The following is a 49184-nucleotide window of genomic DNA, read 5'->3' as shown; positions in this document are numbered from 1 at the left end:
CGCGCGTTGAAATCGGGCAGCCGCGGAATGAGCCAATGGCTGAACAGCGTGGGCGTGACCGACAGCCGCAGCTGCGCGCCCGCATGCGGGCGGCGCAGCTGGGCCGATGCCGACTCTATGGTCACGATGGCCGGGCCTACCGCGTCGAGATAGCTGCGCCCCGCGGCCGTGAGCACGCTGTGCCGGCCGTGGCGCTCGAACAAGGCCAGGCCCAGATGCTCTTCGAGCCGGGCGATGGCGCGGCTGATCGCGCCCTGGGTGACATGCAGGTCATCGGCTGCGAGCGAGAAATTGCCCAGGCGCGCCGCGGTCGCGAAAGCGTGCAGTTCGGAGAGAGAAGGGGAGTGCATGCGCATGGCGCGGGCAATTATGACGGTTGGTAATAGTTGCGTGTCATTTTGTCTCTTTTCGCCGTGGCACGGGCTGTCCAGAATGGCGGCTTCGAACCACATCCCCCGAGAGGATTTCCCCCCATGGCCCTGCGTAGAACCCTGTTGTCCAGCCTTGCAGCCTGCGCTGCGACCGCCCTGCTCGCGCCCCTGGCCCATGCCCAGGCCGATTACCCCAACCGTCCGCTGCGTCTGATCGTGCCGTTCGGCGCCGGTGGTTCTACCGATATGGTCGCGCGCCTGCTGGCCGACAAGATGGGCCAGGTGCTGGGCAAGGCCGTGGTGGTCGAGAACCGCGGCGGTGCGGGCGGCTCCATCGGCGCCGATGCGATCGCCAAGGCCGCTCCCGACGGCTACACCATAGGCATGGCGACCGTGTCCACGCATGGCGCGAACCCGGCCATCATGGCCAAGTTGCCCTATGACGCGGTCAAGGATTTCGCGCCGATCACCAATGTGATGTCCGTGCCCAGCGTGTTCGTGATCCACAACAGCGTGCCGGCCAAGACCATGAAGGAATTCATCGCGCTGGCCAAGGCCGAGCCCGGCAAGTACACCTTTGCCTCGCCCGGCAACGGTTCGCTGGGCCATGCGAACATCGAGAACTTCATGAACCTGGCAGGCATCAACATGCTGCACATCCCCTACAAGGGTGCGGGCCAGGCGATCAACGATGCGCTCGCGGGCCAGGTCACGGCAATGACCGACAACCTGCCGTCGACGCTGCCGCACATCAAGTCGGGCAAGCTGCGCCCGCTGGCCGTGCTCGCGCTCAAGCGCAGCGACGTGCTGCCCGATGTGCCCACCTACACCGAACTGGGCTATCCCGGCATGGGCGACGGCGGCTGGTTCGGCCTGGTCGCGCCCGCGGGCACGCCGCCGGCCATCATCGCCAAGCTCAACGCCGCGGCGCACAAGGTCATGGCCATGCCCGACTACCTCGAGAAGCAAAAAGGCATCTCGGGCGAATCCATGGGCAATACGCCGGCCGAGTTCAGCAAGCAGATCACCGCCGCCATCGACCGCTACACGGCCGTTGCCAAGCGCGCCAACATCAAGCTCGATTGATGCCTTTGCCTGACTTCTTGCAGCCGCGGCCGGATACTCCGGTCGAGGTCTTCGCGCCGAGCGCGGCCGCGCTGCCGCTGGTCTGCGATTCGCCGCACAGCGGCACGGCCTATCCCGCCGACTTCGGTCACTGTGTCGACATGGCGCTGCTGCGCCGCGGTGAAGACACCGATGTGCACAAGCTCTGGCAGCGCTGGCCCGCGCATGGCGCGACGCTGCTTGCGGCGACGTTTCCGCGCACCTACATCGATGTCAACCGTTCGGCCGACGACATAGACCCCGCGCAGCTGGCCACAGCCTGGCCGTCGCCGCTCGCACCCGGCGTCAAGACGCGCCAGGGGCTGGGACTGATCTGGCAGCGCATCGTGCGCGACGGCCAGGCCACGCCGCTCTACGACCGCAAGCTCAGCGTCGCCGAAGTGCAGTCGCGGCTGCGGCATTACTGGCAACCCTATCATGCGGCGCTGCAGCAGGCGATCGACGCCAGCGTCGCGCGTTTCGGCGGCGTCTGGCATCTGAACCTGCATTCGATGCCCAACGACGTCTACCGGCGCCTGGGCCGCACGGACGCCACGCTCGCCGACTTCGTGCTCGGCGACCGCGACGGCACGACCTGCGCGCCCGAGTTCATTCGCCTGGTCGGCGAACTGCTGCAGGCCGGGGGCTACAGCGTGGCCTACAACGAGCCGTACAAGGGCGTGGAGCTGATAGGCCGCATAGGCCAGCCGCAGCTCAATCGCCACAGCCTGCAGATCGAGATCCGCCGTCCCATCTATATGGACGAGGACACGCGCGCGCCGAATGCGGGCTTCGCGCCGCTGCAGGCGCATCTGGACAAGGTGATGCAGGGCGTGGCCGACTATGTGCGCGCGCAGCTGCCGCTGGCTGGCGCGGTCTGAGTTTCAGACACCCATGAAAAATCCCGGCCTTGGCCGGGATTTTTCTTTCAACTCCAAGAAGAGAGTTAACCGCCGCCGCCGGGCCGCCCCAAGGCGGCGGACGGCCCCCCTGGGGGCGGCCCCGCGTAGGTGCAGCGAGCTGGGCAAGCGTGGGGGCTATTTACGCTGCCGGGCTGAACAGATCCACCCTGTCGCTGATGATCCCGTCCGTGCCCAGATCGAGCAGCCGTTGCACGGCCCACTCGTCGTTGACGGTGTAGCTGACGCAGCGCATGCCCAGGCCGTGCACCTGTGCGACGCGTGCGGCATCCCACAGCGCATGGTTGAACACCATGGCCACGCAGCCCAGGTCTTGTGCAATGGCGAAGTCGGCATCGTCCGCGGCGAACTTGTCGACCAGCAGCGCGCGCGGGATATGCGGCGCGGCTTGCTGGGCGGCTTGCAGCGCTTCGGGCTTGAACGAGCTGAAGAGGGGCTGCACGGCGTCGCGCGGCCAGATGCGGGCCATCAGCTCGGCGACCACGCGGCCGGTTTCGGCTTCCTGGCCGGGAGTGGGCTTGATTTCGACGTTGAGGCAGAAATGGTTGGCCAGGCACCAGCGCGCCAGCGCTTCGAGCGTGGGCAGGGCTTCGCCCGCGTAGGCGCGCGAATGCCAGCTGCCGGCGTCGAGCTGGGCGATCTCGCCCAGGCTCAGGTCGCTGCCCGTGCCCCGGCCGTTGGTGGTGCGCTCCAGCGTCGCGTCGTGCAGCAGGAAGGGCACGCCGTCGCTGCTGAGCTTGGCGTCGCATTCGAACATGCGCCAGCCATGGGCCGCGCCCAGGCGGAAGGCGCTCATGGTGTTCTCGGGCGCGAGCTTTCCTGCGCCGCGGTGGGCAATCCAGCGGGGATAGGGCCAGGAGTTCGAGGGGGCGGTCATCGCTAATCCATTGAAAATGACGGGGAACGTAAAAAGAGAGCCGCTTGGGCTCTCTTGCAGGGTGCAGTTTAGATGCGTTTTCCTGTTTCTGCATTGAACCAATGCAGGCGGCGCTCTTCGCGCGGCTGGATGCGGATGGTGTCGCCGGCCTTGGGGAAGGCATGGGCTTCCTCGATGCGCACGGTGACCATTTCGCCGCCGACCGTACCGTAGACCAGGCGCTCGGCGCCCAGCAGTTCGACGGTGATGACATTCATTTCCCAGCCGCCGCTGGCCACGATGTCGATGTGCTCGGGGCGAATGCCCAGGATCTTGCCGGTCTGGCCGCCGGGCGCGTTTTTCAGCAGGTTCATGGGCGGCGAGCCGATGAAGCTGGCGACGAACGTCGTCGCGGGCGTGTTGTAGACCTCTTCGGGCGTGCCGAACTGGTCCATCACGCCGCCGTTCATGACGATCATGCGCTGGGCCAGCGTCATGGCTTCGACCTGGTCATGGGTCACGAACAGGCTGGTGATGCCCAGTTCGTTGTGCAGCTTCTGGATCTCGATGCGGGTCTGCGCGCGCAGCTTGGCGTCGAGGTTGGACAGCGGTTCGTCGAACAGGAACACCTTGGGCTGGCGCACGATGGCGCGGCCCATGGCCACGCGCTGGCGCTGGCCGCCCGAGAGCTGGCGTGGCTTGCGGTCCAGCAGGTGGCCCAGCTCGAGGATCTTCGCGGCCTTGTCGACGCGCTGCTTGATCTCTTCGACGGGCACCTTGGCGATCTTCAGGCCGTAGGCCATGTTTTCGAAGTTCGTCATGTGCGGGTACAGCGCGTAGTTCTGGAACACCATCGCGATATCGCGCTGGGCGGGTTCCAGGTTGTTGACCACGCGGTCGCCGATGCAGATGTCGCCGCCGGAAACTTCTTCCAGGCCGGCGATCATGCGCAGCAGGGTGGACTTGCCGCAGCCCGAAGGGCCGACGATGACGATGAATTCGCCGTCCTTGATTTCAGCGTTGACGCCGTGGATCACGGGGACTGCGGTCTTGCCGCTGCCGTAGCGCTTGACGACGTTCTTGAGGGTAATGGATGCCATGGGAGTATTCGTTCAGATCGTTCAGAGGTTCAAAAGGAGCGGTGCTGGGCTTATTTCTCGGTATCCACCAAGCCCTTTACGAACCACTTTTGCATCAACATCACCACCGCCGCGGGCGGCAGCATGGCGACAATGGCGGTGGCCATCACGATGTTCCAATCCACCGCGGCTTCACCACCGGCAAGCATGCGCTTGATACCGATGACCACCGGGTACATGTCTTCGCTGGTCGTCATCAGCAGCGGCCACAGGTACTGGTTCCAGCCATAGATGAACTGGATCACGAACAGTGCGGCGACCGAAGTCTTGGACAGCGGCACCAGCACATCCTTGAAGAAGCGCATGGGGCCGGCGCCGTCGATGCGCGCGGCTTCGACCAGCTCGTCCGGTACCGTCAGGAAGAACTGGCGGAACAGGAAGGTGGCCGTGGCCGAAGCGATCAGCGGCAGCGTCAGGCCGGCGTAGCTGTTGAGCATGCCCAGTTCAGCCACGACCTTGTAGGTCGGCAAGATACGCACTTCGACGGGCAGCATCAGCGTCAGGAAGATGGCCCAGAAGCACAGCATCTTGAAGGGGAAGCGGAAGTAGACGATGGCAAACGCCGACAGCAGCGAGATCGCAATCTTGCCGACGGTGATGATCATCGCGGTCATGAAGCTGACCCACATCATGTGCATGACGTTGGTGTTCGAGCCCAGCTTGCCCGAGCCGAACAGCGCGGCCTGGTAGTTTTCCCAGAGGTGGGCGCCGGGCAGCAGGGGCATGGGCGACTGGACGATCGCATCCGCGGTATGCGTGGACGCGACAAAGGCCAGGTACAGGGGGAAGGCCACGATCAGCACGCCCACGATCAACACGAGGTGCGAGAGGATGGTGATCCAGGGACGGCGGTCAACCATGGGAGGACTCCAGATTCAAAACAGGTGCGGTAGAGAGGGCGGACATCAGTACTGCACCTTCTTTTCGACGTAGCGGAACTGCACCACCGTCAGGGCCACCACGATGATCATCAGGATCACGGATTGGGCTGCGGAGCTGCCCAGGTCCAGCGACTTGAAGCCGTCCTGATAGACCTTGTAGACCAGGATCGAGGTCGACTGGCCAGGGCCGCCGGCGGTCGCTGCGTCAATGATGCCGAAGGTATCGAAGAACGCGTAGACGATGTTGATCACCAGCAGGAAGAAGGTGGTCGGCGACAGCAGCGGCAGCTGGATGTTCCAGAAGCGGCGCCATGGGCCGGCACCATCGATCGATGCGGCTTCGATCAGCGATTTGGGAATCGACTGCAGGCCGGCCAGGAAAAACAGGAAGTTGTACGAGATCTGCTTCCACACCGAAGCCAGAACGACCAGCGCCATCGCCTGGCCTTCGTTCATGATGTGGTTCCAGTTGTAGCCCAGCTCGCCCAGGTAATGGGCGACCACGCCCAGCGAGGGCGAGAACATGAACATCCACAGCACGCCGGCGATCACGGGTGCCACGGCGTATGGGACGATCAGCAGCGTCTTGTAGAGCATGGCCGCGCGCACGATGCGGTCGGCAAAGATCGCCAGGATCAGCGAGATTGCTATCCCCAGGCCCGCCACCAGCACCGAGAACAGTGCGGTGCGCATGAAGGAATTGAGGTAGGTCGGATCGTCCAGCAGGTTGGCGAAGTTCTCCAGACCCACCCATTCCGTGCTCATGCCGAAGGCATCTTCGATCTGGAACGACTGGAGCACGGCCTGGGCCGCGGGCCAGAAGAAGAAGATACCAATGATCAGCAGCTGGGGCAGCAACAGCACCCAGGGCAACCATGTCGAGCGGAAAAGTACGCGTTTTTCCATGGGGATTCACAAACAAAAAAAACCGCCGAACCCCTTGTCTTGGGATTCGGAGGATTGGAAGGCGCCGGCCACCTTGGGTGTGAAAAGCGAATCTAAACGAACCGAGTCGAAGCGCTTAATCCAGCGAATATGCGCGTATTGTGCCTAGCTGGCAGCCGCTGTGCCAGCGTAAAACCCGCTATATCGTCAAATATAGGGGTTTAGCCTTGTATAAATTGCTTACTTCTTGTTGGCGCGTTCGAAACGCACCAGCAATTCGTCGCCACGCTTGACGATGGAGTCCAGGGCTTCCTTGCCCGACTTCTTGCCGCTCCACACTTGTTCGAGTTCTTCGTCCTCGATGGTGCGGATCTGCACATAGTTGCCCAGACGGATGCCGCGCGAGTTGTCGGTGACCTTGCGGATCATCTGTTGCACGGCGACGTCAGTGCCGGGGTTCTTTTGATAGAAGCCCGATTTTTCGGTCAGATCGTAGGCAGCCATGGTGACAGGCAGGTAGCCGGTGCGCTGGTGGCTCGCGGCCTGGACCTTGCTCTGCGACAGGAAGTCGAAGAACTTGGCCACGCCCTTGTACTCTTCGGCCTTCTTGCCGGCCATGACCCACAGCGAAGCGCCGCCGATCACGGTGTTCTGCGGTGCGCCCTTGACGTCGGGGTAGTACGGCAGGGGAGCCAGCGCGTAGCTGAACTTGGCGTTCTTCGCCACGTCGCCGTAGAAGCCCGACGATGTCTGGATCATTGCGCATTCACCGGAAGTGAACGAGGCTTGTGCGCTCGAAGCACGGCCCTTGTAGACGAACTCGCCCGCAGCGGCGGCCTTGCCCAGGTTGTCGATGTGCTTGACGTGCAGCGGCGAGTTGACCTTCATGCGCGAATCCATGCCGCCCATGCCGTTGGCCTTGGTGGCGAACTCGACGTTGTGCCAGGTCGAGAAGCTCTCGAGCTGGGTCCAGCCTTGCCAGGCCAGCGTCATGGGGCAGCTGTGGCCGCTGGCCTTGAGCTTCTTGGCAGCTTCGAACACTTCGGGCCAGGTCTTGGGCGCGACGTCGGGGTTCAGGCCGGCCTTCTTGAAGGCGTCCTTGTTGTAATAGAAGATCGTGGTCGAGCTGTTGAACGGGAAGCTCAGCATCTGGCCGTTGGGGGCGGTGTAGTAACCGGCCACGGCGGGGATGTAGGCCTTGGGGTCGAAGCTCAGACCGGCGTCGGTCATGACCTTGCCCACGGGCACGGTCGCACCCTTGGAAGCCATCATCGTGGCCGTGCCCACTTCGAACACTTGCAGGATGTGGGGAGCGTTGCCCGAACGGAAGGCAGCGATCGCGGCGGTCATGCTCTCGTCGTACACGCCCTTGAAAGTAGGAACAATCTTGTATTCCTTCTGGCTTTCATTGAACTGCTTGGCCAGGTCGTTGACCCACTCGTTGTTCACCGCCGTCATCGAATGCCACCACTGGATTTCGGTCTGGGCTTGGGCGGACACACAGGTGGCAGCGATGGCTGCGGCAATGGCCAATGGTTTGAAATTCATGAAAACTCCTCGAAGCGGAACGAAAGAACAATCCGCCCATGCTAGGCAGTGGGCGTGACAGATTTGTGTCATGGATTGTGCGCATAGGCTGCTTGTCACATCAACGCGTAAACCCGCAACCGGCCTGGTTGGCCCGGAATTCGTGGCAAAAATGTGAAAGAACCGTAACGCGGGCGAAACCGCATTCTAGGCCACGGCCCCGGGCTGATACGCGCGCAAATATAGGGAAAATACCGATTGCTGCAGCATCGAATCGGTTCCTTTTGGCGCGTTTGTGGTTGCTGCAAACGCCCGCGGCGCCGGGGGCCATCGTCAGCGCGGATGCATCAAGTAACACTGCGCGGCTTAAAATCTAGACCCCCATGGCAAAGGGCGCGCAAAAAAGCGCCCAACACGGTCCACCCCATGAACTTTCCGATTGCGCAGGCCGCCTTGATGGCCAAGGCTGCCGAACCTGCCCGTCTCCGAGAAATCCCATACAACTACACCTCGTTCTCCGACAGGGAGATCGTGATCCGGTTGCTGGGCACGTCCATGTGGGACGTGTTGAATCAGCTGCGCGAAGAGCGCCGCACGGGCCGCTCCGCACGCATGCTCTACGAGGTGCTCGGAGATATCTGGGTGGTGCAGCGCAACCCCTATCTGCAGGACGACCTGCTCGACAACCCCGAGCGGCGCAAGTCGCTGGTAGATGCGCTGCAGCACCGCCTCGCGGAAATCGACAAGCGCCGTGAGCCCGGCATAGACGCCGAGCGCGACACGCTGGTCGGCCAACTGGTCGAAGCCGCGCGCGGCGCGGTCATCGAATTCAACACCACGTTCGAAGCCGCCGCCGAGCTGCGCCGGCGCGTGCAGCGCACGCTGCGCCGCCTCACGGCCAAGGACAACATCAAGTTCGACGGCCTGTCGCGCGTGAGCCACGTGACCGACGCCACCGACTGGCGCGTCGAATATCCGTTTGTCGTGCTGACGCCCGATACCGAAGCCGAAATGGCCGGTCTGGTCAAAGGCTGCATCGAACTCGGACTGACCATCATTCCCCGCGGAGGCGGCACGGGTTACACCGGCGGCGCGATTCCGCTGACCTGGCGCAGCGTGGTGATCAACACCGAGAAGCTCGAGGCCATGACCGAAGTCGAGATGTTGCGCATTCCGGGTCAGGCCCAGGAAGTGGGCACCATCTGGACCGAAGCCGGCGTGGTGACGCAGCGCGTGGCCGATGCGGCCGAGCGCGGCGGCTTTGTGTTCGCGGTCGATCCCACGTCTGCCGAAGCGTCGTGCATAGGCGGCAACGTCGCGATGAACGCCGGCGGCAAGAAGGCCGTTTTGTGGGGCACGGCGCTCGACAACCTGGTCAGCTGGCGCATGGTCACGCCCGACGCGCAGTGGCTCGAAGTCACGCGCACCGACCACAACATGGGCAAGATCCACGACGTCGAAGTGGCGACGTTCGAGCTGCGCTACTTCGAGGCCGACGGCAAGACGCCGGTGCGCACCGAGACGCTGGCCATTCCCGGCAAGAGCTTCCGCAAGGAAGGCCTGGGCAAGGACGTGACCGACAAGTTCCTGTCGGGCCTGCCGGGCATCCAGAAAGAGGGCTGTGACGGCCTGATCACCAGCGCGCGCTGGGTCGTGCACCGCATGCCCCAGCACACGCGCACGGTCTGCATGGAGTTCTTCGGCAATGCCAAGGACGCCGTGCCCAGCATCGTCGAGATCAAGGACTTCATGTTCGCCGAGCAGAAGCGCTCGGGCGTGCTGCTGGCCGGCCTGGAGCATCTCGACGACCGCTACCTCAAGGCCGTGGGTTACGCGACCAAGAGCAAGAAGGGCAACGGCAATCTGCCCAAGATGGTGCTGCTGGGCGACATCGCCGGCGACAACGCCGACGACGTCGCACGGGTCTCGGCCGAAGTCGTGCGCATCGCGAACTCGCGCAATGGCGAAGGCTTCACGGCCGTGAGCGCCGAAGCGCGCAAGAAATTCTGGCTGGACCGCAAGCGCACCGCAGCGATCTCGCGCCACACCAACGCCTTCAAGATCAATGAAGACGTGGTGATTCCGCTGCCGCGCATGGCCGAGTACACCGACGGCATCGAGCGCATCAACATCGAGCTGAGCCTGCGCAACAAGATCAAGCTCTGCGACGCATTGCATGAATTCTTCGCCCACGGCAGCCTGCCGCTGGGCAAGCAGGACGACGCGGGCGAGATTCCTTCGGCCGAACTGCTGGAAGACCGCGTCCAGCAGGCGCTGGAACTGATAGCCGGCGTGCGCACGCAATGGGCGGGCTGGCTTGCCGACGTGGAAACGCTGTTCCCCGAGCTGCAGGACCACAGCCTGCGCGCGAGCTGGAAGACGCAGATCCGCGCGCCGCTGGCGCAGATCTTCGCGGGCGGCGCTTTCAAGCCCATCCTCGACGAAGCCCAGGCCATTCACCAGAAGGTGCTCAAGGGCCGCGTCTGGGTAGCGCTGCACATGCACGCCGGCGACGGCAACGTGCACACCAACATTCCGGTCAACAGCGACAACTACGAAATGCTGCAGACCGCGCACGAAGCGGTGGCGCGCATCATGGTGCTCGCGCGCCGCCTCGACGGCGTGATTTCGGGCGAGCATGGCATAGGCATCACCAAGCTCGAGTTCCTGACCGACGCAGAACTCGCGCCGTTCGCCGCCTACAAGCAGCGCGTCGATCCCGAAGGCCGCTTCAACAAGGGCAAGCTGATCCGCGACGCGCACCTGAGCGCGGTGGCGATGCGCGACGACGGTCGCGCAACGCGCGAGTCGCTGATGTACTCCGATCTGACCAACGCCTACACGCCGAGCTTCGGCCTGATGGGCCACGAGTCGCTGATCATGCAGCAGTCCGACATCGGCGCGATCGCCGACTCGGTCAAGGACTGCCTGCGCTGCGGCAAGTGCAAGCCGGTCTGCGCCACGCATGTGCCGCGCGCCAGCCTGCTGTACAGCCCGCGCAACAAGATTCTCGCCACGTCGCTGCTGGTCGAGGCTTTCCTCTACGAGGAACAGACGCGGCGCGGCGTGTCGATCAAGCACTGGCAGGAATTCGAGGATGTGGCCGATCACTGCACGGTCTGCCACAAGTGCGCCAACCCCTGCCCGGTCAAGATCGACTTCGGCGACGTGACCATGAACATGCGCAACCTGCTGCGCAAGATGGGCAAGAAGAGCTTCAATCCGGGCAACAAGCTCACGATGACGTTCCTCAACGCGACCAACCCCGACACCATCAAGTTGATGCGCAAGGCCATGGTCGGCGTGGGCTTCAAGGCCCAGCGCATGGCGGTGGACCTGCTCAAGTCCGTGAGCCGCAAGCAGACCGCGCGTCCGACCTCGACCGTGGGCAAGGCGCCGATCAAGGAACAGGTGATCCACTTCATCAACAAGAAGCTGCCTGGCAACCTGCCCAAGAAGACCGCGCGCGCGCTGCTGGACATCGAGAACAAGGACTACGTTCCCATCATCCGCAACCCGCAGACCACCAATGCCGAGACCGAGGCGGTGTTCTACTTCCCCGGCTGCGGCTCGGAGCGGCTGTTCAGCCAGGTGGGTCTGGCGACGCAGGCCATGCTGTGGCATGCGGGCGTGCAGACCGTGCTGCCGCCGGGCTATCTGTGCTGCGGCTACCCGCAGCGCGGCAGCGGCCAGTTCGATGTCGCCGACAAGATGATCACCGACAACCGCGTGCTGTTCCACCGCGTGGCCAATACGCTCAACTACCTCGACATCAAGACCGTGGTGGTGAGCTGCGGTACCTGCTACGACCAGCTCCAGGGTTATCAGTTCGACAAGATCTTCCCCGGCAGCCGCATCATCGACATCCATGAGTTCCTGCTCGAAAAGGGCATCACGCTGGGTCAGGCCGGTGGTTATCTGTACCACGACCCCTGCCACACGCCGATGAAGCTGCAGGACCCGATGAAGACCGTCAAGGGCCTGATGGGCGACCAGGTGCTCAAGAGCGAGCGCTGCTGCGGCGAATCCGGCACGCTGGGCGTGAGCCGCCCCGACATCTCGACGCAGATCCGCTTCCGCAAGGAAGAAGAGCTGCTCAAGGGCCAGGCGCAGCTCAAGGCCGCGGGCGCGCTCGATGCCCAGGACAACGTCAAGATCCTGACCAGCTGCCCCAGCTGCCTGCAGGGCCTGAGCCGCTATGGCGACGACCTGAAGAACGGCCTGCTCGAAGCCGACTACATCGTGGTCGAGATGGCCAACAAGATCCTCGGCGAGAACTGGATGCCCGAATATGTCGAGCGTGCCAACGCCGGCGGCATCGAGCGGGTGCTGGTGTGAACGCCCAGACTTGCCACGATCCAGCCTGCGCGCTGTGCACCACCGTGGGCGGCGCGCTGGTCTGGCAGGGCGCGCGGCTGCGCGTGATCCGTGCCGACGAACCGGGCTTTGCGGCGTTCTATCGCGTGGTCTGGACCGACCACGCGAGCGAGTTCTCCGATCTGTCGGCGCCCGAAAGCGTGCTTTGCATGCAGGTGGTGACCGCGGTCGAGCGCGTGCTGCGCGAGCAGCTGGCGCCGACCAAGATCAACCTCGCGGCGCTGGGCAACATGGTGCCGCATCTACACTGGCATGTGATCGCGCGCTTCGATTGGGACAGCCATTTTCCCGCGCCGATCTGGGCGCCGGCGCAGCGCGAACGCGTGCTGGCGCAGGAAACCGCGCTGGCCGCGCGCCTGCCCGAGGTCGAAGCCCGGCTGGTGGCGGCGCTGCAGCCCTGGTCTTGAAGAAACAACAGGTGACGTCATGGCAGGTTTGAAACCCGGAATCCCGACCCCCGAATCCCTCACGGTGCATGGCGCTTCGCGCGTGCTCGAAGTGGGTTACTCCGACGGCGCGCAGTTTCGCCTGCCGTTCGAGCTGCTGCGCGTGTATTCGCCGTCGGCCGAAGTCCAGGGCCATGGCCCGGGCCAGGAAGTGCTGCAGTACGGCAAGCGCAACGTCGAGATCGTCGCCGTCGAGCCCGTGGGCAACTACGCGATCAAGCCGATCTTCAGCGACGGCCATGAAAGCGGATTGTTCACCTGGGTCTATCTGTACGAGCTGGGCAGCGAGCAGGAGCAGCGGTGGGCGCAATACCTGCAGCGGCTCGAAGCGGCCGGCGTCGATCGCGATACGCCGATGCCGGGCAAGTCCTCCGGACATGGGTGCTCTAGCCACTGAGCACACCAAGCCTGACCGTGAGGGGGCAGGGTGACGCGCTGGGCTAAGGACAATCCCCAGCCCGGGCAGCGCCGGATGCTATATTAATAGTAGCTTCGGCCACAGGATCCGCCTGCGCCGTAGACCATTTTCCATTTTGATGCAGGCCTGGCAAGCCCTGCGACGGCACGGGGTTGTCGCTGTACGCCAGGCGTCTGCTTGCTTAGCATTGATTGCATATGAGCACCACACATTTCGGTTTCGAGTCGGTTGATGAGCAGGACAAGGCGCGCCATGTGCGCGGCGTCTTCGATTCAGTCGCATCCAAGTACGACGTCATGAACGACCTGATGTCGGGCGGCATGCACCGCGCCTGGAAGGCCTACACCGTGATGGTGGCCAACCTGCGCGAAGGCAGCAAGGTGCTCGACATCGCCGGCGGCACGGGCGACCTGTCGCTGGCTTTCTCTAAGAAGGTCGGCACCAGCGGCGAAGTCGTGCACACCGACATCAACGAAGCCATGCTGCGCGTGGGCCGCAGCCGGCTGATCGACAAGGGCGTGCTGCTGCCTACCCTGGTCTGCGATGCCGAGCAGCTGCCGTTTCCCGATGCGCATTTCGATGTGGTGAGCGTGGCCTTCGGCTTGCGCAACATGACGCACAAGGACGCAGCGCTGCGCGAGATGTGCCGCGTGCTCAAGCCCGGCGGCCGGCTGCTGGTGCTCGAGTTCTCGCGCGTCGCCAAGCCGCTGACCAAGGCCTATGACTGGTATTCGTTCAAGGTGCTGCCCACGCTGGGCAAGCTCGTGGCCGGCGATGACGCGAGCTACCGTTATCTGGCCGAGTCGATCCGCATGCATCCCAGCCAGGACGAACTCAAGACGCTGATGAAGCAGTGCGGCTTCGGCCATGTCGACTACCACAATATGACGGGCGGCATCGTGGCGCTTCATGTGGGTATCAAGTGCTGAGTAGGATAGAGAAAAACGCAAACAACATGACAAGGCAACGCAACGACGCAGCAAGGGTTGTGTGGGCCACTCTAAAACGAACAACGGAAGGAAGATGACATGATGAAGCTCTGGTCGGTAGTACTGGTGGCAATGCTGTCGGTGGTCCACCTGGATGCCGATGCCAAGCGCATGGGCGGCGGCAAGTCCATGGGACAGCAATCGAGCAACGTGACGCAGCGCAACTCCGCTGCGCCCGGCGCACCCGGCGCTCCAGCGCAGAACGCAAGCAACTCGGCTGCGGCCAAGCCCGGCGCAGCGCCTGCGGCAGCGGCACCGAAGAAGCCTTGGGGCGCAATGCTCGGCGGTCTGGCCGCGGGCCTGGGCCTCGCATGGCTGGCCAACTCGCTGGGCTTTGGCGAAGCGTTTGCCAACATGCTGATGTTCGGTCTGCTGGCTGCAGCCATCATGGTCGTCGTGGGCATGGTTCTGCGCGCGCGCAAGGCCAAGGCCGATAACGCCGCCGCGGCACGCAGCCCGTTTGCCTTCCAGGGCGCCGGCGGTGCGGGCGATGTGCCCATGGCACGCCAATACAGCCCGGACAAGGTCGGCAACGATGCCTCGGCCCGTCCCTGGGAAAGCCAGTCCACGGCCTTCGAGACGGCCGCTCCCGCGGCTGCGCCGGTCGTCGGTTCCGCCACCGGCTCGCTGATCGGTTCGGCGCTGCCATCGACCTGGAGCGTGCCCGCAGGCTTCGATGCCGACGGTTTCCTCACGGCTGCAAAGCGCAACTTCGTGACGCTGCAGCAAGCCTGGGATCGTTCCGACATCACCAGCCTGCGCGCCATGATGACCGACGGCATGCTGTCGGAAATCCGCACCCAGCTGGCCGAGCGCGAAGCCGAGCATCCCGGCGCGATCAACCAGACCGACGTGCTGATGATCGAAGCCCAGCTGCTGGGCATCGAAGACCTGGGCGACGGCTACATGGCCAGCGTCGAGTTCTCGGGCATGATCCGCGAAGAAGCTTCGGCCAGCCCTAGCCCCTTCCGCGAAGTGTGGAATATGACCAAGCCAAAGGCAGGCAACAGCGGCTGGCTGGTGGCCGGCGTGCAGGCTTTGCAGTAATTTCCACAAGGGCGCGCCCAACAGAACCCGACGCAACGAGGTCTCAAGGGTTTTGTGAGGCGCGACAACTAGGGAATAATCGGGGACTATGGCAACACAGTCCCCTTTTTCTTTCCTGAACGGCCTCCTGGAACGCGTTGTGTCAGGCCCGCAACTTCCGTCCTGGCTGGTGCACGAAGTGCAGCAGCGCACGGTGCTGTTCCTCAACCATGTGCTGATGCAGGAAAAAGCGGCGATGGAGCGTCTGGTGCGGCAAAAAGGCCGCGTCGCGCGCGTCCAGTGGCGCTCCTACACCATGGCGCTGGTCATCACGCCCGCGGGCCTGCTCGATCTGGCCGAAGCCGGCGCCGTGCCTGACCTGCAGCTCGAAGTCACCGACACCTCGCCGCTGGCGCTGGCCCAGGCCGCGCTGCGCGGCGACAAGCCCGCGATCCGCATCGAAGGCGATGTGCAGCTGGCAGCCGACATCAACTGGCTGGTCGACAACGTGCAGTGGGATATCGAGGAAGACCTGGCACGCGTGATCGGCGACGCGCCTGCGCACACCGTGTCGCAGGTGGCCCGCAAGGCCGCGCAGACGCTGCGCCAGTTCGTCGGTGCACGCGCGGCGCGCGGCACTGCTGCGGCTGACAAGGGCGATTCGCTTTCAGGCGATATCGGCGGCCGGAATCAGCCATGAGCCGTTTGCTGCGTGGGGTGACCATCCTGTGGGTGGTGTTTCGGTACGGCCTCGATGAACTGGTGCTGTCCGGTTTCAAGCACCCGTCGCTGCGCCTGCTCAGCCGTGTGCTGACCGTAGGCCGGCGTTTCCACACGCCGCGCGGCGTGCGTCTGCGCCAGGCGCTCGAGCAGCTCGGGCCCATCTTCGTCAAGTTCGGCCAGGTGCTGTCGACGCGCAGCGACCTGCTGCCACCCGACGTGGCGCTCGAACTCGCCAAGCTCCAGGACCGCGTTCCGCCATTTCCGGCCGAGATCGCCGTCGCCACCATCGAGCGTTCGTTCCAGCGGCCGCTGGCCGAGATCTTCGTCAGCTTCGAGCAGCAGCCCGTGGCCAGCGCTTCGATCGCCCAGGTGCATTTCGCCGTGCTGCGCGACCGCAATGGCGTGGAGCACGAAGTCGCGGTGAAAGTGCTGCGTCCCGGCATGCTGGCCGTGATCGACAAGGATCTGCAGCTGATGCACATGATGGCGCGCTGGGTCGAACGCCTGTCGGCGGACGCCAAGCGCCTCAAGCCGCGCCAGGTGATCGCCGAATTCGACAACTACCTGCACGACGAGCTCGACCTGATTCGCGAAGCCGCCAATGCCGCGCAGCTGCGCCGCAACATGGACGGGCTGGACCTGGTGCTGATTCCCGAGATCCACTGGGACTTCTGCCACCCGCAGGTCATGGTCATGGAGCGCATGAAAGGCGTTCCCATCAGCCAGACCGAGCGCCTGCGCGAAGCCGGCGTCGACATCCCGCAGCTGGCGCGCGACGGCGTGACGCTGTTCTTCACGCAGGTGTTCCGCGACGGCTTCTTTCATGGCGACATGCACCCGGGCAACATCCAGGTGAGCCTCGATCCGCAGACCTTCGGCCGCTACATCTCCATCGATTTCGGCATCGTCGGCACCCTGACCGAGTTCGACAAGGAATACCTCGCGCAGAATTTCACGGCGTTCTTCCGCCGCGACTACAAGCGCGTGGCGCAACTGCACATCGAAAGCGGCTGGGTGCCGGCGACCACACGTGTCGAGGAGCTCGAGTCGGCGATACGCTCCGTCTGCGAGCCGTATTTCGACCGTCCGCTCAAGGAAATCTCGCTGGGCATGGTGCTGATGCGGCTGTTCCAGACGTCGCGCCGCTTCCAGGTTGAAATCCAGCCGCAGCTGGTGCTGCTGCAGAAGACCCTGCTCAACATCGAAGGCCTGGGCCGCCAGCTCGACCCCAACCTGGATCTGTGGAGCACGGCCAAGCCTTTCCTCGAAAAGTGGATGCTGGAACAGATGGGGCCGCAACGCCTGTGGCGCGAACTGCGCAACGAGGCGCCGACCTATGCCAAGCTGCTGCCCGAGCTGCCGCGCCTGCTGTACCGCGCGCTGCAGAACAACAACGACGACCAGAACAAGGCGCTGCAGGAACTGGTCAAGGCCCAGCACCGCACCAACAGCCTGCTGCAGGCACTGGTCTACGGCGGCGTTGGCTTCCTGCTGGGACTGCTGGTCATGCAGGTGCTGGCGCGCGTGCGGTTCTATTGAACGCTCCCTGAAAGGCCGGCGCCGCTCGAGGCGGGCCGGTCCATGCGGCAATAGGCGGCCATGGTTTTTTGCCGAGCGCATCATTTGCACCACAGCACTATATGCAGGACGCCTATTGCCTGGATAATCCGCAGCGGTTTTGACAATACCCGGGGTTGGGGAGAGGTGCCATGCTGATCACGTTCATCGTTCTGTACTTGCTTGCGTCCATCGGCATAGGCCTGTATGCGGCCACGCGCGTCAAGAACACGGCCGACTACGCGGTGGCCGGTCGCAGCCTGCCGCTGGCGGTGGTGGTCGCGACCACGTTCGCCACCTGGTTCGGCTCGGAGACGGTGCTGGGCGTGTCGGCGCAGTTCGTCAAGGAAGGCCTGAGCGGCGTGGTGGAAGACCCGTTCGGCGCGGGCATGTGCCTGGTGCTGGTCGGCCTGTTCTTTGCCTACAAGCTTTACCAGAAGAACCTGATCACCATCGGCGACTACTACCGCCTGCGCTTCGGCCGCACGATCGAAGTGCTGTGCTCCATCATCATCATCTTCAGCTACCTGGGCTGGGTCGGTGCGCAGATCACCGCGCTGGGCCTGGTGTTCAACCTGCTCACGCAGGGCGCGATGTCCATCACGACCGGCATGGTCGTGGGCACGCTGATCGTGCTGGTCTACACGCTGTTCGGCGGCATGTGGTCGGTGGCGATGACCGATTTCGTGCAGATGATCGTGATCGTCGTCGGCCTGCTGATGATCGCCTGGTACGCGGCTGACCTGGCCGGCGGCGCGGGGCGGGTGATCGATTTCGCGGCGCGCGAAGGAAAATTCCGTTTCTTCCCCGAAAACGCCAGCGCGCGCGATTGGCTGTTCTTCATTGCCGCGGGAATCACCATGATGCTGGGCTCGATTCCGCAGCAGGACGTGTTCCAGCGCGTGATGTCCTCCAAGAATGCGTCCATCGCCCGGCGCGGCCCCATCATCGGCGGCATCTGCTACATCCTGTTCGCTTTCGTGCCCATGTTCGTGGTCACGGCCGCGGTGCTAGTGATGCCGGAAACCGCAGCCGCGCTGCTTGCCGACGACCCGCAGAAGCTGCTGCCCACGCTGGTGCTCGAACGCATGCCGCTGGCGCTGCAGATCGCATTCTTCGGTGCGCTGCTGTCGGCGATCATGTCGACGGCTTCGGCGACGCTGCTCGCGCCGTCGACGGCCTTTGTCGAGAACATTCTGCGCAACCTGCGGCCCAACATGTCGGACGCCGCCACGCTCAAGGCCATGCGCCTGTCGGTGCTGGGCTTCACGCTGTGCGTGCTGGCCTATTCGATCACCATGCAGGGCAGCTCGATCTACGAAATGGTGTCGGGCGCCTACCAGGTGCCGCTGGTCGGCGCGCTGGTGCCGCTGGTGGCCGGCCTGTACTGGAAGCGCGCCACGACCCAGGGCGCGCTGGCGGCCGTGGTCATGGGCCTGGGCGGCTGGCTGCTCGTCATCTGCGTGCCCGGCTGGGCGCAAATCTTTCCGCAGCAGCTCGCCGGCCTGCTGTGCGCGGTGGGCGGAATGTGGGCCGGATCGCTGCTGCCGCAGTGGCTGGGCAACCAGCGCGAAGCCGGCCATCATTTCGCGCAGACCGTGGCCTGAAAATTCCGGCAGCGGCTTGCACAGCCCTGCCAGCCCTGGGTTAGAGGTGCACGCCTATAATTGAGGGTTTTGCACTTTCCCTCGATTCAAAGCGCTATGCCCATTTACGCCTACAAGTGTGGTTCCTGTGGTCACGCCAAGGATGTGTTGCAGAAAATGTCCGATGCTCCGCTGACGGAGTGCCCGGCCTGCAATGCCCAGGCGTTTTCTAAGCAGCTCACGGCCCCGGGCTTCCAGCTCAAGGGCACGGGCTGGTACGCCACCGATTTCAAGAACGGCGGCAGCAAGCCCGCGGCCGCGGCTCCCGCTGCTGCGCCTGCGGCCGATGCCGCTGCTCCCGCTGCCGCGCCCGCCGCTGCGGCGCCTGCCCCCGCAGCTGCGACCGCCAGCGCCGGCGCGGCCGACTGAGTCCCGCACATGTCTGCTTTGCGCAAATGGCTGTTCACCGGCTTGTTGGTCATCGTTCCCGGCGTCATCACCGTCTGGGTGCTGAACTGGATCGTGGGCATGCTCGACCAGACGCTGACCATACTGCCGCAAGCCTGGCAGCCTGATCGTCTGCTGGGCCTGCATATTCCCGGCTTCGGCGTGCTGCTGACGCTGGCCATCCTGTTGGTGGTGGGCGCCGCGGCGAGCAATTTCGCCGGCCGCACGCTGGTATCCTGGGGCGACGCGGTGGTCAGCCGCATCCCCGTGGTGCGCTCGATCTATTCCAGCGTCAAACAGGTGTCCGACACGCTGTTCTCCGAAAGCGGCAACGCCTTTCGCACGGCCGTGCTGGTGCAGTGGCCGCGTGAAGGCGTCTGGACCGTGGCGTTTGTCACGGGCTCGCCCAGCGGCGAAATCGCCGCCTATCTGCGCGACGAATACCTGAGCGTGTTCGTTCCCACGACCCCGAACCCCACTGGGGGCTATTTCGTGATCGTGCGCAAGAGTGACTGCATAGAACTCGACATGAGTGTCGATGCGGCGCTCAAGTACATCGTTTCGATGGGCGTGGTGACGCCACCCGACACCACGCTCGCGGATCCCAAATAACAAACCTTGTCGCGTCCCAAGAGGGCGCAGGAAGACTAGCCATGGCCATGCGCTCCCACTATTGCGGTCTTGTGACCGAAGCCCTGTTGGGCGAAACCGTCACCCTGTCGGGCTGGGTGAACCGTCGCCGCGACCACGGCGGCGTGATTTTTATCGACCTGCGCGACCGTGAAGGCTATGTGCAAGTCGTCTGCGATCCCGACCGCGCCGAGATGTTCGCCACCGCCGAAGGCGTGCGCAACGAGTTCTGCGTGCAGGTCAAGGGCCTGGTGCGCGCGCGTCCCGCGGGCACGACCAACGACAAGCTCAAGAGCGGCCAGATCGAAGTGCTGTGCCACGAACTGAACGTGCTCAACGCCTCCGTGACGCCGCCGTTCCAGATCGACGACGACAACCTGTCGGAAACCGTGCGCCTGACCCATCGCGTGATGGATCTGCGTCGCCCGTACATGCAGAAGAACCTGATGCTGCGCTACAAGGTCAGCATGGAAGTGCGCAAGTTCCTCGACGCCAACGGCTTCGTCGACATCGAAACGCCCATGCTCACCAAGAGCACGCCCGAAGGCGCGCGCGATTACCTCGTGCCCAGCCGCGTGCATGACGGCCAGTTCTTCGCGCTGCCCCAGTCGCCCCAGCTGTTCAAGCAGCTGCTGATGGTTGCCGGCTTCGACCGTTACTACCAGATCACCAAGTGCTTCCGCGACGAAGATCTGCGCGCCGACCGCCAGCCCGAATTCACCCAGATCGATATCGAAACATCGTTCATGGATGAGCAGGAAATCCGCGACATGTTCCAGGGCATGATCAAGTCCGTGTTCCAGACCTCGCTGGGCGTGGATCTGGGCGATTTCCCGGTCATGAGCTACCAGGACGCAGCGCGCCTGTACGGCTCGGACAAGCCCGACCTGCGCGTCAAGCTCGAATTCACCGAGCTGACCGACGTCATGGCCGATGTCGACTTCAAGGTGTTCTCGACACCCGCGACCACGCCCGGTGGCCGTGTCGTGGCACTGCGCGTGCCCGGTGGCGCGGCCATCAGCCGCGGCGAAATCGACGGCTACACCGAGTTCGTCAAGATCTACGGCGCCAAGGGCCTGGCCTGGATCAAGGTCAATGACGCCGCCAAGGGCCGCGAAGGCCTGCAGTCGCCGGTCGTCAAGAACCTGCACGATGCGGCCCTGGCCGAAATCATCAAGCGCACGGGCGCCCAGGACGGCGATCTGATCTTCTTCGGTGCCGACAAGGAAAAGATCGTCAACGACGCCATCGGCGCGCTGCGCATCAAGGTCGGCCACAGCGAGTTCGGCAAGGCCAACGGCCTGTTCGACGACCGCTGGGCACCGCTGTGGGTGGTCGACTTCCCGATGTTCGAACACGACGAGGAAAACGACCGCTGGGTCGCCGTGCACCACCCCTTCACGGCGCCCAAGGACGGCCATGAAGACCTGATGGTCACCGACCCAGGCAAGTGCATCGCCAAGGCCTACGACATGGTGCTCAACGGCTGGGAAATGGGTGGCGGATCGGTCCGTATCCACCGCGCCGAAGTGCAGAAGAAGGTGTTCGACGCACTCAAGATCACGCCCGAAGACGCACAGCAGAAGTTCGGCTTCCTGCTCGACGCGCTGCAATACGGCGCGCCGCCGCACGGTGGCCTGGCCTTCGGTCTGGACCGCATCGTCACGCTGATGACCGGCGCCGAGTCGATCCGCGACGTGATCGCCTTCCCCAAGACCCAGCGCGCCCAGTGTCTGCTGACCCAGGCACCCAGCCCGGTCGACGAAAAGCAACTGCGCGAACTGCACATCCGTCTGCGCAACCTGGATGCAGCCAAGGCGTAATCGCTTCCTGCGCTCCTGAACAGCGGCATCCGCTTGACCCTAAGGTCAGGCGGGTGCCGTTTTTTCTTGGGCGCCGGCCTGGTCCACAATGGCCCATGGCGAAAATTCCGCAATCGGTGCTGGTCGTGATCCACACCGCGCAACTGCAGGTGCTGTTGCTGCAGCGCACGGGCCAGCCGGAGTTCTGGCAGTCGGTCACCGGCAGCAAGGACTTCGAGGACGAAGACTGGCAGGCCGTGGCCGCGCGCGAAGTGCGCGAGGAAACCGGCATCGATGCCCACGGCCCGGGCTGCCGGCTGCAAGACTGGCAGCTCGAGAACGTCTACACCATCTACCCCGAATGGCAGCACCGCTATGCACCCGGTGTCTGGCACAACACCGAGCGGGTGTTCGGTCTGGAGGTTCCGTCCTACACCCCCGTGGGCTTGAATCCTCGCGAACACACCGCATTTGCTTGGCATGCTTGGCACGAAGCGGCGGACCGCTGTGCGGCTGCATCGAATGCAGAAGCCATCCTGCTTTTGCCGCGCTTCGCTTCCTCTCTTTCTGTTCCAACCGCTGTACATGACTGCTGCCCATAATTCCGACTCCGGCATCCTGCGTGTCGCGACCTACAACATCCACAAGGGCGTCCAGGGCCTGGGCCCGGCGCGCCGGCTCGAGATCCACAACCTGGGACTGGCGGTGGAGCAGCTCGATGCCGATATCGTGTGCCTGCAGGAAGTGCGCAAGATGAACCGGCGCGAAGCGTTGTACTTCGACCGCTGGCCCGAAGTGTCGCAAGCGGAATATCTGGCACCCGAAGGCTATGAGTCGATCTACCGCACCAATGCCTATACGCGCGACGGCGAGCACGGCAACGCGCTGCTCACGCGCTGGCCGGTGCTGGGGCACAAGCACGAAGACATCTCCGATCACCGTTTCGAGCAGCGCGGCCTGCTGCATGTCGAGATCGACATCCAGGGGCGCAGCGTGCATGCGATCGTCGTGCATCTGGGCCTGATTCGCGGCAGCCGCATGCGCCAGATCGCGCAGCTGCAGCGCTTCATCGAGCGTGAAGTGCCGCCGGGCGCGCCGCTGGTCGTGGCCGGCGACTTCAATGACTGGGGCGGCCAGATCAAGCGCATGCTCGCGGGCTTCGGACTGCACGAGTTCGACGACGCCGAAGGCATGATGACCTACCCCTCACGCCTGCCGCTGGCCCAGCTCGACCATGTCTATGTGCGCGGCCTCACGCCCTGCGGCCTGCATGTGCCCAAGGGCAAGATCTGGTGGCGCATGTCCGATCACTTGCCGCTGATCGCCGAGTTCAAGCTCTGAAACCATGCGCAGCGATCCCCGGGGTTTGCAGCGAAATCCGGGGAAGTCCTTTGCGACATCAAATCGTGCAATCGCTGGTAGGATGCCCGCATGCTCAGAGAACTCGCTGCCGCCGACATGAATACCGCCAGCCCCGACGAAGGGACGCCCGTTTCCGTGAAAATCCGTGAGCGGCTTGCTGCGGCCCGCAAGCGCTACAACGCCAACGACAACATCGCGGAATTCATAGAACCCGGCGAACTCGAGAAACTGCTCGACGAAGTCGAATCCAAGATGCAGGGCGTGCTCGACAGCCTGGTCATCGACACCGCCAAGGACCATAACACCCGCACCACGGCGCGGCGCGTGGCCAAGATGTATGTCAACGAAGTGTTCAAGGGCCGCTACACGCAGGCCCCGGCGATCACCGAGTTCCCCAACGCCGAGCACCTCAACGAATTGATGATCGTCGGCCCGATCACGGTGCGCAGCGCCTGCAGCCACCATTTCTGCCCGGTCATCGGCAAGATCTGGATCGGCGTGCTGCCCAACGAACACACCAATGTCATCGGCCTGTCGAAGTACGCGCGCCTGGTCGACTGGGTCATGGGACGCCCCCAGATCCAGGAAGAAGCCGTGGTGCAGCTGGCCGATCTGATCATGGAAAAGACCCAGCCCGACGGCCTGGCCATCGTCATGGAAGCTTCGCACTTCTGCATGTCTTGGCGCGGCGTGCGCGAGATGGACTCCAAGATGCTCAACTCGGTGATGCGCGGCGTGTTCCTCAAGGACTCGAACCTGCGTCGCGAATTTCTGTCGCTGATTCCCGGAAGGAACTGATACATGCTGGTGCGCCTGATCTATGCAAGCCGAGCCGCAGATGCGTCTGCCGCTGCGATCGAAGCCATCCTGACCCAGGCGCGCGAGCACAATCCGGCATCGGGCATCACCGGCGTGCTGTGCTATGGCGGCGGGGTGTTCCTGCAGGCCATTGAAGGCGGGCGCTCGCAGGTCAGCGCGCTGTTCGGCCATATCCAGCGCGATCCGCGCCACCAGGATGTGGAGCTGCTGCACTACGAGGAAATCGGCGAGCGCCGCTTTGGCGGCTGGACCATGGGCCAGGTCAATCTGTCGCGCATCAACCATGCGATCGTGCTCAAGTACTCCGAGACCATTGAACTCGACCCTTATGCGGTGTCGGGGAAGATGTCGCTGGCGTTGCTGGAGGAATTGATGGCGACGGCTTCCATCATGGGCAGGGCTTGATCTCCTTGCATCCTTGCATCCTTGCTTCTTGGCTTGAGGGCAGGCCGTTCATCCTTCGACAAGCTCAGGACGAACGGGTGATGAACGCTGCGCTCTCTTTGTACCGTTCTCTCTGAGCTTATCTCGGCGGCACCCGTCGAAGGGTGCAAAGGCATCCAGAAGCGCCTGAAAGCCTTTCCATGCCCACTCCCGAAACCCTGATCGCGTTCTTTGGCGTTGCCGTGCTGCTGGCTTTCAGCCCCGGCCCGGACAATGTGTTTGTGCTGCTGCAGTCGATACGCCATGGCGCGCGCGCCGGCATGGCCGTGGTGCTGGGGCTTTGCGCCGGGCTGGTGGTGCATACGGCGGCCGTGGCCCTGGGGCTGGCCGCGGTGTTTGCGTCGTCGCCCATGGCGTTCACCGTGCTCAAGTACTGCGGCGCGGCCTATCTCACTTATCTGGCCTGGCAGGCCTGGCGTGCGCCGGTGACGCAGGCCGATGCCGCGACGCGCGCTGCCGAAGCGCCGCTGGATGCCCGCGCGCTGCGCCGCATGAGCGCGCGCGGCATGCTCATGAGCCTGACCAACCCCAAGGTGCTGATGTTCTTCCTGGCGTTCCTGCCGCAGTTCGCCGACCCTGCGCGCGGCAGCCTGGCGCCGCAGATCATGGTGCTGGGCGGCGTGTTCATGCTGGCCGCGTTCCTGGTGTTTGGCGCCATGGCCTGCTTTTCGGGCGCGTTCGGCCGCCTGCTGCAGAAATCGGCCAACGGCCAGCGCTGGCTCAATCGCGTGACCGCGCTGGTCTTTGTCGGCCTGGCCCTGCGCCTGGCTTCGCTGCAGCGCTGAGCGGCCTCATGCCCAGGACAGGGCGGACAGGTCGTTGACGAACACCGGCATGTCTTTCCACAGGCCGCGCAAGCCTTTCTTGGCCACCGTGACCCACTGGGGCTGGTAGAGAAAGGCGTGCACCGAGTCTTGCGCGATCAGGCGCTGGGCTTCGCCCAGCAGGCGCGCGCGGTCGGCGGGGCGGGGGGCGCGCTTGATCTGATCGAACAGCGCGTTGAATTGCGGCGACTGGTAGCCCCAGTAGTAATCGGGCTTGGCGAAGTTGCCCAGATCGAACGGCTCGACATGCGAAATGATCGTCAGGTCGTAGTTCTTGTTGCCGTAGGTGCCGCTGAGCCACTGCGCCCATTCGACGTTCTGCAGCTTGACTTCTATGCCTATCTTGGCGAGCTGGGCCGCGATCACTTCGCCGCCCTGGCGTGCATAGGGCGCGGGCGGCAGCGTCATGGTCAGCGTCAGCGGCAGTTTGACGCCGGCTTCGGCGAGCAGGGCCTTGGCCTTGTCGAGGTCGTAGGGGTTGACGCCCGTGGTGTCGACATAGCCGAAGGCCGTGGGCACGTAATAGCTGCCTATGGGCACGCCATAGCCTTCGGCCGCGCCGTCGATCACGGCCTTGCGGTCTATGGCCGCGGCGATGGCGCGGCGCACGCGCACATCGTTCAAGGGCTTGCGCGCGTTGTTGATGGCCATGATGGTCTTGGCACGCGAGCCGCTGACCAGCACCTGGAAGCGTGCGTTGGCCTTGAACTGCGCGACGCTGCGCGGCGACACGCGAGGAAAGCAGTCGACATCGCCAGCCATCAGCGCCGCGACCTGGGCCGCGGGGTCGGGAATGAAGCGGAACGTGGCGCGCTGGATGGCGATGTCCTTGGCCGCGCGGTAGTCTTTCCAGGCCTGCAGCGTGACGGACGCGCCCTTGCTCCAGCGGCCGATCTGATAAGGCCCGGTGCCCACGGGCTGGGTGGCATTGGTCGCCGCGCTCTTGGGCTCGACGATGATGGACGTGGCCTGGCCCAGCACGAACAGGAAATCGGGATCGATGTCTTCGTTGGTGATAACCACGGTATGCGCATCGACGATCTGCGTGCGCATGCTCGCAAAGGTGCGCTTGTCCTTGTTGGTGCTCTTCTCACCCGCGGCGCGTTCGAACGAGAACTTCACCGCATCGGCATTGAACGGCACGCCGTTCTGGAACTTGACGTCCTTGCGCAGCTTGAACGTGAAGGTCTTGAGGTCGGTGCCGACTTCCCAGCTTTCGGCCAGCAGCGGCGAGACGCTGCCGTCGGAATTGATCTTGGTCAGCGTCTCGAAGATGTTGTAGTGCACGATCTCGGCGATCGACGAGGCCGCGCCGGCCGTGGGGTCCAGCCCTGGCGGCTCCAGCGTGAGCGCGAACACCACGCTGTTCTTCTTTTCCTGGGCCATGGCGCTCCAGGGTGCGAGCAAGGTCGTGCTGGCCAGCGTGCTGGCGGCCAATACACTGCGGCGATTCAACATGGGGGAAGTCTCCGGGCGAAATGTTCGGGGGCATGCGCAGCCCGAGCGGGCCGGCGGTGCATCCCCCTTTTTACACCATTGCGGCGCGCTCGCGCCGGCGTGCGCGCGCGCGTCCCGGCGCGATGCGCGGCACGGCCGCGACCAGCGCGCGGGTATAGGGATGCTGGGCGTCGCTGAACAGCTGGGCGGGCGCGCCGCGCTCGACGATCTGCCCCTGGTAGAGCACCACCACCTCGTCGCACAGCTGCTGCACCACGGCCAGGTCATGGCTGATCAGCAGATAGCCCAGGCCGTGTTGCTGCTGCAGGTCCTGCATGAGATTGAGCACCTGGGCCTGGACCGACACGTCGAGCGCGCTCACGGGCTCGTCGGCGACGATCAGCCGCGGGCGCGTGATCAGCGCGCGCGCGATCGCGATGCGCTGGCGCTGGCCGCCCGAGAACTCGTGCGGGTATTTGTCGAGATCGCTGGCGCGCAGGCCGACTTCGGCCAGCGCCTGCGCGGCCTGCTCGCGCTGCTCGGCGCGGCTGCCCAGGCGCAGTGCCTGCAACGGCTCGGTGACGATGCGCGCCACGCGCTGGCGCGGGTCCAGCGATCCATAGGGGTCCTGAAACACCATCTGGAAATCACGGCGCGCAGCGCGCAGCGCCTGGGGCGCGAGCCGGTGCAGGTCCTGGCCCAGCACCTTCACCTGGCCCGCATCGGGCTGGTCCAGCGCCATCACCAGCCGGGCCAGCGTCGATTTGCCCGAGCCCGATTCGCCGACCACGCCCAGGCTGCGGCCGTTTTCCATGCGCAGGCTCACGCCGCGCAGCGCCTCGATGCGCGGCGGCGCGCTGAACAGCTTCTCGCGCGGCAGGCGGTAGCTGCGCGCCAGATCGGTGACTTCGAGCAGCGGAGGAACGGGTGGCGTGACTGGGGACATCATGGCAGGGCGCTCGCGGCATGCACCACCTCGGGCCGCAGGCAGCGCGTCCAGTGGTTCTCGGCGTTCTCCACGCGCGTGGGCGCGGGCCGCTGCCGCGTGCACAGCTCGATGGTATGCGGGCAGCGGCCCGCGAACGGGCAGCCGGCCGGCATCTCGGCGAGTTCGGGCACGCTGCCGGCAATCGTCGACAGGCGGCGGCGCGTGCCTGTCATCTGCGGGCGCGCGGCCAGCAGACCGCGGGTATAGGGATGGCCCATGTGGTTGAAAATCGCTTCGGTCGGGCCGCTTTCGACGACGCTGCCGCCATACATCACCAGCAACTGGTCGACGTTCTGCGACACCACGCCCAGGTCGTGCGAAATCAGGATCAGCGCCATCTGGCGCTCGTCGACCAGGTCGCTGATCAGATCGAGGATCTGCTGCTGTATGGTCACGTCGAGCGCGGTCGTGGGCTCGTCGGCGATCAGCAGATCGGGCTCGCAGGCCAGCGCCATGGCGATGGTGATGCGCTGGCGCTGGCCGCCCGAGAACGCATGCGGATAGGCGTCGAAACGCCGCGCGGCGTCGGCGATGCCCACGCGGTCGAGCAGGGCCACGGCCTGGCGCCGGGCTTCGCTGGCCGCGAGGCCGCGGTGGCGGCGCAGCGGCTCGGCGACCTGCCGGCCTATGCTGTGCAGCGGATTGAGCGCGGTCATGGGCTCCTGGAACACCATGGCCATGCGGTTGCCGCGCAGCGCGCCGCGTTCCGATTCGGGCATGCCAATCAGTTCCCGGCCCTCGAAACGAATGCTGCCCGAGAGCTGGGCGCGCTCGGGCAGCAGGCCCATCAGCGCCATCGCCGTGAGCGACTTGCCGCTGCCCGATTCGCCGATGATGCCCAGCGTGGTGCCGCGTTCGAGCGCGAAGTCCATGTCGCGCACGGCCGTGACCGGACCGCGCGGCGTGGACAGCGTGAGCTGCAGGCGGGAGACTTCAAGCAATGCCATGGTGCCAAGGTACAGGGTTCAGCGCGTGCGCGCCAGCCGCGGGTCAAGAAGATCGCGCAGGCCGTCGCCCAGCAGGTTCAGCCCCAGCACCGCCAGCGCTATCGCCAGGCCGGGCCAGATCGCGAGCAGCGGTGCCTCGAACATCAATGTCTGCGCTTCGCTGAGCATGCGCCCCCACGAGGGCTGGGGCGGCTGCGTGCCCAGGCCCAGGTACGACAGCGCGGCCTCGGCCAGGATGGCGATCGCGAACTGTATGGTGGCCTGGACGATCAGCATCGGCAGGATATTGGGCAGCACATGCTCGCGCGTGATCGCCCAGCGGTTCTTGCCGCAGGCGCGCGCCGCGAGCACGTATTCGCGCGACCAGACGGCGTTGGCCGAAGCGCGCGTGACGCGCGCGAACGTCGGGATATTGAAGATGCCGATGGCGATGATGGAGTTGACGATGCCCGCGCCGAACACGGCCGTGAGCATGATCGCCGACAGGATCGCGGGAAATGCGAACGTGAAATCGGCCAGCCGCATGATGGCTTCCTCGACCCAGCCGCGGCGCGCCGCGGCCAGCAGGCCCAGCGCCGTGCCCAGGCCCAGGCCTATGCCCACGGCGATCACGCCGACGAGAATCGAATTGCGCGCGCCCACGAGCAGCAGCGAGGCGACGTCGCGCCCATAGGCGTCGGTGCCCAGCCAGTGCGCGGCGCCGGGCGGCTGCAGCTTGGACGGCAAGTCCATCTCGTAGGGCGACCAGGGCGTCCAGAGCAACGACAGGCCGGCGGCGAAAATCAGCGCCAGCGTGAGCACGGCGCCGAACACAAAGCTGCGCTGGCGCAGCGCACGCTGCCAGGCGGTGGGGGCGGGCGTGCTCATAGGTCGCTGGCTTTCAGACGCGGATCGATGACCGCGTACAGCAGGTCGACGATGAAATTGACGACCACCACCATCGCGGCCAGCAGCATCACGCAGTTGCGCACCACGATCAGGTCGCGGTTGGCGATCGACTGGAAGATCAGCCGGCCCAGGCCGGGCAGGAAAAAGACGTTCTCGACGACGATGGTGCCGGCGAGCAGGTTGGCGAACTGCAGGCCCATGACCGTGATCACGGGCACCATGGCATTGCGCAGCACATGGCCCCACAGCACGGCGCGCTGCGACAGGCCCTTGGCGCGCGCCGTGCGCACGAAGTCTTCGCGCAGCACTTCGAGCACGGCCGAGCGCGTGATGCGCGCCAGGATGGCGGCCTGCACCACCGCCAGCGAGATCGCGGGCAGCAGCAAGGCCTTGAGCGCGGCCCAGAAGCCTCCGCCCGCGTCTTCGGTCCAGCCCGGGAAGCCGCCGGCCGCGAACCACTGCAGCTTCACCGAAAACAGCAGTATCAAGAGAATGGCGAACCAGAAGTTGGGAATCGCAATGCCCAGCTGCGCCAGGCCCATGACGCCCACATCGCCCCAGCGGTTGTGGCGCGAGGCCGCATAGACGCCGGCGGCCAGGGCCAGCACCGTGGTGATCAGCATCGCCAGCACGGCCAGCGGCACGGTGAGCGCCAGGCGCTCGAGCACCAGATCGCGCACCGGGCTGCCGTAGGCGTAGCTGTCGCCCAGGTCGAGCACCAGCAGGCCTTGCACCCATTGCAGGTAGCGCTGCCAGGCGGGCTGGTTCAGCCCCAGCTGTTCGGCCAGGGCCTGCACGGCCTCTGGCGCGGCGTCGGGTCCCATCAGCACCTGCGCGGCATTGCCGGGCAGAATCTCCAGCACCACGAACACCACGGCCGACGTGGCGACCAAGGTGGCGATCAGCGTGAGGAGGCGTTTGAGGAGGAAGACACTCATGGGGACGGTTCAGCGGGCAGGGCAGAGCATAGCGGCAAAAATCGATGCCAGGCGGTCGGGACAGGCCGTGCGGCATGGGCATGTCCGCTGTCGCTGCGGGACTATTGATCTGGGCGGGATAATTGCGGCTATATGAAACCTGTGCCGTCTTCTCCATTGTGTTGCCAGGCGCGGCTGCGCGCGCGCGGGGTGCCGACATGGCCTTGATGATCACCGACGAGTGCATCAACTGCGACGTCTGCGAACCCGAGTGCCCGAACGACGCGATCTACATGGGCGAGCTGATCTACGAGATCACGCCGTCCAAGTGCACCGAATGCGTGGGCCATTTCGACGAGCCGCAGTGCGTGCAGATCTGCCCCGTGGCCTGCATTCCCGTGCATCCCGGTCATGTGGAGAGCCGGGAGACGCTGTTCGAGAAGTTCACGCGGCTGGAGGCTGAGAAATTGAACACCCCCTGAGCCGCTACGCGGCTTCCCCCTCTCAACCTTCGGTGGAGGGGGACGGCAGCCTCGCTGCGGGGCGGCCCTTGCTCGCTGCCCCATATCTGGGGCGTGCCCGTTGCAAGCGCTGCAGGCGATGCTGGTACGGTAAAAGCCGGTCTCTCAACCCTCGACCACCGGTTTGGGGGGCTTGGGCCTGGGCGGTTTGGTGGTGTGGATCTGCAGCGTCGCCTTCTCCATGTCGCCGGCCTGCAGCAGGCGCCACGACTTGAGCGAGTGATTGATGCTGTCTTCGATCAGCGTGCGCTGGTCGGGCGCGGGTTTCTTCAGCACCCAGTTGGCGACTTCGGCGCGGTCGCCGGGGTGGCCGATACCGATGCGCAGCCGCCAGTAGTCGCCCGTGCCGAGTTGCGCGTGGATGTCGCGCAAGCCGTTGTGGCCCGCGTGGCTGCCGCCGCGCTTGAGCTTGGCCTGGCCCGGGAGAATGTCGAGTTCGTCGTGCACGACGAGGATTTCCTCGGGCAGGATCTTGAAGAAGCGCGCCAGCGCGCCCACCGACTTGCCCGAGAGGTTCATGAACGTCTGCGGCTGCAGCAGCCAGACGTTGTTGCCGTCGACCGTGGCGCGCGCGGCCAGGCCGAAATAGCTGCGCTCGGGCTGCAGCGTGACCTTGAGTTCGCGCGCCAGTTCGTCAATCCACCAGAAACCGGCGTTGTGGCGTGTTTCCGCATACTCGGGGCCGGGATTGCCCAGGCCGACAAACAGTTTGATCATGTGTGAATTATCTCCATGGACCGCAAACATGGGTCTGCCCAAAGCGAACGGCCCACGCGCATGAAGCGGTGGGCCGTTGGCTTTGGGGCAGCGCCCGGGTCTTGCGACCCGTACGCTGCACTCAAGAAGTGATTACTTCTTGCCCTTCTTGGCGGGAGCAGCGGGAGCTGCAGCGCCTTCGACGGGAGCGGCGATTTCATCGGCGGGAGGCACGATGGAAACGATCGCAGGGTTGTTTTGCGTGCCGCGCACGTGAGCAACCACGCCCTTGGGCAGCTTGACTTGCTTCAGCGTGAACGACGAACCCTTTTGCAGGGCGCTCAGGTCGACGGTGATGAACTCGGGCAGGTCCGAAGGAACGCAGACCACGGGCAGGGCGGTGACCAGAGGCGTCACGATGCACTTGTCCTGGGCCACTGCGGGCGACTTGTCGGCGCCTTCGAAGTGCAGGGGCACGTTCAGGTGCAGCTTGGTGCTGGCGTCAACGCGTTGGAAGTCAACGTGCAGCACGAGTTGCTTGAAGGGGTGGAATTGCACGTCACGCAGCACAACCTTGCTGACTTGACCGGCGATGTCCATTTCGAGAACGCTCGAGTGGAACACTTCCTTCTTCAGGGCGTGCCACAGGTCATTGTGGTCCAGTTCGATGGCCAAAGGCTCGGCGGAACCGCCAAACACGATGCCAGGGGTCTTGCCCGAATTACGCAGACGGCGGCTCGCACCCGTACCTTGCTTAGCGCGCTCTGTAGCGACAATGTTCATAATTAACTCCTGTGTGAGTCGACCGCGACCAGTCAGACTCGTTTGATAAAAAGACAGACCGGCACATGCCCGACTGTCCTTGAGATGCTCTGAAACACACAAAACCTCCCGAGGGAGGTTTACGCCAGCCCGGAGGCTGGAGATCTCGCAAGCGAGGTCTTATTCCGAGAACAAGCTGAGTACCGAATCACCCGTGGAAATGCGCTTGATCGTTTCGGCGATCAGCGGTGCCACGGAGACTTGGCGAATCTTGCTGCAACCCTGGGCTTCGGCGCTCAGGGGAATGGTATTGGTCACCACGACTTCGTCGAGGGCCTCGCCACTGGCGATGCGCTCGATGGCCGGGCCCGAGAAAATCGGGTGGGTGCAGTAAGCGTAGACCTTCTTGGCGCCGCGCTGCTTGAGCACTTCGGCAGCCTTGACCAGCGTGCCGGCGGTGTCGATCATGTCATCCATGATCACGCAGTTGCGGCCGTCGATGTCGCCGATCACGTGCATGACTTCGGAGACATTTGCCTTCGGGCGGCGCTTGTCGATGATCGCCAGGTCGCAGCCCAGCTGCTTGGCCAGGGCGCGGGCGCGCACCACGCCACCGACGTCGGGCGACACCACGATCAGGTCTTCGTAGTTCTTCTGGCGCAGATCGCCCAGCAGAACTGGCGACGCGTAGATGTTGTCGACGGGAATGTCGAAGAAGCCCTGGATCTGGTCAGCGTGCAAGTCCATCGTCAACACGCGTTCCACGCCGACGGCCTGGAGCATGTTGGCAACGACCTTGGCCGTGATGGGCACGCGCGACGAACGCGGGCGACGGTCCTGGCGGGCGTAACCGAAATAGGGGATCACTGCGCAGATGCGTTCAGCCGAGGCACGCTTGAGCGCGTCGACCATCACCAGCAGTTCCATCAGGTTGTCGTTGGTCGGCGCGCAGGTCGACTGAACAACAAAGACGTCACGGGTGCGAACGTTCTGCTTGATCTCGACGGTGACTTCACCATCGGAGAAACGGCCAACTTCCGCGGCGCCAAGCTTGGTGCCGAGATGGCTGACAATCTCTTCGGCCATGCCACGGTTGGCATTGCCGGTAAAAATCATGAAGTCTGAATGATTGGTCTGCATGAGCTTCCCAGTGTTTATGGGTTTGCTTGTACGCAATAAGACATTTGGCAGGGGAAGAAGGACTCGAACCTTCGCATGCTGGAATCAAAATCCAGTGCCTTAACCAACTTGGCGACTCCCCTACACGGGTCAATTGCGTATGCAACCAACCGGTAACCTTTAATCTCTGGCCCATCCATGAAGTGGATGAACTTCGAGATTTTCGCAAACTCTGACAAGCCATTCGCTAGGTGCGTCTGTCATCTCAACCGTTTGCTTCATCGGTGCAAACACTGCACTTCCTGAGCCCGTCATTCTACCCTGTAATCCGTGTGCCTCAAGCAAATTTATTGCTTTTTTCACATCGGGGCACAAGGTTTGTGCGACCGGCTGCAAGTCGTTATGACCGAAGTCAAAGTGCTTTGCAGCGAAGAGCGATATTGTAGCACGCTCTGAATCGCGTTTGAGGTCGGGGGAGGAAAAAATCAATTTTGTTTCCAACCCCGCATCCGGCTTGACCACAACGAAGCGCTGGCGCGGCAGTGCCTGCTCGAGGGGCGTGATTCTATCGCCTATGCCTTCGACCCAGGCGTTGCGCCCGCGCAGGAAAAACGGCACGTCGGCGCCCAGGCGCAGGCCTATGGCTTCGAGCGCCGGCCGCGGCAGATCGAGTTGCCACAGGCGGTTGAGCGCGAGCAACGTGGTCGCCGCGTCGGACGAGCCGCCGCCCATGCCGGCCTGGGCCGGAATGCTCTTGTCTATGCCGATATGCGCGCCCGCGCTGCAGCCGGTCGCCGCCTGCAGCGCGCGCGCGGCACGCACGATCAGGTCGTCATCGGGCAGGCGCATGCCGCTCAGGTCTTCGCGCGTGATCGCGCCGTCGGCGCGCAGATCGAAATGCAGCCGGTCCTGCCAGTCGGTCAGCATGAACACCGATTCGATCAGGTGGTAGCCGTCCGGCCGGCGGCCGGTGATGTGCAGGAACAGGTTGAGCTTGGCCGGGGCCGGCACATCGTAGAGCGAACGCATGGAATGGAAACCGAGAGAAATCAGAAAAGAGACGGCCGCAGGAAATCAGCGTTCGAGCACCAGGCGCAGCGTGGCGCGCGGCAGCGGATCGGTGCGCTCGGCACGCAGCCGGCCTTCGGGCAATTGCGCGAGATCGGCCTGCCAGCCCGGCGCCGAGGCCTGCTGGCCCGAGAGCCATGCAAACAGCGCGCCAATGGGCAGCGTGGTGCCTACCGTGTCGCGCACCAGTGCGTCGAGCGAAGGCGATTCGCGCAATTGGCCGCCCTGGCGCAGCTGCGCGCCCGCGGGGCTCCATTGCAATTCGGCGAGCACCGCGCCGAACGGGCTCAGCAGCACCAGCTGGCCGGCGCGTTCCGAGCCCTGCAATTCGAACGAAGCGCTGAACGACTGCTCCTGGGCCTGGGGGTCATGCAATTGCAGCGCCAGACGTCCGCTCCAGTAGGCCGCGGCGTCGGCCGGCGCGGGGCGCGCGGGCGGCTGGGCGCAGCCCGCGAGCCACAGCGCAGCGGGAGCGGCCGCAAGCAGCAGCGCGCGGCGCCGCGCCAGGGAGGGCAGGGCCATCATGGCTTGACGCCCAGGCGCTGCAGCGTTTCGCGCAGCGTCTCGTTGCCGGGGTTCAGGGTCAGGCCCTTGTCCCAAATGGCGCGTGCCTGGCGCTGCTGGCCGTTGCTCCAGAGAACTTCACCCAGATGGGCGGCGATTTCGGCATCGGGCCGCATGGCAAACGCTTTTTCGAGCAAGGCCTGGGCTTGCGCCACATTGCCGCTGCGAAATTCTGTCCAGGCCAGGCTGTCGATGATGAACGGGTCGTTGGGCGCGGCTTCGAGCGCCTTGGTGATCAGCGCGCGCGCTTCGTCGAGGCGCACGCCGCGCTCGGCAAACGAGAAGCCCAGCGCGTTGTAGGCGTGGTGAAAGCTCGGGTCGCGCGCGATGAGGGCGCGCAGCAGGGTTTCCATTTCGGCGAAGCGGCCGATTTTCTCGGCCAGGATCGCGGTGTCGTAGGCAATTTCGTTGTCTTGCGGAAACTGCTGGTGCAGCGTCGACTGCAGCGTATAGGCGAGCGCGGGCTGATCGGCTTCGCGCACCAGCTGCACTTCGGCTTGCTGTTTGAGTCGCTGCTGCTGTTCGGTGCTCGCGGGCACGGCCTGGATCACGGCGCGCGCCTGATCGAGCTGGCCCTGCTGGGCCAGTATCGCCGCGCGGCGCACCTGGACGTTGAGCAGCTGCGCGCCGCCCTCGATGCGGTCCAGCCATTGCAGCGCCTGCGGGAAGCGGCCCTGTTTCTGCGCGATCAGCGCGTGCTGCAAGGCCGACTCGGTGCGGGCGTTGCGCTGGATGCCGGGATTGGGCAACTGGGGAATCAGCGCGTCGAAGCGCTGCAGCGACGCTTCGGCGGCCTCCCAGCGCTGGGTCTGCACCTGCATGCGGGCCAGCGTGAACCAGGCGTCGGCGTAATCGGGGTTTTCGCGCGTGATCGCGATCAGCTGGGCTTCGGCGGGTTCCAGTCGTTCCTGGCCCAGCAAAATGCGCGCATAGGCCATGCGCATATCGGCGCTGCGCTGTTTTTCCACGTAGCGCTGGACAATCGGCTCGGCGTCACGCTGGCCGTTTTCGAGCAGCTCGAGCGCCAAAAGCGCCGAGGCGCCGTTGCCAGCAGACATGGCTTCGGCGCGCTGTATGGCTTCGAGCGCGGCCCGGGGTTTGCCCGCGGCCAGCTGCATATGGCCTATCGTGGCATAGGCCGCAGGGCCGGCGGCCGGATCGCTCAACTCGCTTTCCAGCGCCTGGGAGACGATGTCTGCCGCCAGGGCCTTGTCGCTGACGCGGCTGAAAAGCTGGGTGATCGACAGAAAGGCCACGGGCTTGCTCGGCGCCGGCGTGCTGGCGATTTCCTGGCGCAGATAGGGCAGGGTGTCGCCCACGCGGTTCAGCGCCACCAGGATCTGCAGCACGTAGCGGTTGGCGTTGCGCGATTCGGGAAAGGCCTGGCGCCAGGCCTGGGCCGCCAGCAGCGCCTGGTTGCCGGCGCGCGCCTGCAGCGCCATTTCGGTGGCGCGGCGGTAGAGCTGGGGGTTGTTGCTCTGGCGCGCGGCGTTGAGCATCAGCGCCTGGCCGCTGCCCGGGTCGCCGACGCCGGCGGCCATTTCGCCGACCAGAATTTCATAGAACAGTTCGGCGTTGAGCGCTGCCGGATCGTCAACGTCGTTCTCTGGCTGTGGGGCCAGGGTGTCTGTGCCTGAGGGCGCGGGCGCCGTCTGGCTCCAGGCAATTGCAGGAGCGACGACCAGTGCGGCGGCCAGCGCCAGGGCCCGAGGGCGTAGAGGATGAACCATCGAATGATAATAATCGAACGAGGTCCCCCTGCGCGTAAGCGGGTGCTGCTTGTTTTGCCGCAAAAATGCCCCACCTGCGAACCACATTGCCGCGCGTTTCGCGCTGTACAGGGCCCGCAGGCGGCCCAATTTTCAGGATTGCCATGCCCGAATTACCCGAAGTGGAAGTCACGCGCCGTTCGTTTGCCCCGGCCATCGCGGGCGCGCGCATCGAAGCGGCGCGCCTGGGCAAGCCCTTGCGCTGGCCGCTGGGGCTCGCGCCCGAAGACCTGGTGGGGCGCGAAGTGCTGGCCGTGCGCCGGCGCGGCAAATACCTGCTGGTGGATATGAGCGAAGGCCTGCTGCTGCTGCATCTGGGCATGTCGGGCAGCCTGCGCTTCGCGCCCGCCGACGGCCTGCCGCCGCCGGGCACGCACGACCATTTCGATCTGTTCACGAGCCAGGGCGTGCTGCGCCTGCATGACCCGCGCCGGTTCGGCGCCGTGGTCTATGCCGCGGGCGAGGCCGACCCGGTGGCGCAGAAGCTGCTGGGCCGCCTGGGCATGGAGCCGCTCGAAGACGCGTTCGCGCCGCAGGCGTTCTACGCCGGGCTGCAGGCCAGCCGCACGCCGATCAAGCAGCTGCTGCTGGGCGGCAAGCTGGTGGTGGGCGTGGGCAATATCTATGCGTCCGAAGTGCTGTTCACGGCGCGCATTTCGCCGCTGGCGCCGGCCAACACCATAGGGCCGCGGCGCGCGCTGCGGCTTTACGAGGCGATACGGCGCGTGCTCGCGGCCGCCGTGGAGCAGGGCGGCACCACGCTCAAGGACTTTTCCAATGCCGACGGCATGCCCGGGCATTTTCAGCTGCAGGCCCAGGTCTATGACCGCGAAGGCCTGCCTTGCACGCAATGCGCGGCGCCGCTGCGCATGCTGCGCCAGGGCCAGCGCAGCACTTTTTACTGCACGCATTGCCAGAAGCTTTGAGCAGCCCCGGGCCGCGCCTGGCTTGCCGTGCCTGCGCCGGGGCAGGCCGGTATCATTGGAACGTGCCCGGTATCGTTGGTGGGCACTTGCTATATATTTTGTGAAGTCGGGCGCCCTGTCCGCAGTACACCCGCGGGAGAGCGAAGTTGGCCACACCATTCAATGCGCAGTTCGACCAGCACGGCAGCTGGCGCCGTGATTTCGCGCGGCAACTGCATCAGCTGCGCGACTGGCTTTCGGGCCACGAGTTGCTGGATGCGGTCGTCGACGAGCGCCTGCAGCGCCTGCAGGCGCAGGTGCGCGGCGACAAGGTCACGGTGGCCTTCGTCGCCGAGTTCTCGCGCGGCAAGTCCGAGCTGATCAATGCGGTGTTCTTCGCCGGCTATGGCCGACGCCTGATGCCCGCGGGCGCGGGCCGCACCACCATGTGCCCCGCGGAGCTGGGCTGGGACGAGGGGCTGGAACCCAGCCTGCGTCTGCTGCCGATAGAAACCCGCGAACACGCGCCCAGCCTGGCCGAATGGCGGCTGCGGCCCGAAGCCTGGCAGCAGTGGCCGCTGCATGTCGACGACAGCGCGCAGCTCGCCGAGATGCTGGCCAAGGTGGCCGAAACGCGCCGCGTGCCGCTGTCACAGGCCCGGGCCTGGGGCTTCTGGCAGGACGAAGCCAATCCCAACGAACAGCCCGTGGTCGATGCCCTGGGGCTGGTCGAAGTGCCCATGTGGCGCCATGCGCTGGTCAACCTGCCCCATCCCTTGCTGCGCGAGGGGCTGGTGATTCTCGACACGCCCGGCCTGAACGCCGTCGGCGCCGAACCCGAACTCACGGTCAACCTGATTCCGCAAGCGCATGCGGTGGTGTTCCTGATTGCCGCCGATACCGGCGTGACGCAGTCCGATCTGTCCGTATGGCGCGAACATCTGCGCCCCAGCGACAGCGCCGATCTGTCGCGGCTGGTGGTGCTCAACAAGATCGATACGCTGTGGGACCGGCTCAGCACCGGCCAGCAGGTGCATGCGCAGATCCAGCGCCAGCGCACGCTGTCGGCCCAGACGCTGGGTCTGTCGGTCGAGCGCGTGCTCGCGGTCTCGGCGCAAAAGGGCCTGGTCGCGAAGATCGGCAACGACGACGCGCTGCTGCGCGCCAGCGGACTGATGGGCTTCGAGCAGGCGCTGTCCGAAGGCATCATGGGCCAGCGCCAAAGCGTGCTGCGCGCGGCCGTGGCGACGGGCGTCGCGCACCTGCAGACCGAAGTCGTGCGCCGGCTCACGATACGCCAGCGCGACCTCGACGACCAGATGGCCGAGCTGCGCAGCCTGCGCGGCAAGAATTCCACCGTGATCGTGGCGATGCGCGCGCGCATCGAGCCGGAGCAGGCGGAGTTCGACGCCAGCGCGGCGCGCATCCAGGCGCTGCGTTCGGTGCAGACGCGCATGCTGCAGAACCTGCTGCAGTCGCTGGGCGCGCAGGCGATCGAAGCCCGGCTGGCGACGCTGCGCGAGTCGCTGGCGCGCGGCGGTCTCAAGATCGGCGCACGCAAGGCCTATGTCACGACATTCGAGGAGCTGCGCGGCGCGGTCGATCAGGTGCTGGCCGAGGCGGCCGAACTCCAGCAGATGGTGGTCGCGTCGTTTCGTGCGCTCAACGCCGAGTTCAGCTTTTCGCTGCAGGCGCCGGCGTCGTGGCCGTTGCAGGACCTGGCGCGCGACCTGGGCCAGATCGAACGCGGCTACCTGCATTACCTGGGCCTGGGCCATGCGCTGCAGCTCGCGCGCGCCGATTATTCGCAGCGCCTGATCCGTGCGCTGGCCGAGCGGCTGACAGGCGTCTTTGGCGCGGCCGGCCAGGAGCTGGCGCTGTGGAGCCAGTCGGCGATGGCGCAACTCGATGCACAATGGAAAGAACGCAAGCGCAGCTTCACGCGCCGCATCGAGGCCGTGGACCGCATCCAGCTCGCGGCCAGCAGCCTGGTCGAGCGCATCGCCGAAATCGATGCCGCCGAGCAGGAGATCGCGGCGCTCATGCAGCAGTTGGCGCAACGTTGCCAGGAGCTGCTGGAGCCGCCCGCGGCGCAGCCTGCGCTTGCAGAACAAGACCCCACACCGGTAATCTGATTTTGACGACCTCTTCCATCGCCGCTGCCGTTGTGCAGTGGCAGGCCACGCATGGCCGCAACCATCTGCCCTGGCAGCAAACGCGCGACCCGTACCGGGTCTGGCTTTCCGAGATCATGCTGCAGCAGACCCAGGTCGCGACGGTGCTCGGTTACTACCCGCGCTTTCTCGCGCAGTTTCCCGATGTTGCCAGCCTTGCGGCCGCGCCCGAAGACGCGGTGCTCGCGCTGTGGAGCGGCCTGGGCTACTACAGCCGCGCGCGCAATCTGCACAAGTGCGCGCAGGCCGTGATGGCGCTGCATGGCGGGCGCTTTCCCGAAACCGCCGAGCAGCTCGCGACACTGCCCGGCATAGGCCGCTCGACCGCGGGTGCGATCTCGGCGTTCTGCTTTTCCGAGCGCGTGCCGATTCTCGATGCCAATGTGCGGCGCGTGCTCACGCGCGTGCTGGCGTTCGATGCCGACCTGGCCGTGGCGCGCAACGAGCGCACGCTATGGGATCTGGCGACCGATCTGTGCCCCGATCCACGCGAACTCGATCTGCACGATGCGATGCCGCGCTACACGCAAGGCATGATGGATCTGGGCGCGAGCCTGTGCCTGCCGCGCAAGCCCGCCTGTCTGCTGTGCCCGCTGCACAGCCAATGCCGCGCGGCGCGCGCCGGCAACCCAGAAGACTACCCGGTGCGCACGCGCAAGCTCAAGCGCAGTTCGCAGTCCTGGTGGCTGCTCGTGGCCCAGGACAGCCAGGGCCGTATCCGCCTGGGCAAGCGCCCCTCCACGGGCATCTGGGCCGGGCTCTACAGCCCGCCGGTGTTTGAAGATGCGGCGGCGCTCGAAGCCGCGGTGCAGTCGCGCTGGCCCGGTTTAGCGCTGGAACACCAGGAGGCATTCCTGCATGTGCTCACGCATCGCGATCTGCATCTGCACCCGGTGATTGCGCGCGTCGAGGCGGTCGAGCCGTCTGCCGATGATTGGTATACGCGCGCGCAGTGGACCGATATGGGGCTGCCCGCGCCAGTGAGAAAGCTGCTGGAGCGCGAAGGCTAGATTTCGGCGGCCACCGTGCGCGCGTCGAGTTCGCGGTGGCGCGTGAGCGTGGGCCAGTCCTTGCCGAAGTGCGCGGCGAGCTGCTCGACCAGATAGACCGAGCGGTGCTGGCCGCCGGTGCAGCCTATGGCGACGGTGACATAGCTGCGGTGGTTCTGCTCCAGCAGGGGCAGCCAGTGCTCGAAGAACTGCGCGATCTGTTGCTGCATCTGCTGCACTTCGGGCTGCTGGCGCAGAAAGGCCTGCACCGTGGCGTCCTTGCCCGAAAACGGCCGCAGCTCGGTGTCGTAGTACGGGTTGGGCAGCATGCGCACATCGAACAGGTAATCGCAATCGGTGGGCAGTCCGTACTTGAAACCGAACGATTGAAACACCAGCGTCATCTGCCCCTGGGGCAGGGTCACCAGGCTTTTGACATAGCTTTGCAGCTGCGACGGCCGGATGGTGCTGGTATCGATGACCTGCGACTGCTCGCGCAGGTCGGCCAGCAGCTCGCGCTCCCATTCGATGGTCTGCACCAGCGCCCGGCGGCCGTGCTGCAGCTCGTCACCCGACAGCGGGTGGCGGCGCCGGGTTTCGGAAAAGCGCCGCACCAGCGTGCCGGTAGTGGCGTCGAGAAACAGCGATTGCACCACCGCGCCCTGGCTGCGCAGCAGCGCGAGCTGGGCCGGCAGTTGCGGCAGGCCGGTGGCGCTGCGCGCGTCGATGGCGATGGCCACGCGGTTGCCGTGGTGCGCATGCTCGAGTCCGACAAACGACGCCAGCAGTTCGGGCGGCAGGTTGTCGACGCAGTAGTAGCCCGCGTCTTCGAGCGCATGCAGCGCCACGGATTTTCCGGAACCGGACATGCCGGTGACCAACACGATTTCAAGTGACATGCATCAACCTTTGCGCGCCGGCACTACCGCGTGCTGCAGCATTTCGCGCGCGTGTGCCATGGTGGTTTCGGACAGCCGCTCGCCGCCCAGCATGCGCGCGACTTCGGCCACGCGCGTCTCGGGCGCAAGCGCGCTGACGGTGCTGGTCGTGGCCTGCTTGTCGCGCTTCTTGGCGACGACGAGGTGGTGATCGGCACAGGCCGCGACCTGGGGCAGGTGGGTCACGGCCAGCACTTGCCGGTCCTGGCCCAGCTTGTGCATCAGCCGGCCCACGGTTTCGGCGACGGCGCCGCCCACGCCCGAATCCACTTCGTCGAAGATCAGCGTCGAGGCTTCGCCCAGTTCGCTGGTCGTGACCGCGATCGCCAGCGAGATGCGCGACAGTTCGCCGCCCGAGGCGACCTTGCCGATGGGCTTGGGCGTCGCGCCCGGATGGCCGGCGACGAGAAACGCCAGCGCGTCCACGCCGTGCGGGCCGGGCTCCTCGGTCGTCTGCGCGACTTCGAAGCGCCCGCCCTGCATTCCCAGGCCCTGCATCGCCAGCGTGATCGCGCGCGACAGCTTGGGCGCGGCCTTGGCGCGTTGCTGCGACAGCGCGCGCGCGGCCTTCTCATAGGCGGCGTAGCCCGCATCGACCTGGGCGCTCAGGCCCACGATGTCGACCACGGCGTCGAGCTGGCGCAGCTCTGCCTTCCAGCCGGAGTACAGCTGCGGCAGTTCGGCCGGCAGGCGCTTGTAGCGGCGCGCGAGCTGCATCCACAGCGACAGCCGGGTGTCGAGTTCGGCCAGGCGTTCGGGGTCGAGTTCGGTGCGCCGCAGATAGGTCTGCAGCGAATGGCGCGCATCGCTGATCTGCGCCAGGCCCGAGGCCAGCACTTCGGCGATTTCCTTGAATTCGGGGTCCAGGTGCTCCTGGTCCTGCAGGTCGCCGTGCGCGCGCGTCAGCGCGGCCAGGCCGCCGGCTTCATCGTCTTCGATCGCGAACAGCGCGCCTTGCGCGGTGTCGAGCAGCGCCTGCGCATGCGACAGCCGCGTGTGCTGGGCATTGAGCTCTTCCCATTCGTCCTCGCCCGGGTCGAGTTTTTCGACTTCGCTGATCTGCCACTGCAGGCGCTCGCGTTCGCGCTGCACGCTGTCCTGCGCGGCGATCGCGTGCTCCAGCGCCTGGCGCGCATTGCGCCAGACAGTCCAGAGATTGCGCAGCGGCTGGGTCTGCAGGCCCGCGTAGGCGTCCAGCAGTTCGCGCGCCGCGTCGGGACGCGTGAGGCTTTGCCAGGCGTGCTGGCCGTGGATGTCGAGCAGCTGCTCGCCCACGGTGCGCAGCTGCGTGGCCGTCGCCGGCGCGCCGTTGATCCAGGCGCGGCTGCGGCCCTGGGCGTCGATCACGCGGCGCAGCAGCAGGCTGTCTTCGAGCGCGAAGCCGCCTTGCTCCAGCCAGGGCTTGAGCCGTGCGGGGCATTCGAACTCGGCGCAGATATCGGCCTGGCTCGCGCCTTCGCGCACCACGCCCGCATCGGCGCGCGCGCCCAGAGCGAGCTGCACGGCGTCGATCAGAATGGATTTGCCCGCGCCGGTCTCGCCGGTCAGTGCCGTGAAACCGCCATGCAGGTCGAGGTCCAGCGCCTGGACGATGACGAAGTCGCGCAGCGCAATGCGTTTGAGACCCATCTCAGCTCACTCCCTCGTTCCAGCCCAGTTTCTTGCGCAGCGTGGCAAAGTAATTCCAGCCCTTGGGGTGCAGGAAGCGTACCGAGTGCTCGGCCTTGGTGACCAGAATGCGGTCGCCGTGCAACAGCGAAGCCAGCGACTGCATGTCGAAATTGGCGCTGACATCGCGCCCGCCCACGACTTCGATCACCACTTCGACGGCATCCGAGAGAACGATGGGGCGGTTGGAAAAAGTGTGCGGCGCGATGGGCGCCATGACCCAGCCGGGAATCGACGGGTGCATCATCGGCCCGCCGACCGACAGCGCATAGGCCGTGGAGCCCGTGGGCGTGGCGATGATCAGGCCGTCGGCGCGCTGGTTGGCGACGAAGTGGCCGCCGACTTCGACGCGCAGCTCGACCATGCCCGAAGTGGCGCCGCGATTGACCACCACATCGTTCATTGCCAGCGCTTCGAACACCAGCTGATCGCCGCGCATCACGCGCGCCCGGATCATGGGCCGCAGGTCTTCCTCATATTCCCCTTGGAGCATGGGCGTGAGGGTGGTCTGGTAATCTTCGAGTGGAATATCCGTGACGAAGCCCAGACGCCCCTGGTTGATGCCGATCAGCGGCGTGCCGTAGTGCGCCATGTGGCGGCCTATGCCCAGCATGGTGCCGTCGCCGCCCACGACCAGCCCGAGGTCGCAATGCGCGCCCAGGCCGTCGACATCCATCGAACGGTAATTTTGTATGCCGGCGTTTCTGGCGGTATCGGCGTCGACAATGACTTCGCATCCCAGGCTGCTGACAAAGCTGGCAATATCCTGCAGGGCGTGGCGTGCGCTGTCGGGGCTGGCGCTGCTGGATGCGGGCGACTGGTATTTCCCGATCAGTGCGACTCGGCGGAACTTAGACGTCATTTTGAAATTACATCATTAAAATCACTACATGCTCGATGACCGTGCCAAGTTGTTACTCAAAGCGCTGGTCGAGCGCTACATCGCCGACGGCCAGCCCATAGGTTCACGCACGCTTTCGCGTGCCTCGGGCCTTGAATTGTCGCCTGCGACGATACGCAACGTGATGTCCGACCTTGAGGAACTGGGGCTGATTGTCAGCCCGCACACCTCGGCCGGCCGCATTCCCACGGCCAAAGGTTACCGCTTGTTCGTTGACACCATGTTGACAGTGCAGCGCGACGACTTCCACGCGCCCGCGCTGCCGGCCGAACAACCGCAGAAAGTCATCGCCAACGCCGCGCATCTACTGTCGAGCCTGTCGCACTTCGTCGGCGTGGTGATGGTGCCCAAGCGCACGTCGGTGTTTCGCCAGATCGAGTTCGTGCGGCTGTCCGAAAAGCGCTTCCTGGTGATCATCGTCTCGCCCGAAGGCGATGTGCAGAACCGCGTGATCTTCACCGAAGTCGACTACACCTCGTCGCAACTCGTCGAAGCCGCGAACTTCCTCAACGCCAATTACGCGGGCCTGGCCATGGAGCAGGTGCGCGAGCGCCTCAAGGGCGAAGTCGAACTGCTGCGCGGCGAAGTCGCGGCGCTGATGCAGGCGGCCGTCAACGTGGGCACCGAAGCCATGCAGAGCGACGAGGCCGACGTGGTGATCTCGGGCGAACGCAACCTGCTGGCGGTGAGCGATTTCTCCAGCGACATGGACCACCTGCGCCGCGCGTTCGACCTGTTCGAGCAGAAAACCCAGATCCTGCGCCTGCTCGACATCTCGAGCCAGGCCGAAGGCGTGCGCATCTACATAGGCGGCGAAAGCCATGTCGTGCCGTTCGAAGAACTGTCTATCGTGAGCGCGCCGTACGAGGTGGACGGCAAGATTGTCGGCACGCTGGGCGTGATCGGCCCGACGCGCATGCACTACGACAAGATGATCCAGATCGTCGACATCACGTCCAAGCTCGTCACGAATGCCTTGAGCCATCGCCGTTAGGCTCTACAATAGTTGAGTTTTTCTGAAATGCCAGTGGCGTTCCAGTCAAGGGCCTCTAGCTCATGCTTGGTTAGAGCAGCGGACTCATAATCCGTTGGTGCCGTGTTCGACTCACGGGAGGCCCACCAAACAATCCAATCTTTCGGGCTTGGGAAAAAGCCAACCTTCACGGTTGGCTTTTTTGTTTCCGACGGCACAAGGCACGGCTTGCCGCATGCCCCAAGCTATACGAAGGAACAATATTCATTTCGCCTGGCGCTTGCTACGCTCCTGTCTCAATGAGGAGTAAGCCATGAGCGCATGGAATTCGGCCGTTGCCCAGATGCCTATCGCGGTGGCGGTCGCCCACCGGGATCCGCTGGTGCAAGCCGGTCTGCAGGCCACGCTGATGTCTGAGCAGGACTTCGCCGTCAGCATTCTTTCAACGGGCAGCTTTTCGCTGCGCGCGCCGGCCGATGTCGTGGTCGCTGATTACGAGACGGCGCTGGAGCTGTTTTCGTCGTTGCCGCCGCAGGCGCCGGGCCAGAGCGCCCGAACCGCCAATGTCATGGTGGTCAGCCACAGGGACCGCGAGACCGAGATTCGCACCGCGCTCGATCTGGGCGTGCGCGGCTATCTGCTGCTGGGCTGCGCCGTCGAGGAAATGATCTGCTGCGTGCGTGCGCTGTCGCGCGGCCAGCTGCATCTGGACCGGTCGGCGGCCCAGCGCGTGGCCGAGAGCCTGGGCCGGCAGGCGCTGACGCAGCGCGAGAACGATGTGCTGCGGCGCATCGCCGAAGGCCATGTGAACAAGGTGATCGCCAATGACCTGGGCATCACCGTCGGCACGGTCAAGGCGCATGTGAAAGCCATTTTGGCCAAGCTGGACGCGCGCACGCGCACCGAGGCCGCGGCCGTGGCCCGGCGCCGCGGGCTGACCGGCGCTGCGGCCTGATCTCGCTGCTAGGTGGCGGTCAGCGGCAGGGTGAAGGAGATCACCGTGCCGCGCGGCGCGTTGGGCTCGGCCCAGATGCGGCCCTGGTGGGCTTCGACGATGGAGCGGCAGATGGCCAGGCCCATGCCCATGCCCGACTTCTTGGTGGTGAAGAAGGCTTCGAACAGGCGCTCGGCATGGTCCTGGGCAATGCCTGCGCCTGAATCGCTGACGCTCACGGTGAGTTCGCCGGGCGCGCGCAGTGCGCTGCGCACCGTGAGCAGACCACCGGCGTCGGCGTTTTCCGATATCGCTTCGATGCCGTTGCGAAACAGGTTCATCAGCACCTGCTGCAGCTGGATGCGATCGCCCAGCACGCGCGCGGCTTCGGCGAACGGGCCCAGCTGTATGCGCACCTGGTGGCGCTTGAGGTCGTCGCGGATCATCAGCGCCACGTCCTCCACCGCAGCCTTCATGTCGACCGCGGCGAGTTCGGGCCCCGACTTGCGCGCGATCGCGTGCAGGCCGCGCACCACGCCCGCGGCGCGCGTTCCTTCGGCGTGCACGCTGGTCAGCACCTGTTCCACTTCGGCCAGCACCGGTTCGGGCCGGCGCAGCCAGTTGAGGCCGGCGCTGGCATTGGTGACGATGGCGGCCAGCGGCTGGCTGATTTCATGCGCAACGCAGGCCGCGAACTCGGCCATGGTCAGCAGGCCCGAAGCGCGCGACAGTTCGGCCTGGGCTTGGCGCAGCGCGATCTCCATGGCGCGGCGCGCCGACAGATCGCGAAACACCAGCACCGTGCCCGTGACCTGGCCGCGCGCGTCTATGAGCGGCGACGCGGATTGCTCTATGGGAATGACGCGCCCGCCGGCGTCGGTGAGCACCAGGCTGGGCTCGGCGTGCAGCGAGACGCCGGTATCGTCTTCGCCCACGCGGTACACCTCCCCAAGCGCCCGCCCCTCGGCTTGCGCGGCGGGCACGCCCGTGAGGCATTCGGCGCTGGGGTTCATGTAGGCGATGCGGCCGTCGCTGCCAATGGAAATGACGGCGTCGCCTATGCTGGCCAGCGTCGCCGCGAAGCGGCTTTCGCTGGCGCGCAGCTGGCGGTCGAACGCATGCTTGTGCAGCGCGATCTCGACGGCGGTGCGCAGCTGCGATTCGTCGAAGGGCTTGAGCAGATAGCCCTGCGGGTCGGCGAGGCTTGCGCGCTGCAGCGTTTCGTCGTCGGCGTAGGCGGTCAGGAAGACCACGGGAATGTCGCAGTGCCGGCGGATCTCGCGCGCGGCCGCGGTTCCGTCCATGCGGCCTTCGAGGCGGATGTCGGCCAGCACCAGATCGGCGCGGCTGCTGCGCGCCAGCTCGGCCGCGTCTTCGCCGCGCGGCGTGCTGCCCGCGATCTGGTAGCCCAGGCGCTGCAGCTGGTTGCGCAGGTCGCGCGCGACGACGAAGTCGTCCTCGACGATCAGTATGCGTGCAGGCGTCAAGGCAGCTTCTCCGCGGCGTTCAGGGGGGTGGGAATATCGGGCTCGACGCGGAACTCCACCGCGAAGCTGGTGCCCGCGCCGCGCTGCACGCGCAGCGTGGCGCGCAGCTGGTGGCTCAGGTCTTCGACCAGCTGCAGGCCCAGGGTTTCTGCATTCGCGGGCTCGATGTCCAGCGGCAGGCCTATGCCGGTATCGGCCACCGTCAGCGCGTAGCCATGGTGCGGCGTCTGGTGCATGCGCACGGTGATGCTGCCGCGCTGCTCGCCCGGAAACGCATGCTTGAGCGCATTGGAGACCAGTTCGTTGACGATCAGGCCGCAGGAGACGGCCTGGCCCAGACTCAGTTCGGTGTCATCGATCTGCATGTGGATGCGCACGCGCGCTTCGTCCAGGCCGTAGACCTGGCCCAGCTGGGCGCAGAGCTTGCCCAGATGGGTGGCCATGGGCACGCGCGCGAAGTTGCCCGCGCGGTAGAGGTTCTCATGCACCAGCGCCATGGAGCGCACGCGGTTGCGGCTTTCGGCGAACAGCTCCGCCACCGCGGGCTCGGCAATGCGCGCGGCCTGCAGGCTCAGCAGGCTGCTGATCAGCTGCAGATTGTTCTTCACGCGGTGGTGCACTTCCTGCAGCAGCGACTCCTTTTCGCCCAGCGAGGCGTTCTCCATGCTGGTCGCGGCCATCGAGGCGACCAGCGCCAGCACGGCGACGCGATCGCTGGTGAAGACCTGGCCGGTCAGCGAGTTCTCCAGATACAGCGCGCCCAGCGGCTCGCCGCGGCGCATCAGCGGCAGGCACAGCAGCGAGCGCGCGCCGGCCTGCGTCAGGTAGGGATCGGTGGAAAATGGGCCGGGCTGGCGCGCGTCGTCGATCAACACATGGCTGCGGGTGCGCAAGGCGTAGTGCACGACCGAAAGCGGCAGGTCGGCGCTGCTTGCGGGCGCGCTGTGCAGCCGGAAGCGGATCGCGCCCTCGGAAGTCTGCGCCCTGGCTTCGATGCGCAACTGGTCGCCCTGCGGCAGCACCAGCAATGCGCGGTCCGCGCCCGCATGTTCGAGCGCCATGGTCATCAGCGTCTGCACCAGCCGGCCCAGGCCTTTTTCGGCGGCCAGTGCTTGCGATATGCGCAGCAGCGTTTCCACGTCCATGGAGCCCAGCGGGCGGTCCAGTGCCGCGGGCCGGGGCGGCTCACCGCGCGCCGCGAGTTCGGCGTGCAGGCTGTCGAGCTGCCTGGCCTTGCCGCGCGCCCCCCAGGCCAGCCAGGCCGCGCGCGCGCAGCGGCGCAGCGATGCGGCCAGCGCCTTGCGGCCGCTGGCCGCATGGAAGTTCGCGGCCAGCTCCAAAGCCAGGGCCTCGATCTGCGCCATGCCCGATTGCTGGGCGAGGCTGGCGCTGTCGTCATAGAGCTG

General features: G+C 65.3%; 46 protein-coding genes and 2 tRNA genes. 25 read left to right on the top strand and 23 right to left on the bottom strand.

Annotated elements, in window-relative coordinates:
* A partial coding sequence (locus KHY18_RS16145; RefSeq protein WP_213301940.1) for a LysR family transcriptional regulator occupies positions 1 to 356 on the bottom strand: 356 nt, incomplete at its 3' end.
* Between the two features lie 117 nt (positions 357 to 473).
* On the opposite strand from KHY18_RS16145, the gene KHY18_RS16140 reads away from it, so the two are divergent.
* Both KHY18_RS16140 and KHY18_RS16135 read left to right on the top strand, forming a co-directional pair.
* Positions 474 to 1457: a tripartite tricarboxylate transporter substrate binding protein BugE gene (locus KHY18_RS16140; RefSeq protein WP_213301937.1), complete on the top strand. Its 984-nt coding sequence runs from the start codon at positions 474 to 476 to the stop codon at positions 1455 to 1457.
* Entirely contained in the window at positions 1457 to 2356 is a 900-nt protein-coding gene (locus KHY18_RS16135; RefSeq protein ID WP_213301934.1) for an N-formylglutamate amidohydrolase, read from the top strand. The genes KHY18_RS16140 and KHY18_RS16135 overlap by 1 nt, the downstream gene beginning before the upstream one ends.
* A gap of 160 nt (positions 2357 to 2516) precedes the next feature.
* Here KHY18_RS16135 and ugpQ read toward each other — a convergent pair whose 3' ends face one another.
* The 5 genes from ugpQ to ugpB form a co-directional block, all read right to left on the bottom strand.
* Positions 2517 to 3272, bottom strand: coding sequence for a glycerophosphodiester phosphodiesterase (ugpQ, locus tag KHY18_RS16130; RefSeq protein ID WP_213301931.1), 756 nt, complete (start codon positions 3270 to 3272; stop codon positions 2517 to 2519).
* A 68-nt stretch (positions 3273 to 3340) separates the two neighbouring features.
* Complete coding sequence (locus KHY18_RS16125; RefSeq protein ID WP_213301928.1) at positions 3341 to 4351, bottom strand: sn-glycerol-3-phosphate import ATP-binding protein UgpC; 1011 nt, start codon at positions 4349 to 4351, stop codon at positions 3341 to 3343.
* 50 nt (positions 4352 to 4401) lie between these two features.
* Positions 4402 to 5250 carry a sn-glycerol-3-phosphate ABC transporter permease UgpE gene (gene ugpE, locus KHY18_RS16120; protein WP_213301925.1) on the bottom strand — a complete coding sequence of 283 codons (849 nt, stop codon included), beginning with the start codon at positions 5248 to 5250 and terminating at the stop codon, positions 4402 to 4404.
* Between the two features lie 45 nt (positions 5251 to 5295).
* The gene (gene ugpA, locus KHY18_RS16115) at positions 5296 to 6177 is read right to left on the bottom strand and encodes a sn-glycerol-3-phosphate ABC transporter permease UgpA (protein WP_213301922.1); all 882 of its coding nucleotides are present in this window, start codon (positions 6175 to 6177) and stop codon (positions 5296 to 5298) included.
* Between the two features lie 219 nt (positions 6178 to 6396).
* The gene (gene ugpB, locus KHY18_RS16110; protein ID WP_213301920.1) at positions 6397 to 7704 is read right to left on the bottom strand and encodes a sn-glycerol-3-phosphate ABC transporter substrate-binding protein UgpB; all 1308 of its coding nucleotides are present in this window, start codon (positions 7702 to 7704) and stop codon (positions 6397 to 6399) included.
* 405 nt (positions 7705 to 8109) lie between these two features.
* Here ugpB and KHY18_RS16105 point away from each other — a divergent pair, with 405 nt between their 5' ends.
* The 16 genes from KHY18_RS16105 (at position 8110) to KHY18_RS16030 (ending at position 25094) form a co-directional block, all read left to right on the top strand.
* A complete protein-coding gene (locus KHY18_RS16105; protein ID WP_213301917.1) occupies positions 8110 to 12021 on the top strand; it encodes a DUF3683 domain-containing protein in 3912 nt (1303 codons plus the stop codon).
* Positions 12018 to 12467, top strand: coding sequence for an HIT family protein (locus KHY18_RS16100; protein ID WP_213301914.1), 450 nt, complete (start codon positions 12018 to 12020; stop codon positions 12465 to 12467). The genes KHY18_RS16105 and KHY18_RS16100 overlap by 4 nt, the downstream gene beginning before the upstream one ends.
* 19 nt (positions 12468 to 12486) lie before the next feature.
* Complete coding sequence (locus tag KHY18_RS16095) at positions 12487 to 12903, top strand: gamma-butyrobetaine hydroxylase family protein (protein WP_213301911.1); 417 nt, start codon at positions 12487 to 12489, stop codon at positions 12901 to 12903.
* A 218-nt stretch (positions 12904 to 13121) separates the two neighbouring features.
* Positions 13122 to 13853: a bifunctional demethylmenaquinone methyltransferase/2-methoxy-6-polyprenyl-1,4-benzoquinol methylase UbiE gene (gene ubiE / locus KHY18_RS16090; protein ID WP_213301908.1), complete on the top strand. Its 732-nt coding sequence runs from the start codon at positions 13122 to 13124 to the stop codon at positions 13851 to 13853.
* A gap of 99 nt (positions 13854 to 13952) precedes the next feature.
* Positions 13953 to 14960, top strand: coding sequence for a Tim44 domain-containing protein (locus KHY18_RS16085; protein WP_213301905.1), 1008 nt, complete (start codon positions 13953 to 13955; stop codon positions 14958 to 14960).
* A gap of 88 nt (positions 14961 to 15048) precedes the next feature.
* Positions 15049 to 15639 (top strand): ubiquinone biosynthesis accessory factor UbiJ, encoded by a 591-nt coding sequence (locus tag KHY18_RS16080; protein WP_213301902.1) that lies wholly within the window; start codon positions 15049 to 15051, stop codon positions 15637 to 15639.
* Entirely contained in the window at positions 15636 to 17201 is a 1566-nt protein-coding gene (gene ubiB / locus KHY18_RS16075; protein WP_213301899.1) for a ubiquinone biosynthesis regulatory protein kinase UbiB, read from the top strand. Before KHY18_RS16080 ends, ubiB begins: the two co-directional genes overlap by 4 nt.
* A gap of 170 nt (positions 17202 to 17371) precedes the next feature.
* Positions 17372 to 18826, top strand: coding sequence for a high affinity choline transporter 1 (locus KHY18_RS16070; protein ID WP_213301896.1), 1455 nt, complete (start codon positions 17372 to 17374; stop codon positions 18824 to 18826).
* Between the two features lie 96 nt (positions 18827 to 18922).
* On the top strand, positions 18923 to 19234 hold the full coding sequence (locus KHY18_RS16065; protein WP_213301893.1) for an FmdB family zinc ribbon protein: 312 nt from the start codon (positions 18923 to 18925) through the stop codon (positions 19232 to 19234).
* A 9-nt stretch (positions 19235 to 19243) separates the two neighbouring features.
* Positions 19244 to 19864: a DUF502 domain-containing protein gene (locus tag KHY18_RS16060; protein WP_213301890.1), complete on the top strand. Its 621-nt coding sequence runs from the start codon at positions 19244 to 19246 to the stop codon at positions 19862 to 19864.
* Between the two features lie 41 nt (positions 19865 to 19905).
* Entirely contained in the window at positions 19906 to 21705 is a 1800-nt protein-coding gene (gene aspS / locus KHY18_RS16055) for an aspartate--tRNA ligase (protein ID WP_213301887.1), read from the top strand.
* Between the two features lie 95 nt (positions 21706 to 21800).
* Positions 21801 to 22286: a dihydroneopterin triphosphate diphosphatase gene (nudB, locus tag KHY18_RS16050; RefSeq protein WP_213301884.1), complete on the top strand. Its 486-nt coding sequence runs from the start codon at positions 21801 to 21803 to the stop codon at positions 22284 to 22286.
* Complete coding sequence (locus tag KHY18_RS16045) at positions 22270 to 23025, top strand: endonuclease/exonuclease/phosphatase family protein (protein ID WP_213301881.1); 756 nt, start codon at positions 22270 to 22272, stop codon at positions 23023 to 23025. Before nudB ends, KHY18_RS16045 begins: the two co-directional genes overlap by 17 nt.
* Positions 23026 to 23115: 90 nt before the next feature.
* The gene (gene folE, locus KHY18_RS16040) at positions 23116 to 23844 is read left to right on the top strand and encodes a GTP cyclohydrolase I (protein ID WP_249729166.1); all 729 of its coding nucleotides are present in this window, start codon (positions 23116 to 23118) and stop codon (positions 23842 to 23844) included.
* 3 nt (positions 23845 to 23847) lie between these two features.
* The gene (locus KHY18_RS16035) at positions 23848 to 24270 is read left to right on the top strand and encodes a BLUF domain-containing protein (protein WP_213301879.1); all 423 of its coding nucleotides are present in this window, start codon (positions 23848 to 23850) and stop codon (positions 24268 to 24270) included.
* 179 nt (positions 24271 to 24449) lie between these two features.
* Positions 24450 to 25094, top strand: coding sequence for a LysE family translocator (locus KHY18_RS16030; RefSeq protein WP_213301876.1), 645 nt, complete (start codon positions 24450 to 24452; stop codon positions 25092 to 25094).
* A gap of 6 nt (positions 25095 to 25100) precedes the next feature.
* On the opposite strand, the gene KHY18_RS16025 is transcribed toward KHY18_RS16030, so the two are convergent.
* The 5 genes from KHY18_RS16025 to KHY18_RS16005 form a co-directional block, all read right to left on the bottom strand.
* Positions 25101 to 26591, bottom strand: a complete 1491-nt coding sequence (locus KHY18_RS16025; RefSeq protein ID WP_213301873.1) for an ABC transporter substrate-binding protein — start codon at positions 26589 to 26591, stop codon at positions 25101 to 25103.
* 70 nt (positions 26592 to 26661) lie between these two features.
* Positions 26662 to 27516, bottom strand: coding sequence for an ATP-binding cassette domain-containing protein (locus KHY18_RS16020; RefSeq protein ID WP_502769048.1), 855 nt, complete (start codon positions 27514 to 27516; stop codon positions 26662 to 26664).
* Positions 27516 to 28505: an ABC transporter ATP-binding protein gene (locus KHY18_RS16015; protein ID WP_213301867.1), complete on the bottom strand. Its 990-nt coding sequence runs from the start codon at positions 28503 to 28505 to the stop codon at positions 27516 to 27518. Before KHY18_RS16015 ends, KHY18_RS16020 begins: the two co-directional genes overlap by 1 nt.
* Before the next feature lie 18 nt (positions 28506 to 28523).
* On the bottom strand, positions 28524 to 29372 hold the full coding sequence (locus KHY18_RS16010; protein WP_213301864.1) for an ABC transporter permease: 849 nt from the start codon (positions 29370 to 29372) through the stop codon (positions 28524 to 28526).
* A complete protein-coding gene (locus KHY18_RS16005; RefSeq protein WP_213301861.1) occupies positions 29369 to 30331 on the bottom strand; it encodes an ABC transporter permease in 963 nt (320 codons plus the stop codon). The genes KHY18_RS16010 and KHY18_RS16005 overlap by 4 nt, the downstream gene beginning before the upstream one ends.
* 197 nt (positions 30332 to 30528) lie before the next feature.
* On the opposite strand from KHY18_RS16005, the gene KHY18_RS16000 reads away from it, so the two are divergent.
* Positions 30529 to 30792 carry a YfhL family 4Fe-4S dicluster ferredoxin gene (locus tag KHY18_RS16000; RefSeq protein WP_213301858.1) on the top strand — a complete coding sequence of 88 codons (264 nt, stop codon included), beginning with the start codon at positions 30529 to 30531 and terminating at the stop codon, positions 30790 to 30792.
* 144 nt (positions 30793 to 30936) lie between these two features.
* Here KHY18_RS16000 and pth read toward each other — a convergent pair whose 3' ends face one another.
* The 7 genes from pth to KHY18_RS15965 form a co-directional block, all read right to left on the bottom strand.
* Complete coding sequence (gene pth, locus KHY18_RS15995) at positions 30937 to 31548, bottom strand: aminoacyl-tRNA hydrolase (protein ID WP_213301855.1); 612 nt, start codon at positions 31546 to 31548, stop codon at positions 30937 to 30939.
* 132 nt (positions 31549 to 31680) lie between these two features.
* Complete coding sequence (locus KHY18_RS15990; protein ID WP_213301853.1) at positions 31681 to 32310, bottom strand: 50S ribosomal protein L25/general stress protein Ctc; 630 nt, start codon at positions 32308 to 32310, stop codon at positions 31681 to 31683.
* Positions 32311 to 32469: 159 nt separating this feature from the next.
* On the bottom strand, positions 32470 to 33429 hold the full coding sequence (locus KHY18_RS15985; RefSeq protein WP_213301850.1) for a ribose-phosphate pyrophosphokinase: 960 nt from the start codon (positions 33427 to 33429) through the stop codon (positions 32470 to 32472).
* A gap of 45 nt (positions 33430 to 33474) precedes the next feature.
* Positions 33475 to 33551: transfer RNA gene (locus KHY18_RS15980), tRNA-Gln, on the bottom strand.
* Positions 33552 to 33588: 37 nt separating this feature from the next.
* Positions 33589 to 34437 (bottom strand): 4-(cytidine 5'-diphospho)-2-C-methyl-D-erythritol kinase, encoded by an 849-nt coding sequence (ispE, locus tag KHY18_RS15975; protein ID WP_213301847.1) that lies wholly within the window; start codon positions 34435 to 34437, stop codon positions 33589 to 33591.
* Between the two features lie 45 nt (positions 34438 to 34482).
* Positions 34483 to 35001 (bottom strand): lipoprotein insertase outer membrane protein LolB, encoded by a 519-nt coding sequence (locus KHY18_RS15970; RefSeq protein WP_349630307.1) that lies wholly within the window; start codon positions 34999 to 35001, stop codon positions 34483 to 34485.
* The gene (locus KHY18_RS15965; RefSeq protein WP_213301844.1) at positions 34998 to 36770 is read right to left on the bottom strand and encodes a tetratricopeptide repeat protein; all 1773 of its coding nucleotides are present in this window, start codon (positions 36768 to 36770) and stop codon (positions 34998 to 35000) included. The genes KHY18_RS15970 and KHY18_RS15965 overlap by 4 nt, the downstream gene beginning before the upstream one ends.
* A gap of 143 nt (positions 36771 to 36913) precedes the next feature.
* On the opposite strand from KHY18_RS15965, the gene mutM reads away from it, so the two are divergent.
* The 3 genes from mutM to mutY all read left to right on the top strand — a co-directional run bounded on the left by mutM (position 36914) and on the right by mutY (position 40898).
* On the top strand, positions 36914 to 37735 hold the full coding sequence (mutM, locus tag KHY18_RS15960; protein ID WP_213301841.1) for a bifunctional DNA-formamidopyrimidine glycosylase/DNA-(apurinic or apyrimidinic site) lyase: 822 nt from the start codon (positions 36914 to 36916) through the stop codon (positions 37733 to 37735).
* 146 nt (positions 37736 to 37881) lie between these two features.
* Complete coding sequence (locus KHY18_RS15955) at positions 37882 to 39849, top strand: dynamin family protein (protein ID WP_213301838.1); 1968 nt, start codon at positions 37882 to 37884, stop codon at positions 39847 to 39849.
* Between the two features lie 2 nt (positions 39850 to 39851).
* Entirely contained in the window at positions 39852 to 40898 is a 1047-nt protein-coding gene (gene mutY / locus KHY18_RS15950; protein ID WP_213301835.1) for an A/G-specific adenine glycosylase, read from the top strand.
* Here the strand turns inward: mutY and rapZ are convergent.
* From rapZ to KHY18_RS15935, 3 genes are read right to left on the bottom strand one after another with little or no spacing between them, the layout of a single operon-like run.
* Positions 40895 to 41776, bottom strand: a complete 882-nt coding sequence (gene rapZ, locus KHY18_RS15945; protein WP_213301833.1) for an RNase adapter RapZ — start codon at positions 41774 to 41776, stop codon at positions 40895 to 40897. The genes mutY and rapZ overlap by 4 nt on opposite strands.
* Positions 41777 to 41779: 3 nt before the next feature.
* The gene (gene recN, locus KHY18_RS15940; RefSeq protein ID WP_213301831.1) at positions 41780 to 43444 is read right to left on the bottom strand and encodes a DNA repair protein RecN; all 1665 of its coding nucleotides are present in this window, start codon (positions 43442 to 43444) and stop codon (positions 41780 to 41782) included.
* A gap of 1 nt (position 43445) precedes the next feature.
* Complete coding sequence (locus tag KHY18_RS15935; RefSeq protein WP_213301829.1) at positions 43446 to 44345, bottom strand: NAD kinase; 900 nt, start codon at positions 44343 to 44345, stop codon at positions 43446 to 43448.
* A gap of 28 nt (positions 44346 to 44373) precedes the next feature.
* Here KHY18_RS15935 and hrcA point away from each other — a divergent pair, with 28 nt between their 5' ends.
* The 3 genes from hrcA to KHY18_RS15920 all read left to right on the top strand — a co-directional run bounded on the left by hrcA (position 44374) and on the right by KHY18_RS15920 (position 46312).
* Positions 44374 to 45378, top strand: coding sequence for a heat-inducible transcriptional repressor HrcA (gene hrcA / locus KHY18_RS15930; protein ID WP_213301827.1), 1005 nt, complete (start codon positions 44374 to 44376; stop codon positions 45376 to 45378).
* Between the two features lie 49 nt (positions 45379 to 45427).
* Positions 45428 to 45506: transfer RNA gene (locus KHY18_RS15925), tRNA-Ile, on the top strand.
* A gap of 164 nt (positions 45507 to 45670) precedes the next feature.
* On the top strand, positions 45671 to 46312 hold the full coding sequence (locus tag KHY18_RS15920; protein WP_213301825.1) for a response regulator transcription factor: 642 nt from the start codon (positions 45671 to 45673) through the stop codon (positions 46310 to 46312).
* A gap of 8 nt (positions 46313 to 46320) precedes the next feature.
* Here KHY18_RS15920 and KHY18_RS15915 read toward each other — a convergent pair whose 3' ends face one another.
* Positions 46321 to 47778 carry an ATP-binding response regulator gene (locus tag KHY18_RS15915; protein WP_213301823.1) on the bottom strand — a complete coding sequence of 486 codons (1458 nt, stop codon included), beginning with the start codon at positions 47776 to 47778 and terminating at the stop codon, positions 46321 to 46323.
* Positions 47775 to 49184 (bottom strand): sensor histidine kinase (locus KHY18_RS15910; RefSeq protein ID WP_213301820.1); only part of this gene is annotated, 1410 nt, incomplete at its 5' end. The genes KHY18_RS15915 and KHY18_RS15910, both read right to left, overlap by 4 nt.

Source organism: Acidovorax sp. CCYZU-2555 (genome assembly GCF_018413525.1).
Taxonomy (GTDB): domain Bacteria; phylum Pseudomonadota; class Gammaproteobacteria; order Burkholderiales; family Burkholderiaceae_C; genus Comamonas.
This window is presented reverse-complemented; position numbering and strand designations above follow the sequence as displayed.

Coding starts and splice junctions, on each gene's coding strand:
- KHY18_RS16140 (WP_213301937.1), top strand. CDS start 474: ATGGCCCTGCGTAGAACCCTGTTGTCCAGCCTTGCAGCCTGCGCTGCG.
- KHY18_RS16135 (WP_213301934.1), top strand. CDS start 1,457: ATGCCTTTGCCTGACTTCTTGCAGCCGCGGCCGGATACTCCGGTCGAG.
- ugpQ (WP_213301931.1), bottom strand. CDS start 3,272: ATGACCGCCCCCTCGAACTCCTGGCCCTATCCCCGCTGGATTGCCCAC.
- KHY18_RS16125 (WP_213301928.1), bottom strand. CDS start 4,351: ATGGCATCCATTACCCTCAAGAACGTCGTCAAGCGCTACGGCAGCGGC.
- ugpE (WP_213301925.1), bottom strand. CDS start 5,250: ATGGTTGACCGCCGTCCCTGGATCACCATCCTCTCGCACCTCGTGTTG.
- ugpA (WP_213301922.1), bottom strand. CDS start 6,177: ATGGAAAAACGCGTACTTTTCCGCTCGACATGGTTGCCCTGGGTGCTG.
- ugpB (WP_213301920.1), bottom strand. CDS start 7,704: ATGAATTTCAAACCATTGGCCATTGCCGCAGCCATCGCTGCCACCTGT.
- KHY18_RS16105 (WP_213301917.1), top strand. CDS start 8,110: ATGAACTTTCCGATTGCGCAGGCCGCCTTGATGGCCAAGGCTGCCGAA.
- KHY18_RS16095 (WP_213301911.1), top strand. CDS start 12,487: ATGGCAGGTTTGAAACCCGGAATCCCGACCCCCGAATCCCTCACGGTG.
- ubiE (WP_213301908.1), top strand. CDS start 13,122: ATGAGCACCACACATTTCGGTTTCGAGTCGGTTGATGAGCAGGACAAG.
- KHY18_RS16085 (WP_213301905.1), top strand. CDS start 13,953: ATGATGAAGCTCTGGTCGGTAGTACTGGTGGCAATGCTGTCGGTGGTC.
- KHY18_RS16080 (WP_213301902.1), top strand. CDS start 15,049: ATGGCAACACAGTCCCCTTTTTCTTTCCTGAACGGCCTCCTGGAACGC.
- ubiB (WP_213301899.1), top strand. CDS start 15,636: ATGAGCCGTTTGCTGCGTGGGGTGACCATCCTGTGGGTGGTGTTTCGG.
- KHY18_RS16070 (WP_213301896.1), top strand. CDS start 17,372: ATGCTGATCACGTTCATCGTTCTGTACTTGCTTGCGTCCATCGGCATA.
- KHY18_RS16065 (WP_213301893.1), top strand. CDS start 18,923: ATGCCCATTTACGCCTACAAGTGTGGTTCCTGTGGTCACGCCAAGGAT.
- KHY18_RS16060 (WP_213301890.1), top strand. CDS start 19,244: ATGTCTGCTTTGCGCAAATGGCTGTTCACCGGCTTGTTGGTCATCGTT.
- aspS (WP_213301887.1), top strand. CDS start 19,906: ATGGCCATGCGCTCCCACTATTGCGGTCTTGTGACCGAAGCCCTGTTG.
- nudB (WP_213301884.1), top strand. CDS start 21,801: ATGGCGAAAATTCCGCAATCGGTGCTGGTCGTGATCCACACCGCGCAA.
- KHY18_RS16045 (WP_213301881.1), top strand. CDS start 22,270: ATGACTGCTGCCCATAATTCCGACTCCGGCATCCTGCGTGTCGCGACC.
- folE (WP_249729166.1), top strand. CDS start 23,116: ATGCTCAGAGAACTCGCTGCCGCCGACATGAATACCGCCAGCCCCGAC.
- KHY18_RS16035 (WP_213301879.1), top strand. CDS start 23,848: ATGCTGGTGCGCCTGATCTATGCAAGCCGAGCCGCAGATGCGTCTGCC.
- KHY18_RS16030 (WP_213301876.1), top strand. CDS start 24,450: ATGCCCACTCCCGAAACCCTGATCGCGTTCTTTGGCGTTGCCGTGCTG.
- KHY18_RS16025 (WP_213301873.1), bottom strand. CDS start 26,591: ATGTTGAATCGCCGCAGTGTATTGGCCGCCAGCACGCTGGCCAGCACG.
- KHY18_RS16020 (WP_502769048.1), bottom strand. CDS start 27,516: ATGTCCCCAGTCACGCCACCCGTTCCTCCGCTGCTCGAAGTCACCGAT.
- KHY18_RS16015 (WP_213301867.1), bottom strand. CDS start 28,505: ATGGCATTGCTTGAAGTCTCCCGCCTGCAGCTCACGCTGTCCACGCCG.
- KHY18_RS16010 (WP_213301864.1), bottom strand. CDS start 29,372: ATGAGCACGCCCGCCCCCACCGCCTGGCAGCGTGCGCTGCGCCAGCGC.
- KHY18_RS16005 (WP_213301861.1), bottom strand. CDS start 30,331: ATGAGTGTCTTCCTCCTCAAACGCCTCCTCACGCTGATCGCCACCTTG.
- KHY18_RS16000 (WP_213301858.1), top strand. CDS start 30,529: ATGGCCTTGATGATCACCGACGAGTGCATCAACTGCGACGTCTGCGAA.
- pth (WP_213301855.1), bottom strand. CDS start 31,548: ATGATCAAACTGTTTGTCGGCCTGGGCAATCCCGGCCCCGAGTATGCG.
- KHY18_RS15990 (WP_213301853.1), bottom strand. CDS start 32,310: ATGAACATTGTCGCTACAGAGCGCGCTAAGCAAGGTACGGGTGCGAGC.
- KHY18_RS15985 (WP_213301850.1), bottom strand. CDS start 33,429: ATGCAGACCAATCATTCAGACTTCATGATTTTTACCGGCAATGCCAAC.
- ispE (WP_213301847.1), bottom strand. CDS start 34,437: ATGCGTTCGCTCTACGATGTGCCGGCCCCGGCCAAGCTCAACCTGTTC.
- KHY18_RS15970 (WP_349630307.1), bottom strand. CDS start 35,001: ATGATGGCCCTGCCCTCCCTGGCGCGGCGCCGCGCGCTGCTGCTTGCG.
- KHY18_RS15965 (WP_213301844.1), bottom strand. CDS start 36,770: ATGGTTCATCCTCTACGCCCTCGGGCCCTGGCGCTGGCCGCCGCACTG.
- mutM (WP_213301841.1), top strand. CDS start 36,914: ATGCCCGAATTACCCGAAGTGGAAGTCACGCGCCGTTCGTTTGCCCCG.
- rapZ (WP_213301833.1), bottom strand. CDS start 41,776: ATGTCACTTGAAATCGTGTTGGTCACCGGCATGTCCGGTTCCGGAAAA.
- recN (WP_213301831.1), bottom strand. CDS start 43,444: ATGGGTCTCAAACGCATTGCGCTGCGCGACTTCGTCATCGTCCAGGCG.
- KHY18_RS15935 (WP_213301829.1), bottom strand. CDS start 44,345: ATGACGTCTAAGTTCCGCCGAGTCGCACTGATCGGGAAATACCAGTCG.
- hrcA (WP_213301827.1), top strand. CDS start 44,374: ATGCTCGATGACCGTGCCAAGTTGTTACTCAAAGCGCTGGTCGAGCGC.
- KHY18_RS15920 (WP_213301825.1), top strand. CDS start 45,671: ATGAGCGCATGGAATTCGGCCGTTGCCCAGATGCCTATCGCGGTGGCG.